The organism is Clostridium fallax (assembly GCF_900129365.1).
Classification (GTDB): Bacteria; Bacillota; Clostridia; order Clostridiales; family Clostridiaceae; genus Clostridium_AH; species Clostridium_AH fallax.
The window spans coordinates 1-42,578 of record NZ_FQVM01000020.1 but is presented as its reverse complement, the minus strand read 5'-3'; the positions used below and the strand labels follow the sequence as shown (position 1 = coordinate 42,578).

Sequence of the window (42,578 nt, the reverse complement as noted above, 5' to 3'; positions counted from 1 at the left end):
ATCAACTCCAAGCCTAGTATCTAATAACTTGTAAATTTCTCTTTTTAAAAGATTTACCTGTGAAAAACCTCCTAACTTATTTGCTATCTGATTTAAATTGCCATTAAGTAATTAAATATTAATTTTTTAAGTATTTAAACTAATCTATAATACTTTTAAAGTAAATCTAATTATATTTTATATAAAATATGGTTTAAATAATTAGTTTACTTATATGAATTTATACTAAAATATAACCTAATTTCTTAAGCTTCTAATATAAATTTATTTATAACATGAGCTACTCCATCTTCTTCATTGGTTTTAGTTATATAGTTTGCTTTTTCTTTAAGTTCTTCAAAAGCATTACCCATAGCTACACCAAGACCTGCAAATTCTATCATATGTGTATCATTTCCTGCATCCCCAACGGTTATAACCTCTTGAGGTTTTATATTTAAATGATCACATAAAGCCTTTACTCCAGATCCCTTATTAGCTTCAGGATTTAAAAATTCACTAAAGAATGGTGCACTTCTTACCACTGTATACTTTTTAAATATATCTTGTGGTAATTTCTTTAATGCCTTCTCTAACTCTTCTGGCTCATCTACTAACATTACCTTTACTATTTCATCATTATCATTAACTTCATCTACATTTATCTCAACTACAGGTATTCCGTTTATTCTTCCCTCTAACTCTGTATATTTAGTTTTAATAGGAGTAATAAGCTTTCCATCTTTAGAAAAAGCATGCATATTAACGTCTAATTCTCTACTTAATTTATATAATTTCTTAAAATCTTCTCCTCTTAATCCTCTAGTTGTTATAATTTTTTTACTCTTAGTTTTTTGAACTTGAGAACCATTATAACATATTACATAATCATCTTCTCCATATAGTTCAAGTTCTTCTAAATATCTTTCTAACCCTTCTAAAGGTCTTCCTGAAGCTAAAACTACTTTAACTCCTTTTTCTTTTGCCTTTTTTATAGCTTCTTTTGTTTTTTCTGATATTGTTTTATCTTCTTTTAATAAAGTTCCATCCATATCTAACGCAATTAATTTGTACATAAATTTCACCTTCTCCGTTTATTTCAATAATTTATCCTATGTTTTTATATTTTAAAATTAGTTATAAAAACTTTAAAATCCCTAAATTTAGTCTAAAAACCTACAAAGATTATTTTACTTTTTTATTTTAAAATAATCAATCCTTAAAGATTCTAAAGAGTGAATATTTAAATATTTCATTTTTAAACTTTATTATAAATATTAAAATGAAAATATTTTATAAAGTGTAATTAAATTTTTAACCTATCTTAAATAAAATTTAAAAATAGTTACTACTTTATATTCCTCTTCTGCTCTTAATATAGATTGTTCTTTAAAAGCTTCATTTATTCCTATAGATGGTCTTTGAGTTTCAAAACATATTCCTCTTCTTGTTTCATTACTTCTGCCACTAGTTAAAACTTCTTTATCACCAAAGTTCGCTGTATATATTACAACTGATGGATTATCTGTAAATACATCCATACATCTACCATTTTCCTCATTCCATAATGTAACCTTAGAGTCTTTTCCATTATTTAATATCCAAGGATGATCATATCCCTTTGCAAGATTTAATTGGTAATCATCTTTATTTATATCTTGTTCTATTATCTTAAATTCTTTAAAGTCAAAAGGTGTTTTATAAACCTTTTCCTTTATTCCTTTTAAAGCATAACTATCATCTAAAGGCAAATATTCATCACTATTTATTTTTAATTTATGATTTAAAATATTCTCTTTATCTTCTCCACTTAAATTAAAATAAGAATGATTAGTCATATTAACTAAAGTATCCTTATCTGATTTACCATAATATTCTAAAGCAAGACTGTTTGAGTTATCTAATATATAATTAACTTTAACTTCTAAATTTCCAGGGAATCCTTCTTCTCCATCCCTACTCTTTAAAGATAATGTTAATTTAATCTTATGCTTCTCTTCTTTAAAGTCACCTTTCCAAAACCTTCTTGAAAATCCCTCCATTCCACCATGAAGATTGTTCACTCCATTATTTATAGGTAAATTATATGTTTTATTATTTATTGTAAATTTCCCCTTAGATATTCTACCTGCAGTTCTTCCAACTATTGCACCTAAATAAGAATCTGGTGCTTCATAACTTTTTATATCTTTAAATTTTAAAACTATATTTTCAAAATTATTATTTTTATCTGGAACTATAATATCTGTTATAATACCTCCATAATTTAATACAGATACCTTCATACCATTATCATTAGTTAAAGTATAACTAACTACATCTTTTCCTTTTATTTTTCCTACTACCTTCTCTTCAAATCTCATATTAAATAACACCTCTTTATACACTTAGTAAAATTTATTTATATAACCCATTAATTTTTACTATATTTTTTAGTAAAATTATTTATTGATTTTATTATACAAAAATATAGCAAACTTTAATATAAAAATAAATAAATTATTCTCTTAGAATTTCTTAAATAAAAACCTTTATAAATAAAACTCTAGTATACATAAAAAAATTACCTCTTCTTATGAGAGATTTTTAATCTCTCATAAGAAGAGGTAATAAGATTAGTCTTTTATTACATTAATAAAATTATTTTATATTATCAGTTTTCCAAATTTTAAAATATTTATTGCCTTGCATTTTTTCTCCTTCAAACTGATAAGTATCTATACAAACCTTTATTTTCTCAAGCTTTCCATCTGGATACACTTGCCATCCTACTTCCTTCATATCATTTGGTTTTATATCTATATTTTTTGTTTTTCCCATATAGATATCATCATTACCAAAATTAAACTTTATGCATTGATCATCTTGATTGTAGCCTATAATGCCTACTTCTATTGATTTTAATATTTTATCAGTATTATTTTTTAATGTTATATTTACTAATTGTTCACCAATACTATTTTCTGTAACCTTTAAGGATTCTATAGTTATTTCTTTTAGGTCATTATTTGCCATTGACTCTACTTTGCCTTTATCTTTTGAGTTACTTGGCTTTGCATCAACCTTAGAATTGTTTTGCATGTTTGCCATAATTACTCCAACTATAAAAAAGCCAAGAAGTACTAAAGCCCACAAAAATTTACCTTTTGTTTTTTGTGTCATAAAAACCATCCCCTAACTATTTATTTTTTTCCTTAATTTAATAATATCAAATTAAGCTAATATTTGTAATAATTACTCATTAAAGTTAAGAAAAGGTTCTTATATTTAAGATATTAGACACAACTGTATTTATTTAGTTTGCTTTTGTAAATCCTTTAAAGATTCTTCTCTCCATTGTTTGTAATATTTATTAGCAATATTCTTACTTCCTTCAAATTCATATGTATCAACACAAGCTTTTACTTCTTTTAGTTCTCCATCAGGATAAACTGTCCATCCAAGCTTTTTAGTTTCACTTGGTTGAAGATTAAGATTTTCTGCTCTACCTATGTATATATCATCATTTCCAAAGTTAAAGTTTACTGTTTTTCCATCTTTATCATAGCCTACAATACCTAAATCTACATCTTTTAATACTTTATCTGTATTGTTTTTTAATATAATAGTTATAAAATCTTCACCTGTACTATCCTTTGAAATATCTAAAGACTCTATTACTACATCCTTTGTATTTTTTACCTCTTCTTTTTCATTTTCTGATGAAGTTTTAGCATCCTTATTAGCTGTTTCTTCAGCTTTGGCTGTAATATTAGGATCTCCTTCGAATTTGGAAATAATTACTCCTCCAATAAATAATCCAACAAGTACTAATGTCCAAAGTAATCCACTTTTTGTTTTTTGTGTCATAAGATCATCTCCTAGTCTCTATTTTTAGTTATCTACATAAATAATACCAAATTTACACAATAATAAATATGATGATATTTAAAATTCAAAAAACATTTTTATAGTTTTTAAAATAGAAATAAAATTATATATTTATTCAAATATATTTCCTGTTGTGGATTTTTAAAAGACAGGGTAAAATAGTAAGAGTATATTTTAGTCTTTGTAAAAGTTAGTAAACATTTAAATTATTATTTATTTGATCTTTTACATTTTTATTTCTAGGGAAATAAATCTTATAATATAATAACTTACATTTATTTTGATAATATTTTAAGGAGGCAATTTTTGTGAGGGATTTAAGAAAAGAAATCGAAAAAAGAAGAACCTTTGCTATAATTTCCCACCCTGATGCTGGTAAAACAACATTAACTGAAAAATTTCTTTTATATGGTGGTGCTATAAGACTTGCAGGTTCTGTTAAAGCCAGAAAAGCATCAAAACACGCTGTATCTGACTGGATGGAAATTGAAAAACAAAGAGGTATTTCTGTTACTTCCTCTGTAATGCAATTTAATTATGACGGATATTGTATAAACATACTTGATACTCCTGGTCACCAAGATTTCTCTGAAGATACATATAGAACTCTTATGGCTGCTGATAGTGCAGTAATGGTTATTGATGCTGCTAAAGGGGTAGAGGCTCAAACCAGAAAACTTTTCCAAGTATGTGCTTTAAGAGGAATTCCTATATTTACTTTTGTAAACAAAATGGATAGAGAAGCTAGAGATCCTTTTGAACTTTTAGAGGATATAGAAAGTGAACTTGGAATCAAATCTTATCCAATCAATTGGCCTATAGGTTCTGGTAAAGAATTTAAAGGAGTTTACGAAAGAAATTCTAATACAATTCAAGCTTTTGATGGTGGAAACCATGGTCAAACTGAAGTTGAATCAGTAACTGGTGATCTTTCTGATCCTATATTTAAGGATTTACTTGGTGAACCTCTTCACGATAAACTTATGGAAGATATTGAACTTTTAGATTATGCCGGTGATGAATTTGATATAGAAAAAGTGAGAAAAGGAGAACTTACTCCTGTATTCTTTGGTTCTGCATTAACTAACTTTGGTGTTGAACCATTTTTAAAGGAGTTTTTAAACTTAACTTCTTCTCCACTTTCAAGAAACTCTGATATTGGAGAAATAGATACTTTTGAGGAACCATTTTCAGCCTTTGTATTTAAAATACAGGCTAACATGAATAAAGCTCATAGAGATAGAATAGCATTTATGAGAATTTGTTCTGGTAAATTCCAAAAAGGAATGGATGTTAATCATGTTCAAGGTGGTAAAAAAGTAAAACTTGCACAGCCTCAACAATTCTTAGCTCAAGATAGAGAAATTGTTGAAGAAGCTTACGCTGGAGATATAATAGGTGTATTTGATCCTGGTATATTTTCAATTGGTGATACTTTATGTGTAAACCCTAAAAAATTCAAATTTGAAGGAATTCCATCCTTCGCTCCAGAACACTTTGCAAGAGTAAGACCAGTAGATACAATGAAAAGAAAGCAATTTATAAAAGGTATTACTGAAATTGCTCAAGAAGGAGCTATTCAAGTATTTAAAGAACTTCATATAGGAATGGAAGAAATCATCGTTGGTGTTGTTGGTGTTCTTCAGTTTGAAGTTTTAGAATATAGACTTAAAAATGAATATAACGTTGATATAAAAATGGATAGACTTTCATATAGATATGTAAGATGGATAGAAAATACTGATTTAGATGTAGACTCTTTAAATCTTACATCAGATACTAAAAAGGTTAAAGATCTTAAGGATAGAAATCTTCTTATATTCCAAAATGATTGGGGTATAAGCTGGGCGTTAGAACATAATAAAGGATTAGTTCTTTCATCTATTTCTAAAGAAAATTAATTGATTCTTATAAAAAAGTGAGAAACTTTATAATTAAAGTTTCTCACTTTTAACTTTCTTATTTTTATCAAAGTTTATATGAAAATTCTTTAGAATAATAATTGTTCCTAATTGCATTTTAAAAATTATTAAAATCTTAATTAAAGTTTTTTAAATTAATTTAATTGATTTAACTAATTCATAGCTCCACTACTACTAATAGTATATCCGTCTACCATAGTATTTAAAGCCATAGCTCCTGATTCATAAAAGTAATACCAATTACCATCTATATACTGCCATCCTTTAACCATGCTACCATTACTAATTAAGTAATACCAAGTTCCTTGTATTTGTATCCAACCAGTAACCATTTTACCTAAATCACTCATATAGTACCAATTATTATTGTCTTTTATCCAACCAGTCATCATTTCTCCTGTACCATTTAGATAATACCAATTATTATTATCTTTTATCCACCCAGATAACATAGCTCCAGAATTATTTAAGTAATACCAACTACTCTTATACTGAATCCATCCCTTAGCCATAACTCCATTGCTATTTAAATAATACCATTTGCCTCCATCTTTTATCCATCCAATTTTCATTTGCCCATCACTATTCATAAAATACCAGTTTTTATCTATGAAATTCCATCCATAAACTTCTTCTCCAGATTGATTTAGATAGTACCAATTATTATTTAAATTTATCCAACCCTTTTTCATTATTCCATCTTTATTCATATAGTAAAATTTATTATTTATTTTTTTCCAACCTATTGATACTACCCCATCTTCCCCCATATAATATTTATTATTATCTATTGTGTTCCATCCTTTAGCTAACTTTCCATTCTTATAAAAATAATATTTGTAATTATCATAATTTACCCAACCAGTTTTTAATGTTCCATCATTATTCATAAGATAAACTACATCATCTATCTTATTCCATCCCTTTGCCATCTTACCATTATCTTTTAGATAGTATATTTTATTCTTATAGTCTAGCCAACCAGTCTTCATTTTACCATCTAAGTTCATATAATACATGTTTCCGTTATCTTTAATCCAACCGGTTTTCATTTCACCATTTTTATCAAAATAATATGTATCTCCATTTTTCTTAAACCATCCAGTTTTTACTGAGCCATCTTCATTCATATAATAAGTATGATTATTTATATTGTTCCATCCCCTTAATATAACTCCATTTTTATCTCCATAATACAAATTACCATAAATCTTTATCCACCCACATTGCCTTATTCCATCATTACCTAAATAATATCTATTATTATCAACATATATAAATCCTGTCTTCTTTTGTCCATCTTCATAATAATACCAATTATTATTCTCTTTTAACCACCCATTACTTGGATTACTTACTTCAAATTCATATAATCCTTGAGAGACTTTAAAAAATCTTTGACTAATAGCTAAGTAAAACTTTCCTGGAACTAAATTCTTAAAGGTATATCTTGTTATTCCATCCTTTTCATAGTCCCTTTTATTTGGCAAAATTATATTACCCATCCTATCCTTTAAAATAATTTTAAAGTCATCCTCTATGTTATATTTTTTAAATTTTACAACTAAAGATTCTTCATTTAAATCTAATTTATAATAATCTGTTTCATTTTCATACCCATTTGGATTTAATACACCATAATAATTTTCATTAAAACTTATGTAATTTGCATCACTCATTGCGTTATTAGATTCTTTCTCAAAATTATTTGTTTCTGTAAAACCTACCTTGTATGTTAAATTTATAGGATCTTCTTTTATATTTACATTAAAAAATAATCTCATATAATATGTACCTGGTTTTAATCCTATTATCCACTTTTTATGACTGCCATCTTTATTATCACAAAATATATTATTAGATTTTATATATGTTTTTGATCCAGAATCATTTTGTAAAATTAATGATGTATAGCATTCATACCCATTACCCTTTAAAGGTACTTCAATGTCTATAGTTGCAAACCCCTCATTTTTAACAGTAAACTTTGTCCATAATCGTGGTAAGCTATTCTCTATAGATAAATTATAATCTTCATTTAAATTTATCTCTTTTGCTGTAGATTTTGTACCATATTGAGGATTTAATATCTCATGTATATTATGAAAAATTCCTTTAGATTTGTTATCATAAGCAAAAACATTAGTAGATGTAAAACATACTCCAGAACATATTAATGTAATTAAAAGTATTGATTTAATCTTATTTTTTCTCATATCAACCTCTCCTAATATTCTTTAAATACCTTTTATTAATTATACCATTTATACTAATTTATGTATAATTTGTTATAAGTTTTAATTATTATAATATAAAAAATATACTTTTATATATAAAAAATAAGCTAATAGAAAGTAAAAATACTTTCTATTAGCTTATTAATTTATTTTATAATTTATTAATTTGTTGCTACTCCATTGCTATCTATATTCCAGCCATCTATGGTAGTATTAGTTGCCATTGATCCACTTTCATATAAATAATACCAATGTCCATCATAAGCTATCCATCCTTTAGCCATAGCCCCATTGTTATATAAATAGTACCATGAACCGTTGATTTTATTCCATCCAGTTAACATAACCCCACTGCTATTTAAATAATACCAAGTATTATCTTGTTGTATCCATCCTATTTGCATAGCTCCAGATGTTCCTAGATAATACCAATAGGATCCATCACTAAACCAACCTGTAGCCATAGCTCCACTAGAATTCATATAGTACCAATTATAATTTATTTTATTCCAACCAGTTACCATTCTTCCACTATCATTTAGATAATACCATGTTCCATTATCATTAAACCAACCAGTCTTCATTGCACCAACATCATTTAAATAATACCATGAGTCTCCAACAAACACCCAGCCAGTTCTCATTTTTCCATCATCACCAAAGTAATACCATAATCCATTAAGCTTTTGCCAATTAGTTTGTACAGTACCATTCTCATCCATATAATAATGGTCTCCATCTAAATTAGTCCAGCCAGTTTTTAGTACTCCTTCATCATTTGCATAATACTTTTTGCCATAAACATCGATCCAGCCTGTTTGTCTTGCACCATCTTTATCAAGATAATATTTTTTTCTATCAATAGTTACAAAGCCTGTCTTCTTTTCACCATCTTCATAATAATACCAATTATTATTTTCTTTTATCCAACCATCTCTATTGTTTTTAATTTCAAAACTATAAAGACCTTGAGTAAATCTTGGTAGTCCACCTTTAATATCTAAATAAAACTTTCCAGGTTCTAATCCATTAAAATAGTAATCAGTTGTTTTTCCATTATATTCTTTTTTATTTGGTAATATAGAATTACCCATATAATCAATTAACATAACAATAAAATTATTATCTACATTATCCTTAGTAAAAGAAATACATACTCCCCTATCATTTAAGTCAAATTTATAATAATCGTTATTGTTCACTATACGATTATCTTCATTTATTACGCCATAATACTTTTCGTTAAGTGATACCTCATTAGCATCTTCCATTGAATTATTTGTCTCTTTTTCAAAATTATCTGTCTTTATATAATCAACTTTATAATATATAGGAACTTGTATATCTTGATTTATAGGAGTTATACAGTTTAAGTTCATATAATATGTACCAGGCTTTAATCCTACAACCCATTTTTTATAACTTTCCCCATCTTCTAATTCTACACTTTCATTATTTGTATCTAAATAAACTTCAGATCCTGACGTATCTTCTAATCTTAAATTTACCCTACACTCTTCTCCATTACCTTTAAGTGGAACTTTAAGATAAACCTTAGCTATTCCATTAGATGGTATCTCAAATCTTGTCCATATATTTCTTACTTTTTTAGTTGCTATAAATTCTTCTGTATTATCTAAAGAAATTTCCTTAGCTGAATTTTTTGTGTTATGTTTATTTTCTTCATTGTTATCTCTATTATTAATTAAACTTCCAATTCCTGAACCTATTGTATCAATTACACTATGTATTTTATCTTTATCTAAACTTAAAGCATATGCTTTTGTAGATCCTATAAAAACATTAGTTATCAAAAATGTACTTAAAAGTACTGAAACTATTCTCTTTTTTTTCACTTCAATTCCTCCCGTTTATTAATAGTATAATGACATAATTATAACACCTGTTACATATTTGTACATATATCTATAAACTATAGTTTTATTATTTAATATTATAAGAGAGCTTTTTATATATAATCAAACATTAAATTCATTGAATATTATCATTTTGTTAATATTTAATTCACATATTGTGAGTTTTCTAAATCTTTTCTAATTAAGAATACCAGAACCATTAAAATAATAATCTTTATTATCTATACGCTGCCATCCTGTTAACATAGCTCCTGAATTATTTAGGTAATACCAATTTCCTTCATATGAAAGCCATCCTTTTGCCATACTCCCATTAGAATTTAAATAATACCAGTTACCATTGTCAAATATCCATCCTATAGTCATAGCACCACTACTATTTAAATAATACCATTGTCCATCAATAAAATTCCAACCAGTTAGCATAGCCCCTGAATTATTTAAATAATACCAATTGACACCATTAGAAAACCATCCCTTTTTCATAGAACCATTATCATTTAGGTAATACCATATATTATTATCCATTAACCATCCCTTTGCCATACTTCCATTGGAGTTTAAATAGTACCAGTTACCATTATCAAATATCCATCCTATAGCCATAGCACCACTGCTATTTAGGTAATACCAATTACCATTGATAAATTTCCATCCAGTTAGCATAACACCATTATCATCTAAATAATACCATGTATTATTTAAGTTTATCCATCCTTTTTTTAAGGCTCCATTATAATCTGTATAATACCATTTTCCACCATAATTTATCCAACCGGTTTTAACTACCCCATTATTAAAATAATACCAAGCTCCAGAATTAAATAACCATCCATTATTTAAATGTATACTTCCATCGTTATAACCATTATTATTTATATCGTCTGTATATATTCTTCCAGCTACACAAGAAACACCTTCCCTTACCATTCTACTTTCTCTTATAGATGTAGCATTATTTTTAAAAGGATTTACATATACCTCTTTGGGAGATTTATTATCTTTATTTTTATTTCTGGAACCTCTTACATAATATCCAGAATTATTTTTATAAATTTTTAAAACAAACCCAAAATTATTCTTATTTTGAGGAATTATAGGATTGTCTAACTTTATAGTTTTAAATCCAAGCTCATTAAAGTAGACATCTTGTATTTTATTTTCACTTGTAAGTCTAGAATAATAATCTTCACTGTTTATATTTTCTAAATAATATAACTGAGCTCTATTTCCCAAATCATTATATACTCCTAAAGCTTTAATAGCTTCATTATCTCCAATCTTATCCATCATTATAGGTAAAATATATGAATCATCATCAACTAAATATTTATACCCTTTGCTTAAATCTTTATTATATGTACCTGCATAAACATTCTGATAATTATAAACACTTTCAAATTTATCATAAGTCATATGTATACTATTTTTTATAGTACAATCGTCATAAGACATATATATATATGGTTTATCATTTCCCCAACTGTTTTTACATATAAATGCTCCATCTCTACTAGGTTTTTCCCCTATGAAATTATCTCTAGAGTAATTATCATCCCAACCTATTATTAGTATTGCATGATTTACTGAATCATCATAATAATTATATAATGTACTATTATCTTTTAAATAATATGTGTTTATTTCTGTTGTGACGGAACCATATTTTTTTACATATCTTTTTATTGTGTCTATGCTATAATCAGGTAAAACAATTGCATCTTGAATGTGGAATCTTACTTGTGCATTTTTATTGGAATGTATATTGCTTATAACTGGAGGATTAGGGTATGGATCATCACTTTCAAAAACAGGTCCTTGCCATGATGCTAAATAAGAAATTGCAATTAGTGGATTTCCTCCAGAATTAGGTGATACTATTTTATTATTTACAGCTATATTTATTTCTGAAAAATCATAAGTTCTATTATAATTTTTTCTTCCAGCTATTTCTAAAGCCCCAGTACACTGAAAAGCCCAACAGTCTCCTATATCTCCTTGATTTTTAACAGGGGTTACATATCCATAATCTCTTGAGTCGTAGCTACTAGGTAATAGATTATCTGATCTATTAGAAAAATTATTATATGAAATGTTCTCATAAACTTTAGCATTTGTAACTTCACTTGGCACTATAAAAAGTATCAATGACAAAATTAATGTTAAGGATATAAAGTTCTTTTTCATAGCAGTCCTCCTTATTAAAAATTATACTAATTTAGCTTATATATTTTTATCGTTATATTAAGTATAAATCATTAGGACTTTACAATAAAAAGCCCTTATTTAGCATATTGTTAAACTTTCCACTAATAATATGCCAAATAAGGACAAGTATCATATATTATCTTTCAATTATATTTTTTAATGAGAAAATTTTAAATTTCTTTCAAAGACAACTTAAGCACTAATATAATTTAATATAAAATTTTACTTTTTATTTAAGTCTTTACATGATTCTCCTTCTATAAGCTTAATAGGAAGTACTACTTGCTTATGATTTGACTCTCCTTTAATTAAATCAAAAAGAAGCTTTACACTTTCTTTCGCCATATGATCCATAGGTTGTTTTATGCTTGTTATTGAGGGTTCATAAAACTTTGCCATTTCTAGTCCATCAAAACCTATTATTGAAATATCTTCTCCAACTTTCATATTGCTTCTAAATACTGCCTTAGCTGCTCCAATAGCCATTATATCAGAAATTGCAAAAATTCCTGTTATGTTCTTATTTTTCTTTAAAAGATTTAATGTTTCTAAATAAGCTTTGTTAAAATCAAAATCCCCTAAAAGTACTGATTTTTCATCAAATTCTATATTATAATCTTTTAAAGCCTTTTTAAATCCTTCTAATCTTAAATTTCCTATACACCAGTCATCTGATTTCCCTAAAATTATTGCTAAATTTCTATGTCCTTTTTCTATTAAATATTTAGTAGCTTCATACCCTGCTTTTTTATTATCTATTCCTATCACAGATATATTCTTAAGTTTTGTTCCTTCATCTGTACTAACAGAAGTTAAAACTATTGGTTTTTTTATATTTATTAACCTATCATCATTTAAATTTTGGAAATTCCCTCCAAGGCATATTACCCCTTGAAGCCTTTTTTCTTTTATAAATGCTACTACTTTATCAATGTCTTCATCAGAACTATTATCATAATGTTGAAGAATCATTGAATAACCTTGCTTTTCTATTTCACTACTTATAGTTTTTAATATTTCTGCGAAAAATGGGTTGTAAACTCCTTTTAAAAGAACTCCAACATGTTTTAAATTATTTCTTTTAAGCATTCTTGCTCCATTATTAGGAACAAAATTAACTTCCTTTATTATCTTTAAAACTTTTTCTCTTGTTTCATCTTTTACATCTGGATGATTGTTTATAACTCTTGAAACAGTACTAACACCAACCCCTGAAATTTTTGCTATGTCCTTTATATTCATAGTTTCTCCCTCACTTTTTGCCTTACACTAAAATAATTCATCAAATAAATTAGTTAATTTAATTCTTCAACCAAACAAATTCTTCCATAGAAATTATTAACAAAATAATTCATAAAAGTTTAAAACTCATATATTTACTACCATAAACTCTAAATTTAATCTTTTACATTAAACTTTATACATTAATAATATACCCTACTATTAACTATTAATCTATTCTTTATATAATAATTTTTATTGCTTATCTACTTTTTCTTTTAGTTAATTATTATTACTTAACTTTAAAGTTAAATTACTAAGTATTATTCGATATAAATTTATCTTCTAAAAATATAAATATCTTTAGAAACCTAGTACTTCTACAAGGTAGTTTAATTATTATTTATTTTTTCTTTCTTGTGACCAACTTTCTTTAGAATCCTTTACTAATTGCTCCCATGTCATATCTCCGGCTATGTATTTTTGAATATTTATGCCAATCTTATCAGTTCCCCAACCAGTTGGATATCCCATAAATACCCATGGCATAGTTTTACCATCACTAGCATATTGTAATATAGCTTTAGATAAGGCATCCTTTGGCTTTAAATCTTCACCTTCATATCCTTTTAATGCTGGTATAAATTTAAATTCATTTATAATCATCTTTTTCCCTTCATCAGATGTATATAACCAATTTAAGAAAGCTTTAGCTTCTTTCTTAGTTTTATCATCTTTGCTAGAATTAACAGCCCAATACATTGGAACTCCTACTGGAATACATCCTTCCTTTATTCCTTCTAATGGCATTGGCAAAATTCCAACATTTTGTGCTAAATTTGGATCTATATCATTTATAGCATTAGTTACCCAGTTGCCTTGTTGAATTACAGCAACCTTTTTTAGTGAAAATTCTTTTTCTACTTGAGTTGAATAATCCACAGTATTTATAGACTTATTTGTTCCATCAGGTTTATAGGCATATTTTATTTGTAAATCTAATAATTTCTTTAATTGAGGATTATATTTAAATTCTATATTTTCTGCATTAAATGCAGCAGTACTATCTTTAAATTCATTAGCAAAATCAACATTTGTTAGGTGTAATCCTGTTATCCATGTTTCTTTTCCTGGTAGTGCCAAAACAGCATCTATACCTAAATCACTCTTCATTGAGTCTAGTTTTTTAAAAGCTTTTTCTAAATCACTATAGGTTTTTATTGAATCCCCATCTATTCCTGCCTTTTTAAAAATTTCTTTATTATATATAAATCCATAACCTTCTTCATCAAAAGGCATTCCATAAATTTTACCATCTATAGTTACTGGATTAAGAGTTCCATCAAAAGCTTGTGATACCCAAGGTTCTCCAGATAAATCATCTAGCTTATCTTTCCAATCTGCAACATCTTGTGGTCCTCCAACATTAAATATAGCTGGTTCTTTACCTGATGCAAATTTAGATTTTAAAGCTGCACCATAATCATCTCCGCCACCAACAGTCTCTACATTAATTTCAACATTTTTATTTTTCTTCATATACTCTTGTGCTGCTAATTCTAAAGCATCTTTTGCTTCTGCTTTAAACTGAAAAATATCTATAGTTGTTTGTCCCTCTGTCTCAGCTCCAGTATTTTCTCCAGTACACCCTGTAAATGTTCCTCCTATTAAAGCTATCATCACTGTTGCTAAAAGCTTAATGCTTTTTCTTTTCATATATAACCCCTCCATAACTTAATTTTTAGTCTTTATAAATAAAATATATAAAAACTTTAGAACCGATTCCAATCTTTATAACTAAACTTTACAATGAAGAGAAAACATTTTCAATAAAGTAGGAATTTATTCATTATTTATTAATTAAGCTGTATTTATTTGTATTTTTTTGTTTTATTTGTTACGTTTTATTAAATTTTTAGTCTTGAAATTAAAAAAAAGACTATGAAATTAAAAAAATTTGCGAATTTCATAATCTTTATAAATTATTGTATTTATCTAAATTAAATTTAAACTTTACAATATAAGTATATATAGTTAAAACTTATTTATTTAATATGAATTTATTAATAACCTTTGCTACACCATCATTAATATTAGTATCAGTAACATAATCTGCTTGTTCTTTTATTTCATCATTTGCATTACCCATTGCTACACCTAATCCGGCATATTTTATCATAGAAAGATCATTTTCATTATCCCCTATGCATATTATTTCTTCTCTTTTTACACCTAACATTTTAGCTAAATTCTTTACTCCATTGCCTTTAGAAGTATTTTTATTCATTACTTCTATATTATTTTGCCAAGAACTTACTATTTCAAATTCATCTAACTCTTCTAACTCTTTTCTAGCTTTTTGTAAATCTCCAGTTTTATTAACATCAACACATATTGCCTTTAATATTTTACCTGTATATTCCTTAAGTGCTGTTTCGAAGCTATCCACTACATCAATTTTTACCCTCATGTCTTCTGGCAATTCTTTATTCATAATTTTATAAGCATGATTTTCTGGTAAGTCTATTTCTGTTATTACAGTATCACAAGTATTAAAATAAGTTAAAAAATTATATTTTTTTATCACATCATATATTTTATATAAGTTTTCCCTTGGTATAGGAGATTCATATATAATTTCTTCTTTATCTTTCTCCTTTATATATCCACCGTTAGATGAAATAATTGGTGCTTTTACTCCTATTAAATCTGAATACATTTTAGCAGATGTAAAAAGTCTTCCTGTTGTAATAGCAATATGAACACCTAACTCTGTTGCTTTTTTTAAAGCTTCTTTATTTTCTTTACTTACCGTATGATTTTCTCCAAGTAATGTTCCATCCATATCTATACAAACTAATTTATATTTCATTGCTTTCATCCTTTCAACTTTTATAATTAAAATTTTTTAATATTTAAGCTAAAAACTATTATATCAAAAAAATATATAATAAATTTCTCATACTATATTTATTAAAATATATTTTATATATCTATATATTAAGGATTCCTTTTTTTATATTTTTTATTAAATGATTAAAAATATAATTTCCCTTACAATAATTACTTAACATCTTTTATTATCTTTTTTCAAATAATATATTTATAAAGTTGTTAATTTATAAGATAGGAGATGGTAAGTATGTCTAAAAAAAGAAATATTTATTTACCAAAATTACGTTCTTATTATAGTCCTTCTAAAGAAGATCTTAGATGTTATTCTGCTAATGGTAAAGGTTATGTAACCATTCCAGATCCAACTAAAGATCCTGTAGTTAGTAACAATATTGCAACTTGGGAGTTTGATTATACAGATAGTTTATTTGATGATAATTTAGATTTATTTTAAATTATTAGTTTTTAATTTTTATATTATATAAGATTTTTCTATAAGAAAAATAGGGAATCTAAAAAAGATTCCCATTTTTAAATTAAAATCATAATTATGATTTTACTCCTTATTACTTGCACTTTCACCAGCAACTCTACCAAAGACTGTTATATCTGTTATAGCATTTCCACCTAATCTATTAGTTCCATGTATAACTCCTGTAACTTCTCCTGCTGCATATAATCCAGGTATCACCTTATTATTAACATCTAACACTCTAGATTTTTCATCTATAACAATTCCTCCCATAGTATGGTGAATTGAAGGTACTGCCTTTTCTATATAATAAGGTCCCTTTTCTAAAGAAACAAGTTTTCCTCTATGATTAAAATCTTCATCTTTACCATTTTTAGCAAAGGTATTTACTTTTTCGACTGTCTTTTTCAATTGACTTTCATCTATATTAAAGAATTTTGCTGCATCTTCTAAGGTATCTGCTTTATGTAATAATCCTTGTTTTTCTAACATTGCATATTCATCTTTATGTGTATTTATTGTTTTACTTATATTTTCAATATCATCATTCCATAAAACATATCCGCATTTATTAGTTTGATTTAATATGGCTTTAGAAATAACGTCCCTTCTTTGTAACTCTTCTACAAATCTGTTTCCTTCTTGATTTACTAATATAGCCCCATCAAATCTTGAATCTGCAACAAGTGATATAACACCTGTTTTAGGATTACATATAGGATATGTTTGTATATATTCCATATTCATAAGCTTTGCTCCAGCTTTTTCTGCCATAACTATACCATCACCAGTTGTTCCTGGAGTATCTGTTGTCATATACTTCTCATCATATTCTGGATTATATTTCTTTCTCATTTCAACATTTGAACCAAATCCTCCAGTTGCTATTATGACACCATTTTTAGCTTTAAATGTTAGGTCTTGACCTGCTGTGTTTTTAGCCTTAACACCAGTTACTCTACCATCTTCTACTATTAAATCTGTAACTTCTGTTTCTAATTTTACTGGTATTTGCATTTCATCTGCTTTTAGTTTATATTTAGTCATCATCTCTTCACCAGTATGACCTTTTGGTATAAGTGCTCTTTTTACACTATGTCCACCAAATTGAAAAAGTTGATCTTCTATAAACTCCACATTTACAAAATCCTTTAACCATTCCGCAGCATTTTCTGCATTATTAGCAAGTTCCTTTATCATATTTGGAACTCCTTTATTATCTCCACCTTTAACTGTATCTTCATAGTATTTTTCTATGCTATCATTTATTCCAAGCTTCTTTTGAACCCAGTTATTAGGTGCATTCATTTCTGCTCCAGAAATTAAGGTATTACCTCCTATAGATGGCATTTTTTCTAATATAACTACACTTGATCCAGCATTTTTTGCTTCTAATGCGGCACCAAATCCTGCACCACCTGAACCTATAACAACTACATCATATTCTTGTTCTGTTTTTTCCTCTTTCATATGCTCTACTGAATACTTTTTATTGCCTTCTATTTTTACTCCAGCTTTTTTAAGTGCATCTTGAACTGCATTTATGTATCCCTTAGATGTTTCAGTTGAACCTGAAATAGCGTCTACATTTGAACTATTATTACAAACCATTGTATTTTTTAGTTTGGTAAATACTGGCTCTGATAATACTTCATTTTCATTAGTTTCAATAACTTTTATATCTTTTATATTGTTATTATCCACTTGAACTTGAACTTTTATTGCCCCATGCTTTCCATCAGCTTGTCCTTCATAAGCGCCATTGGCAGACTTATTTCCACATCCTACAAATACTGATGCCATTAATGAAATAGTTAGCGAAGCTACTAATAATTTTATTTTTTTCACTAAGACCCCTCCCTATTAAAAGCTTTTCATTTCATTAACAATCTTAACTCTATATTCCTTAAATTTCAATATAATTCAATATATTATAATTAAGAGTGATTATTAATTTAATAATATAAATTTGTAATATATAATAATTTTCGCAAACTAAGCCTTAAAATATATTGTTTTTTTAAAAATGTTTAACAATTAGTTAAAATTATATTAATTTTTTTGTGACTTCATTAACAATTATTGTTGCTGTTTTGTAATAAATTGAATTTTATATTTACAAAGAATTAACTATTTAGAGTAATTATTTTTTAATATAAAATAAAACTAGCTTTTGTTGTTATATTAAAATTTATTAATAACAAAGCTAGTTTTACTAATTTTTTTAATTGTTATATATTAGAGTTTTCTTTAATTTTTTATAAAGTTTCATCGTTTCATCTTCATTATCTAAATTAATATATATATGATTTCCTTCTTTTAATATTATTTCAATACAAGGTAATTCACTATTCTCTATATAAAGTTTTGCATCACCTATAAATTCCAATTTAAAATAACCATATTTTTTATTACCAATAGCTGCTCCATTAGTTCTTATATTAACCTTAGGTAAGTTATCTAAATACTCTATGTTTTTTATATTTTTATAATTTATATTACTAGAATATATTCCCTTTACCTCCAAATTATTTTCTGTTAAATTAACTTGAGACCTCATCATCTTAGGAATTATAAATGTAGCACCTAAAGATCCTATTATTATAATTGCAGTAATTATAGTAAATATCTTTCCTCCTATAGTACCTAAATTTACAGTCATGCCCATACCATCTCTTTTTTCCACCATAAAGTCTGGATCATTAGGATTATAATAAATCATACCCATTAAATAATTATCATCATCATCTCTATTAATTGCTACTCTCTTACTATTAATTTCTTCCTCTTTAAAATTTTCTTTTATCTTGTTAAACTTTATTAACTGTACACAGTTTACTATTAGTATTATTAATGTAAATCCTAGAATTATAATAAATATTGGTATAATAAATCTTGATGATATAATATCTAAAATAGCAAAATTTATAAATGTAAATAAAAACATAATAAAAACTTCTGTGACTAAAAGCATCTTCATTAAATAACGCCTAATTATTAATTTTTGTTTTTTTAAATGTTCTACATCTCCACCATTAAAATTAACCTTTGTTTTTATTATTGCTTTTATAGAAAGGTGCATTGTTATAAATAACATTACCTGAATTATTAAAATTATTATTCCATTAGTATTATTTTTAGTAAAGGTAGCTATAACATTAATCCATAATATTGCTATAGGAACTATAATCCACTTTTTATTTAATGATTTAGCTATATCACTTCTTATTTTTAAATCTACATATTTTATATTATCCTTAGTTAAAAGCTCTTTCCAATTGTTTTCCTTTTTAATAGCTTTTACTCTCCTATATACTATGTAATAACATATATTTGCCAAAATTAATTGACTAAATAATGTACCTATCAAAACCGTTGCTGAATATTCTTCTGATACTAAGTTCATAGCTATTATCCAAAATACAGAAGATATAGACCAAACTATTAACCACATTCTATTGTATCTTTTTTTCTCATACTGAAGTTCTTCTTTTTTCTCATATCCTAAAGGAATTCTTATTCCAAAAAATACTCCATTATTTAAATTCATCTGCATAATTAAACCAATTATTAAACTAAGTATAATAAAAAATATATTTAATCCCATAAATAATAACATACAGTTCCCCCTTATCTATATTATCTCATAAAATACCTCATTAACTATAAATTACTTTTAGAATATCCCTTTAATATACTTTATGAAATTTAAATTTTGAAATCATCTTTTTATTTATTAAAAAATCTTTCTTTATCTTTATTAAATCACAATATTAAATATAAAAAAACTTGAAGCTCTATTTTAATTTAAAAGCTCCAAGCTAAAACCTATAAGAATATATTTTACATTCATTTTCTTACCTAGCCTTATTTATTTTTATTTACTTTTTTAAATATTATATATTCTATTAATGCAGCTCCTCCTAAAATACCTATCAAGATAACTCCAGCACTAAAGCTCATAATATCCTCCTATTTATATTAATAAAAAAATTTTATTATGTAAATTGCATATTTTTTTTAATAGAATATATTTAATAATATTTTTAAATTTTAATAGTAAAGAATCCTAACTACATTCATTTTAAATGTATATATATTATTATATGTATGACCTGTAGTTTCTGCTAATTAATTATAAAAAATAAGCTTATATAACTTAATAAAGTTACATAAGCTTATTTTTATTGTAAATTTGATTTTTTATAAATTATAAAATTCTTCAAATGATTTTACACAATAATAGTGATCTTTAACTCCACCTAATTCTCTTATTGAATGCATAGCAAGTATTGGAGTTCCCATATCTACAGAACGTATATCCAAATGTGTTGATGATATTGGTCCTATTGTTGAACCACCTCTTAAGTCTGACCTATTAGTAAACTTTTGAACTGGTACACCTGCTTTTTTGCATATAAGTTCATATACTGCTGATGAATCTGCATCTGATGTATAGCTTTGTGATGCTGCAATTTTAATAACAGGCCCCTTATTGATTACAGGTCTTAAAATTGGATCATGCTTTTCGCCTACATTAGGATGTACTGCATGAGCTAAATCTGCTGATATTATAAAAGATTTAGCTATTGCTCTAAAGAAATCTTCTCTATTTTTTCCAAGACAAACTATAATTCTTTCTAATACATTTAATAAAAGATTAGAATCTGCTCCTTGTTTTGTAGAACTTCCTACCTCTTCATTATCAAAGCATACCATAACATTAGTACCTTTTGTTATAGGTGCATTTATTAATGCTTCTGTCCCTGCATGAACCATTGATAAATCATCTAGTCTACCTGATGATATAAACTCATTATTAGGTCCCATTATAGTTCCTTTTTCATACTCATACAAAAATAAATCAAAATCTACTATATCATCCTTTTGGATATTTAATTCTTTTGCTACTAAATCTGTTAAATATCCTTCTTTTTCTAAATTTTCATTAATCATTGCTAATAATGGTAGTGTGTCTTTTTGACGGTTTATTTTAAATCCATCATTAACTTCTCTGTTCATATGGATAGCTAAATTAGGAATTACTAATATAGGTTTATTTATGTTTACTAGCATAGTTTTAGGGTATAATATATTTTCTCCTTTAACTATTACTCTTCCTGCTATACCTAAAGGTCTATCAAACCAAGTATTTAATATGGGTCCACCATATACTTCTGTATTTAGCTTTAAATATGCACCTTCTGCAACCATTTCTGGTGATGGTTTAACTCTAAATCCAGGAGAATCTGTATGAGCTCCTATTAATTTAAATCCTTCTTCTTCTAATTCACCACTACCTATTGTAAATGCTATTAATGCTGAATTATTTTTCTTTACAAAGTATTTACCTGCCTTTTCAATTTTCCATTGTTTATCATCTTCTAACTCAATAAAACCATTTTTCTTAAGTTTGCTACTAACATTTTTTACTGCATGGAAAGCTGTTGGACTTTCATATATAAAGTCTATAAGTTGTTGTGCTATTTTTTGTTCCATACTGTTCACCCCATTTTTATTTTATTCTCATTTAATTATACTACTTTAAAATGTTTTTTACATTTTTTCTATATATTGTTTTTTAACAAAACCTTCTTTTTCTCCATCATCTGTACTAAATTTTACTCTATACCAGCCCTTTACCTCTTCTTTTATTTTAACTCTTTCACCTAAAAGAAGATAAGAAATAACATTATAGTTGTTTCCAGCACCAGCTCTTACTCTAAGATTAGTTGAAATATTTGAAACCTTACCTCTTACAGTGCTTTTATCAGATAGACTAGTAGTACTTTTATTAGTACTTATATAATCCTTTAAAGCATATCCTTTTATTCCACTGTCCAAAACCACCTTATACCAATTTCCTTCTTGGCTTTCAACTTTTACTTTTTCTCCATTTAAAACATATGAAATAACAGAAGATCTTTCACTAGGATTTTTTCTGATTTTAAGATTAGTAGATATATTAACTACTCTTCCTTCCTTATTAATATTTTTAATATCTTGAGAACTTACACTTTTAATAGATTTTCCTCCTGATATAGCAGACTTAAAATAAGGCCAAAGATAAGGCTTGTCTACCATCATCATTTTAGGACAAATCTTTCCAGATGCATCATGATGTCTTATAACATTTTCTGCTGGAATACCATACTTATTCATTAAATGTTTTGTTAAAGATATTCCATTTTCCACTGTTTTTTCAAAGTTGTTATCTGGATTTACACATAATTCTATTGCTATTGTATTAGAGTTATTAAAAATAGAATTTTTTCCATCTCCAACATGCCACCCTCTCCAACTCTCTTCTAAGCACTGTATTATATTGCTATCATCTACCGTATAATGAGCGGAAGCTTTTGCATTTAAATGATTAGCAAAATAGTTTCTATTAGCTAATGCATTAGCTCCAAAGTCTCTATTGTCTGTATCATGTATAACTATATATTTAGGTGTTATATATGCTCCCTTTGAATAATTATTTTCAACTAACATTTTCTTAACTCTTATTCCATTTATTAAAGGACCATATTCATAACTTTTAACTTTTGTTTTATTAGTGCTTTTTTGAGCTGCAAAAACATATTCATTATTTATTAATGAAAATCCAGCAGTTAATGTAGATGTTAAAATTAATGCAGATATAGTCTTTTTATTCATATATTTCTCCTTCTTCATTATATAAGTAATTATATTATAGCATTTAATCTATTTTATTTAAAATATCTCTTATTTTTAAAAGATAAATTAATAAATTTAATTATAAATTAATTAACAATTGATTGTTTTCTTATATTTATGTATATAATTAAATAGTAATATATGATAGTATAAGAGTGAAAACTTTACATAATTAACCTTTATAGAAATGGAGGTATGACTTTTATGATTAGTAAATTTTTGGTAAATAAATTTATTAAAAATAATTCTGATGTGGAAGATGAAAACGTTCGTGTATCTTATGGATACTTAGGTGGTATTGTTGGAATTATAATAAATTCTTTACTTTTTATAATAAAGGTAGTTGCAGGTCTTCTTAGTGGAAGTATAGCAGTTTTAGCTGATGCTTTTAACAATCTATCCGATGCAGCATCATCTATAATAACTATTATAGGCTTTAAATTATCTAAAGCTCCTGCTGATAAAGAACATCCCTTTGGTCATGGGAGAATAGAGTATATATCCGCTTTAATAGTTTCATTCATGGTGATAATTGTAGGTTTTGAGTTTATAAAAACATCTATATCTACAATTCTTAATCCAAAGCCACTAAAGTTTGAACTTATCCCCTTTATTTTAGTTTTAGTATCTATAGGCTTTAAACTATGGCTTAGTAAATTTAATAAATTTATGGGTAATAGAATTAATTCTACTGCTCTTAAAGCGGCAGCTTTAGATGCAATGGGAGATGTTTTTACTTCTTCTGTTGTTGTCTTATCATTATTAACACCTATGTTTACATCCTTGCCTATCGATGGATATGTTGGAGTTTTAGTTGCTTTAGCAATATTATATTCCGGCTTTACCTTAGTAAAGGATACTATTGGTCCACTTATAGGAGAAGCACCATCTCCAGAACTTGTAAAAGCTATAACTGAAGGGGTTTTATCTTATGATAACATTACAGGAGTTCATGACTTAATTATTCATAATTATGGACCTGGAAAGTGTATGGCATCAATACACGCAGAAATTCCAGCATCTATAAATGTAATGAAAATACATGAAATTATAGATACTGCTGAAAGAGAATTATCAAAAAAACTTAATATTTATTTAGTTATACACATGGATCCTATATCTGTAGAAACTGAAGAAATAAAAGAAACTAGAAAAGAAATCGAAAAAATAATCAAATATAATCCTTTAATAAAATCATTCCATGATTTTAGAATAATAGGAGAAGGAGACCATAAAAATCTTATATTTGATGTAGTAGTTAATCCAAATACATTAAACAAAATTATGAGTGAAGATGAATTAAAAGCTCAAATAATTTCAGAAATGAAATCAATTCATCCTGACTATAACTGTATAATAACTATAGATAATGATTTCCATGAAGTTTAGAAATAACTATTATAATCAATTAAAATAAAAATTATGATTAAAGTTTTTGATATAAAGTAAATCCACAGTAAATCTTTAAATTTAAATATTTACTGTGGATTATATTTTTATTGTAGTAATGTTTAAATAAATTTTATTAAATGTTATTTGTAAAACTCTTGTGTTGCATAATATGTATTTCCTATTTTATAAACTCCAACACCAATTGATTGATATTCTGATGATAATATATTTGCTCTATGCCCTTGAGAATTCATCCAATTATTCATAAATTGATTAGCAACGGTAGCATTATCTTTTTCACCTGTAATATATGCTATATTCTCTGCCCAAGCAGAAAATGAAACACCATCTTTAATCATTTGATCTTTTATATATTTGCCATCTGGATCTTTATGATCAAAATATTTTCTATCAGACATATCTTTAGATTTTATTCTAGCGTATTTTTCCATTGTTTTATTATAAGTTAATGGAGCTACGCTTGCTTTTTTTCTCTCTTCATTTACCTTTTGAAATATAAGCTGTTCAACTTCTCCTATATACCCATCTCCATTGTTTTTATTTTCTATATTTTCACTTTTAGGAACAATTTCCCCTGGGTTAACTCCAGCCTTTGATTGAATATTTTCTTTAACAGTTGAAGCCTTTTCTTTTATTTTTTCCGGAATATCTTGAATATTAGTTTTCTCTTTTATTTTATTTGGATCTATATTATTAGCTATATTATTGTTTTTAGGATTATTTATATTAGGCTCAGTTACTTCTAATTTATTATTTACACTAGGTGGATTATCAATATTCTCTTTTACCTTTTCTTGTTCTAAGTTCTTTTCACTATCTTGAGGACTCAAAATATTCTGTTCTTCATCTTTTTTTATATCATTTGTAATTTTGTTATTTGTAATATTATTAGATTTCCTATAGTAAAATACTCCAGCAAAAATTACTACTAATAAAGCTATAGAAATAATGCCTACTATTGCCTTGTTTCTATTCATGTTTACTTCCTCCTATTTTATTAAATTTAAAAAATTATGCTATTCAGTATAGAAATTCTATACCGAATAGCATATTTAAATTATCTTATATTTATTATGTTACATTTAATATAAAAATATTATTAATTTTATATCTATATTTTAATTATTAAAATAATTTCCTGTAATTATTTTATTTGCTACATCTAAACTTTGTTTTACATGATTTTCTTCTTCTTTTGATTTAGTCTCTCCTTTAACTTCACCATTGTTTAATATAGATGAGTTTCTATTTGTATTTAATAAATTTCTACCCATTATTTTGCCTTCTAATTTATTATCATCAACTCCTAAAAGATATGATACAGTTGGGTAAAAATCTATTTGACCACCTGCTGCATTTATTGTTTCTCCATTTATACTAGGATTATAAATTATAAATGGTATCTTTTTATCAAATTCTTGCCACCAGTCACCTTCTAATTTAATATCTTTCAACTTATCATTATAGAATTTATGAACTCCTGTATGGTCTCCATATATCATAATTAATGTATTATCTAAAAGTCCCTCTTCTTTTAGTTGATTTACAAATGTAGCTATTTGCTCATCTACATATCTAACACTTTGAAAATATGCACCTAAAATTGTATCATCAAACTCCTTAGGTAATTTTAAATACTTATATTTTTCTGGCATTTCAAATGGTCCATGACTTGTTAATGTTGCAAAAAAATTATAAAAAGGTTGTTTTACATTTTTTAATTTAGTAGCAATTTGCGTCATAAATGATCTATCTGAAAGACCTAAGCCAATCACTTCATCTTCATTAAATTTAGATATATCCCAACTTTCTTGGAATCCAAACATTCCTTTATGAGCTTCTGCCCAGTTCCAACTACCTGGCTCTTCTGCATGAGCAGATACTGTTGTATATCCCATTGAAGCTAAAACTTTAGGGAAAGAAGGTAAATTTACCCAAGGGAATTCATATACAGTAGCACCTTTTCTTATAGGTAATATTGATGTATTTACCATAACATCGCAATCAGAACTAGTTCCTGAATTATTCTGCTCATAAATATTATCAAAGTATAAGCTATTTCCTAGCATTTTGTTTAGATTAGGAGTTATTTCCTGTCCATAAACTTTTTGACCTATAACAAAATTCTCTAAAGATTCTATTTGTACTGCAATAACATTTTTTCCTTTAAACATACCTTTAAATTTATTATCTGGTAAGTTCTCTTTATTAGCTTCTAACCAATTAGAAATTTCTTTTTTATCCTTTTCTGATAATTTAACTTCTGGTTTACTTATTCCATATTTATATATATCATAATAGTGAAATCCTAAAGGACTTAAATTTGACATAGTTTGAAACGGTGCCCAAGCTGTTTGAAATAACATCTTTTTTCCTTTAGTTCCATCTATTACGTCTATATAATAATGTGACCAAGCTATTATTCCTATTGAACCTACAAAGGTAACAATAAATGAAATCCATCTTCTTTTTGCATCAACAAAAACATTTTTTATTAAATCTTTTTTAATTATATGTTTTAAATCTATTAACACAAAAACTGCTATTATGTCTATGAAAAATACTATATCTACAGCTGATGGTAATATTAGATTTTTTCCTAATGGATTAAATAACTCTCTATGCAAAAGTTGTCTTACTGATAGAAATGTACCATTAGCTCTAAAGTACCAAATATCTAATAAAAGCACTACAGATACTAATATGTCTATTACAAAACAATATTCTCTTCTTCTTTTTTTAAATAAAAATCCAAAAGATAAAAGTACTACTATAAAAGCTATATGTGCAAGCATTGGTGGACTTTGAAAATATGCCCTACCAAAATCCATAGATGTTGAATTAGGCGTTCTAAGCATTGATAAAAAACATATTGATTTTATCATTAATACAGCAAAAGTTATTATTATAATTCCATAAGAATTAATAATATTTTTAAATAAATCTTTTAATTTACTTGTACTCATTAGTATACTCCTTATCACCTTTCCTATTTTTGTAAAGTATTTTATTGTTATTATTAATAAAAATTTTTATAAACCAATTATATATTAATAAATTTGTATTTTCCACTAAATGTTGTATATATGTTATTAACCTATCCTTTAATTAGATTACTTAATAACATATATTTAGATTATTTATTTCCAAAATTAATCTATGATTTTTAAAAATATTATACTTATTTTTAAAGTAATAAATTAACACCTTAAAAATTCAATTACATAATATTTTAAAATTAATGTTTATTATCAATAATTATAAAAGTGCTTTCTAAAATATTTTAAAAAGCACTTAGTCACTAAATTTAATCTTATATTTATAATATTTTAAGTTTTTTTCAATTTATCTATATTATAACCTCTTATAAAAATTTAATTTTCTCTTATATCTTTTTCATTTAATATTATATTTATAATACTTTTGATAAAAATTCTTTAGCTCTACTACTTTTAGTATTTGAAAAAAACTCCTCCGGAGTCCCATTTTCTAGTATTCGTCCATTATCCATAAATATTATTCTATCTGCAACTTCTTTTGCAAATCCCATTTCATGAGTTACAACAATCATGGTCATTCCTTCTTTAGCTAAATCTTTCATAACATTTAAAACTTCTCCAACCATTTCTGGATCTAAAGCTGATGTAGGCTCATCAAATAACATAACATCTGGTTCCATAGCTAAAGCTCTTGCTATTGCTATTCTCTGTTTTTGTCCTCCAGATAAAGATCCTGGATATGAATTTGCTTTTTCTTCTAGTCCAACTTTTTTTAGTAAATTTAAAGCTAATTTTTTAGCTTCTTCTTTTCCTTTACTTTTTACTTTCATTGGAGCAATAATCAAGTTTTCTAACACTGTTTTATGTGGAAAAAGATTAAACCCTTGAAATACCATACCCATCTTTTCTCTTATCTTATTTATATTGATTTTTTTATCTAAAAGATCTTTGCCTTCGAAAATTATTTCTCCTCCATTAGGCTTTTCAAGAAGATTAAGACATCTTAAAAATGTACTTTTACCTGAACCACTTGGCCCTATAACAACTAAAACTTCCCCTTTTTTTATATGATCATCTATGCCTTTTAATATAAGATTTTTTCCAAAGCTCTTTTTAAGTTCTTTAATATATATCACTAGTCTTCAATCTCCTTTCCATAAGTCCTAATACCTTTGATAATGTAAATGTCATTATAAAATACATTATTGCTGCAACTATAAGTGGTTCAAAAGGTTGTCCAGTTAATCCTTTTACAGTATCTGATTTATACATTAATTCCCCAATTCCTATAATAGATACTATTGATGACTCCTTTATTATAGTTATAAATTCATTACCTAAGGCTGGTAATATATTTTTAAAAGCTTGAGGTATTATTATATATCTCATAGTTAAAAAACTACTCATTCCTAAGCTTCTCGCTGCTTCAGTTTGTCCTTTATCAACAGCATTTATACCTGCCCTAATTATTTCTGCTATATATGCCCCGCTATTTAATGATAGTGTTATAACTCCAGCTAAAAGATCAGGAATTTCTATTCCTAAAGAAGGCATTCCATAATAAACTATGTATAATTGTACAAGTACCGGTGTTCCTCTTACAAACTCTATATAAACTGACGCTATTCCATTTAAAACTTTATTTTTGGAAATCTTCATAAGACTTAAAATAAGCCCTAATATTGTTCCTAATAATACAGTTAAAATAGCTATAATAAGTGTATATTTTGCTCCTTCTATAAAAAAATTTAAATATTTATTTAAAAATCCAAAATCCATATCATTTCTTTATGTAACTCATAAAAAATATCCATCATATAAGGTAAAACTAAGCTACACTTTCCTCCCCTTTGTATTACTCTACTTGCTTATTAGACTCAACAACAAATTTATCTATCTTTCCTGTTTCTTTTAAATTATCTAATACTTTATTTGCTTCATCTACTAACTCTTTAGATCCCTTTTTAAATGCAATTGCTGATCCTTGCTCTCCATCTTTAACTTCTAATTTAAGATCTGTTAATGATAAATCCTTATTATTATTAACATAAAACTTAGCTACTGGAACCTCACATATTATTGCATCTATTTTTTTATTTTTAAGTTCTAATACTAAATCAGTTAATTTTCCTAATGACTTTACTTCTGCACCTTTAATTTGCTCATTTGCTAATTCTTCTTGAACTGTCCCTTTTTGAACACCAATTTTATGTCCACTTAAATCATCAATATTCTTTATTTTATTTTTATCATTTTCTCTAACAATAATGCCATGAACTGCAGTATAGTAAATATTTGAAAAGTCCTTATTTTTAATTCTTTCTGGTGTAGGATTCATTCCAGCTAATACCATATCTACTGAATTAGAATCCAAGGCAGCTAATAATCCCTTAAAATCCATATCTTTAATCTCAAGGTCTAATCCCATATCATTTGCAATCTCTCTTGCTATGTCTACATCAAATCCAATTATCTTATCTTCTCCATCTACAACTTTATGGAATTCATATGGTGGATAATCTGCACAAGTTCCTAAAACAAGCTTTCCTGATTCTTTAATTTTTTCCACCTGATTACTTTTATTACTTTTGTTGCTTCCACAAGATACCATACTAAAAACCATTATTCCAACCATTGATACTGTAAATATTTTTTTTAATAAATTCTTTAGCATTTGTATTCCCCCTATTATTTTATATAGATATCATTGCATAATAATACCTATAATAATATTATTATTCATCTTTTTCTTTGATTTATGCATAATTATACACTATTAAATTATATTTATGCAATATCTTTTTATAATTATTTTTAAAAAAACTTTTTTTTAATTCATTTATTTAAAAATTTTTCATATTATAATCTATAGTAATCTTAAGGAGTTATTTTAATGATTATGGAAAAACATGTTTTCCCTGGAGGAAATACATCCAATGGATTTCACTCTTTTTATGACTATATGATAGATAAGGAAACTGCAAATAAAATATTTATTTTAAAAGGTGGCCCTGGAACTGGGAAATCGTCTTTAATGAAGAAAGTCGCTAACTATTATTTATCAAAAGGATATTCTATAGAATATCATCACTGCTCATCTGATAATAATTCTTTAGATGGAATAGTAATATTAGAATTAAAATTATGTATATTAGATGGTACATCTCCTCATATTGTTGATCCTAAATATCCAGGTTCTGTAGATGAAATTATAAATCTTGGCACTTGTTGGGATGAAGAAAATATAAAATCTTCAAAGAAAGAGATTATAGAATTAAGTAAATCAATAAAAGAATATTTTAATAGAGCATATAGGTTTTTTAAAAGTGCAAAATCTATTTATGAGGATTGGGAAAACTTTAATAAAAATGCTTTAAATACAGCTAAACTAGATAACATTATATCAAAACTTAGTTTTTATTTTCCTATATTTAACGATACAAAAAATAGAGGAGATGAACGTCATCTTTTTGCTACAGCCTTTACACCTAATGGAATAATAACTTATGTGGATACTTTATATAAAGAATATACTAATATAACTGTTCTTTCTGGAGAGCCTGGTTTAGGTAAAAGTACTGTTTTAAGTTCAGTTGCACAGGCTGCTTTAAAATCAGGCTTTGATGTGGAATTTTATCATAATCCTCTTGATCCTAATAAATTAGAGCATATTTTTATTCCTAAAGCATCTATGGCAATATTAACTTCTAATGAATTGAATAAAAAATCCTTTAATTTTAGTACAATAATTATGGAGGATATCTGTAATAAAGATATATTAATACAAAATAGAGTAGAAACAATTTATGATAGACTTAAATTTGAAGAACTTATAAAAAAGGGCTTAGATTGTATAAAAGAAGCTAAGTCATTACATGATAAATTAGAAAATTATTATGTTCCTAGTATGGATTTTAAAAAAATTGATCAAATTTGTAATGACATAATAGACCGATTTAACAAATACGACTTAAAATCCTTAAATTAAATATTACTGAATTTTTGTTTATTAATTATTATACTCATATTTAATATAATATTTTAAAAATTTATTTAAATAAATATTTATTATCTTAGTAACAAATATTTAAAGGTTATGAATTTATCCAATTATAATTTGGTAAATTCATAACTTTTATTTTGAATAGAATTTAATACTATAAAAAATATTATAATAAAATTTATTTTAAAATAAATTATTACTATAACCGTTATATACAAGAAATATTTAAGTATTAATACATAAATTTGTTAACTATATATAAACAAAAATATAAAATTATAGGTTAATCAAAACTAATTTCCTCTTGAATTCCTCTTATAACAAGGCCTAATATAAAATTATAAAGATGAATATATTATAAATAATTATTTATAATATATTCATCTTTATAATAAATTCATTGATGTATAATTTAATTAAATATTAAATTATACATATTTTTTGTGATTTTTAGGTTTAAGAGGAGGAAAAATGCAGAAAAAAGTCTTTATCCAAAGAAACTTATTTGTCTTATTTATAGCATGTTTATCAATATTTTTATTTATATTCCCAAATAAAATATTAAAATCAAAGTTCTTTGTAAACAGCGGTTATGCTAAAAGACAATCTGCTAAAATATTTTTAGCTAATTTAAAATCAGAACATTTAAAGGATGTGAAAGAAAATCTTTTTAATGAAAAAAATAAAAGCAATATTACTTTTATTGTTAATAACAATCAATTAAATTTTCAGAATGGAATTTATAATTATCAAAATAGATTATATTTACCTGTAGATGAAATTTTATCTTACTTAGGATATAAGGTTATCTTAAACAAAAATAAAGCTGTTATTAGCAATGAGTATCAAAATGTTTCTATTAACTTAAATAAAAGTACTTTTAAAAAGGATAATGTAAATAAGCATTTAAGAGGAGAACATGGAATCTATAATAACCATTTATATCTCTCTTTAATAGATATAAATGAAATAGCTAATTTAAAATGTAGCTGGAATACAAAAAATAATTCCATAACTTTATTTAAGCGTAAATTAAACGATCAAATTAAAGAAATTGATTTCAAAAAAGAAGCAAAAAGTTCAGAAAAAAAATATCCTTCTTTTATAAGATTAGAAGATGTAGTTGCAGGAACCGTTTATTTAAACGATGATAATTTAGAAAAATTTAGGGCTATTGGAGATTTTCTAGAAAGAAAAGGTCAAAGATTTCATATTGCCTGGATTCCTAGATATGTAGATCCTAAAAATAAAATAGATAATGATTTAGCAAATAATATAAGTCCTATAAACACTGAATTTTTATATTCCTTAGATTATGCTATAAATCGTGGTGGAATACTTGGACTTCATGGCTATACTCATCAATACGGCAATGAAGTTAGTGTCATAGGTTCTGAATTTACAGAAGAAAATCATCTTTCTGCAAAACAAGAAAGAGAAAGAGTTCAAGAAGCTATTAAAGATGCTGTTAAATTAAATTTACCTTATAAATTCTTTGAAACTCCACATTATAGAAGTTCTCAAAGATTCCAATCAATGCTTGAGGAATATTTTAACTATGTATATGAGCCATGTATCGGTTTATGGAATAAAAATATTATAACTAGTAGAAGAAACAATTTAACAAAATTTATTCCTGCACCTTTAGGTTATGTTGAAGATAGAAATGTACAGGATATGATAAATAAAATAAGGAATAATAAAAGTGAAACTGTGACAAGCTTTTTCTATCATCCATCAAAAGAATTTGATGATATTTTAGTTAAAAGAGATGAAGCTGGTTATCCTTATTGTGACTATAAAGAAACATCTATGTTAAAAGCTTTATTAAAAGAACTAAATAAAGATGGTTATTTCTTAGAGTCTATAACTTGTGAAGAAGATGCAAATGAATCATTATATAGTTATAATGAAAATAATTAAAAAATCATAGCGAATAAATTTATTTAATATTAAAATCACAAAAAAAACTATGAAACTAAGATTTAAATCTTAGTTTCATAGTTTTTTATTGTTATTCTTTAATAACTGCTAATCTATGAAGTGCTCTAGTAGCCATTATATAATTTACTAAATCTTCTTCATAGTGATTTTTTTCTTCTTCACTATTTATATCTGCTATTATAACTCCATCAAATTCTAATCCTTTTGCATAATATGATGGAATTATTACTAAACCACCATTATAAATAATATTTTCATTAGAGAATTTTATTATATTATTTTTCTCTCTTAATTCTTTATATATCTTTTCTATATCTTCAATATTTCTTGTAATAACTGCTATACTTTCTAATCCATCTTCTTTAAAATCATGAATTTTTTCATTTATAGATTTTATAAAATCATCTCTTTCTCGTACTTTTACAACTTCTACATCTTTTCCTTTTCTTACAAGGGGAACTATTTTATCATCTTTTAAATATTTATTTGCAAAATCCATTATTTCATAAGTAGATCTATAACTTTTATTTAATTCATAAATATCTGTTTTATTAAAAAGTATATTATTTAAAGAAATCATTGCAGGGTTAGAATCTCCAGATATAAACCTTTGATTTTTATCTCCTACAATAGTAAAACTATTAGCTCCTGTAAGTTCTTTTATTATTTTAAATTGAAGTAATGTATAATCTTGACCTTCATCTATAACCACATGTTTTATTTGATCTTTAGATTTCTTATCTTCTAACTTTATCATCATATAAAGAATAGGTGCTAAATCATCTATAGTTAATTCTTCATTATCATTAAATTTACTATTATATAATCTTATTATATTTTCCCTTTTTATCCACCTTTCTAAATCTTCTCTTGAATTAATTACTTCTCTTACAATTTCTCTTATTTTCAATCTTTTTCTAAATTCAATATCATTAGATTCTATCAATAATTGATCTTTAGTCAAAGATTTTTTATATTCTTCTATTTCCTTTTTTAACTCTCTTACTTTTTCGTCCCTTTTATCCTTTATTTTTGATATTAAAACTCTCTTTATTTTTTCACTTCTTTTAAACAAAGGCATATAACCATAGTATTTATTAAATAGCTCTTCTATTTCTTTTAATGATATTATCTCTTCACTAAAATATTTAATCGGCTCAAACTTAAAATAATCTTCATTCATCTCATCTATATATTTATCAAGTTCTTTTATATAATCTTCACTTCTTTTTCTTTTTACCTTCTTTATAAAATTCTGATCCCCTGAAAGAATTTTTTCCATATACTCGCCAAAATCCATAACATTAATATCTTCATCTATTTCTTCTAAAGCAAAGTTTAAAAATGTTTGTTGCTTTACACCTACTTCTCCAAGACTTGGTAATACCTGAGATATATATTCTATAAATATAGTATTTGGGCCAAGTATTAAAACCCTATTTTCTAATTGCTTTCTATAATTATATAAAAGATAGGCCACCCTATGAAGAGCAACTGTTGTTTTTCCACTTCCTGCAACTCCATTAACTATTACAGTGGTATTTTTGTCTTTTCTTATAATTTCATCTTGTTCCTTCTGAAGAGTAGTTATTATATCTTTAAGTTTTTCATTAGAATTTTCACTTAAAACCATTTGAAGTATATCATCTTTAATATCTAAAGCTGAATCAAACATACCTTTTAACTGACCTTTTTTTATTATGTATTGCCTTCTTCCTAAAATATCAACATCTATTTCCCCTGCTGGAGCTTTATAGGAAGCTTTGCCTATGTTTCCATTATAAAATAAGGATGCCACAGGAGCTCTCCAATCCACTATTAAAGGATCAAAGGTTCCTTCTGGTGTTACCCCAAATCTACCTATATATAAATTATCTACTGTTTCTTCATCATCCTCTGTAAAAGTTATTCTTCCAAAGTAAGGTGAATCTTTTAATACTGTAAGTTCTTTTAGTCTTCTATCTATAGTTTTAAAAGCTTCTTCTTTTACATACTTTTCATGGTCAAAATATTCTATTAAAAGATCTTCATCATCCTTATATTCATCTACAAAATTTTTTCTATATTCTAGTATATAATTTATTATATGTTTTCTTTTTGATATATAATTTAAAATTTCATCATTTAAAATATTAAGTGTATCTTCTAATTTTCTTTCTTCAACTAATAATTCTACTTCTTTTGAATTATCAAGATTCATATTATCTTCCTTCCTTTTTAAGTTTAATCAACTTATAACATAAAGTAATCAAGCAATGCTTAAAGCATTGCTTGATTATTTATTGTAATAGTTTATTACTTTTCTTCATCAGTATCTACTTTTTTGTGTTCTTCATTTAAAGTATGATCTTCTGAAGACTCTAAGTAATTTTTTATCTCATCATTAACAGAAGAATTATTTCCGTCTAAATCTACTGTTTCTTCATGAATTTGTTCTAAGACTTTTTTTTGATCCTCTAATTTTTTAATCTCTTGAGCTTTTCTTTGAAGCTCTTCTCTTTCTGCAATTCTTTCAGCTAAAATTTCTTTTTTCTTAGCTTCTATTTCTGCTTTTTTCTTTTCTTTTTCCTCTACTTCTTTTTTCATTTCTGGATATTTTTCATATATAAATTCCATAAATTCATTACCAAGTAAAGTTTCCTTTTCTAAAAGAGCTTCTGATATTTTACTTAAAAGATCTCTATTATTTTTTAATATATCTATAGATTTTCTATGACATTCTTTAATAATAGCTAAAGCTTCTTGATCAATAATCGCAGCAGTTTTAGCAGAACAGTTTTGAACTGGTCTACCATCTAGGTATCTGTTGGTTACTGACTCTAAAGCCATCATATCGAATTTATCTGTCATACCATAAATTGTAACCATACTTCTTGCTGATTGAGTTGCTCTTTCTATATCATTTGATGCTCCAGTTGAAATAGTATTAAATTCAACTTCTTCTGCAGCTCTACCTCCAAGTAAAGTAGAAATTTCTGATAACATTTCTTCCTTTGTTACTAAGTATTTATCCTCTTCTGGCTGCTGCATAGTATAACCTAAAGCGCCCATAGTTCTTGGAACTATTGTTATCTTATGAACTGGATCTGTATTCTTAAGAAGAGCTGCTACTAATGCGTGACCTACTTCATGGAAAGCAACAATTTTCTTTTCTTTTTCAGATAAAATTCTATCTTTTTTCTCTTTACCTGCTATTATAACTTCCACTGCTTCTTCTAAATCTTCTTGAATAACTGTTTTTCTATTATGCTTAACAGCTCTTAAAGCAGCTTCGTTTACTATATTAGCAAGATCGGCTCCTACAGCACCAGGAGTACTTTTTGCAATTGAAAGAAAATCTACATTATCTGCTAATCTAACATCCTTTGCATGAACTTTAAGTATAGCTTCTCTACCTTGAAGATCTGGTCTATCCACTATTACTCTTCTATCAAATCTTCCAGGTCTTAAAAGGGCTTTATCTAAAATTTCTGGTCTATTAGTTGCTGCTAATATAACAACACCTTTAGAGGAATCAAATCCATCCATTTCTGAAAGAAGTTGATTTAAAGTTTGCTCTCTTTCATCATTTCCTTGTATTGCTCCATCTCTGCTTTTACCTATAGCATCAATTTCATCAATAAATACTATACAGGGAGCTTTTTCTTCTGCTTGCCTAAATAAATCTCTTACTCTAGCAGCTCCCATACCTACAAACATTTCAACAAAATCTGAACCAGACATTGAGAAAAATGGAACTTTAGCCTCTCCTGCTACAGCTTTTGCAAGTAATGTTTTTCCTGTTCCTGGAGGTCCTACTAATAAGGCTCCTTTAGGTAATTTTGCTCCTATTTCAGTATATTTATTAGGATCATGAAGAAAATCTACAATTTCTACTAAAGATTCTTTTGCCTCTTCTTGTCCTGCCACATCTTTAAAAGTTTTCCCTGTTTCATCTTCTGCATATAATTTTGCTGTATTTTTGCCAAAGGACATTACTCCTCCGCCCATTTTCTTATCCATTCTTCCGAATAAAAGTTTACCTATTAGAAAGAAGATTAAAAGTGGTAAAATCCAAGATAATGCTATATCAAGTACACTAACACCATTTGAAATTATTCCATTATAGGTTACATTAGCTGTATTTAAATCTTTAATTAAGTCTGGATCTCCTACATTTACAGTATATAAAGTTTTACCTGCATATTTAGTATCTTTTTTAGGCTCTATTGTTATCTTATCCCTTGCTATTTGTACAGCTTTAACTTGATCGTCTTTAAGCATTTGGTTAAATTCATTATATGGAATTTCCTTAGTAGTCATAATTGTTCTAGTATAATTAACCATAAAGATCATTCCTAAAACCATACTACCATAAATTAAAATGTACTTTAGTTTTTTATTATCTTTGAACATACTACACCTCTCTTCTACCTACGTACATTATAATCATCTTTAGTTTTAAAAATTATTTTGCTAATTCGTATATTGCATTACCATATATTTTAGCACATAACATTAATTTATCTAAATCTATAAATTCATTTGGTTGATGCATTACATCTGGATCGTCATCAAATACTGGTCCGAATGCAACTATATTCTTGACTTCTTTTGCATATGTTCCTCCACCAATAGCTAGAGGCTCTATTTTTTGTCCTGTTAACTCATTAAATACATTTTGAAGTTTTGCAACCATTGGATTATCTTTATCATAATATAAAGGTTTTGTATCATCTACAACTTTTATTTCCATTCCGGTTCCCTTTATTGCCTCTTTTACAGGGTTTATTACATCATCTATAGTAACTGTAACTGGATATCTTAAGTTATTTACTAAAGTTATATTTTCTCCATCAAAGTTTAACATACCAGCATTAAATGAAAGATCTCCTGATGGCTCATCAGATAGATTACAACCTAATCCTGTTCCCTTAGTATCAAAACCTATATTTTTATTTATGAATTTTAAATATTTTGCTAACTCTGTATCCTCTGTTGATATATCTTCTAATAATTGAGACATTGCCATTACAGCATTTTTACCTTTTTCTGGTGTACTTCCATGAGCTCCATGACCAAAACATTTAACTTTCATCTTAGCATCTTCTAAAGCACATTCAAATTTAAAGCCTATCTTCTTAGCAAGATTTTCAGCTTTTTCTTTTATATCATCTAATTTATCACCTTTTATTACAGTTTCACAATAATCTGGAACCATATTAGGTCTTATTCCACCTTTTATGTACTCAACTTCATAATTTCCTAAAGAACCATTACATTTTTTCATTAAATTAAATGTAGTAATTCCTTTTTCAGCAAATATAACCGGAAACTCTGCATCTGGAGTAAATCCTGAAACTGGTGCTTCTTCTTTTTTTACATAGTACTCCATATCATGTGATCCTGTTTCTTCATTAGTTCCAAATATAACTCTTATTCTTTTTGTTATTGGTAATTTTAAATCCATTATAGCTTTTGCACCATATAATGCTGCTACTATAGGCCCCTTATCATCAACAGCTCCTCTACCATATAACTTTCCATCATGAATTTCTGCTCCATATGGTGGGAAATTCCATCCATCTCCCTCTGGAACTACATCTAAATGACCTAAAACTGCTACATGGTCTTTTCCTTCACCAAATTCAGCATAGCCAGCATAACCATCTACTGTACCTGTTTTAAATCCTAATTCTTTTGCAATTTCAAGTGCTTTATCTAAAGCTTTTGCAGGTCCCTCTCCAAATGGTTTACCTTCTAAAGGTTCTCCCTCAACACTCTTAATTCTTATAAGTTCTTGTACTTTACTAATTAGATCCTCTCTATAGCTTAAGATTTTTTCGTCTAATTGTTTATTCATGTACTCTCACCCTTCCATTATATATATATTATAAAATTTTATTGTGTCAACTCTGTTACTATTAATGAAAATTTTTTAAAATCTTAATTAACAAATCCAAACCTATTAAATGGATATACTCTTAATCCAGCTTTTGCACTAATATCCTTTCCATCTATATATGGATTGTTCCAATAACGCGCATCCTGTGAATCTGCCCTATTATCGCCAAGCATCAGATATTCTCCTTCTGGAACTACAAAGCTTGCTTTTTTATCACTTGGAAATTTTACATAAGGTTCATCTAATAGCTTCCCATCAATATAAACTTTTCCATCATCTTTGATTTCTACTTTTTCTCCTGGAAGTCCTATAACTCTTTTAATTAATCTGTCATTTAGTTCGTGAGAATAAAATACTACTATATCTCCTCTTTTTATTGACTTAGGATTATATATTTTAGTTACAAAAATTTGGTCTCCAGGCTTAATAGTAGGCGACATCGAACCTGTTGGAACTGATACTTTAAATATTAAAAATTTGTTTATTAATAGAGTTAAAACTATTGCTGCTATGATTGGAATCATCCAGTCAAAAAAGAATGATTTAATGCCATTATTTTTTTCTTCGCCCATTATTCTACCCATAATCCTTTCACTAATTCTTCTATTTCTTTTTTTCTTTTTTTAGTAAGATTTTCATCTATATAATATAAAGAATTCTTTTTTATAATAACTGAGCCTTCTTTTATTTTTCCTATTATATATTTTATATTAATATTAATCATATTACCTTTGTTATCTTCACATACGGCTATATTGCCTTCTACTCTATCTATTATAAACTTATTAGAGTTATATTGCATTATTTCACCTCTGTTTTTTCAGAATATTGTTCATAAATCCTCTTTAAATAGTATACCATAGTGTAATATTTTTTTATATTTTATTTAAAATAATTCTTGCATTTTAAATATTTAAAATTTAAAAACAAAACTTAATAAATAATTATTTTATTAATAAAATTTTGTTTATTATTCTCCCCTATATTTAAGCATAATCTTACTAAATATTTCACCAGCTGTAGGAGGAGTATAAGTTATTGCATTTGCTCCTGACAATATGGTTTCTTTTATTGTCTCTTCTGTCGGCCCTCCTGTAGCTATTATAGGGAAATCAGGAAATTCTTCCCTTATTCTAGAAACTATAGAAGGAGTACTTTTACCACCAGAAACATTTAAAATAGTTGCTCCAGAATTAATTCTTTCAGCAAAATCATCTTTTTCTGAAGCTATTGTAACTATAACTGGTATATCTATAGATTCATATAATTTTTTTATTATTTCATTTGAAGTAGGTGCATTAACAACAACTCCTGCAGCTCCCTTAAACTCTCCATCTAAAGCTAAATTTAAAACTCTTCTTCCTTGAGTAATTCCTCCTCCAACTCCACAAAATACTGGAACATCTGCAGCCATAATAATACTTTCTGTGATTATAGGTTGAGGAGTAAAAGGATAAACTGCAATTATAGCATCTGCATTAGTATTTTTTATAATGGCTACATCTGTAGAAAATAATAATGATTTTATTCTTTTGCCATTTATTATTATTCCTGTAGCTTCTCTTATTACAAGAGGTAATCTAATCATATGGTTTCTAAGTGAGCTTGTAATTGCCGGTACTTTTTTACCATCTTTAATTATAATCTTGCTATTTTCCATAAAAACACCCCTTTATACTATTACTAAATGATATTCATAGATTACTATATATTGATTTATCCTAAATTTATATATTTTATCTCTAAATTAATATATAGAATAGAAATCTCTATAAAAATTTTAATTATTCCTTATATTAACTATATATTTTTTATATAAATTATCAAATAAAAAACTTAAAATTTTATGCAGTTTTTTCATATTCTTTACTTTTAATCCAACTAGACCAACTAGTTTTAAAGTTATCATTATTTTCACGAGAATAATTATAAAAATTCTTTAAAAAATTCCATCTCTCTTGTGAATAGTTCTTATAATTAAATTTATTATTTTCCTCTACAATTAAGTTCTGCCCTCCAAGTAATATTTGTCTCTTCATTATATCTTCAAGACTAACATTTTTAGAATTTTTCACTATATCATATATCACCATAAAAGTAGTTGTTCTTCCTAATCCACGTTTGCAATGAAAATGTAACCAAGAATTAGGCTTTAAATTTTTTATAAAATCTACGAAATAATCTACCTTATCATCTGTTGGTCTTTCATTATCAGTAACAGGTATTCTAATATAAGACATATTCGAACTCTCAACCAATTGTTTTTCATTTTGAACCTTTTCAGGAATTATTAAATGTTCATTATTATTATAAATTGTAATAGGGTTTCCAATAGAAATTGAATTTAACTTTTCATTTTCATCAAATATAACCTGTTCTTTTGTAAGCCCCTTATTAGCTTTATTCTCAGCATTCTTCCAACTTACTGCTATGCCATTAATAAAGCCATGTGATTCCTCTCTTAAATCCACAATATATATATTAAATTTATCATCTATAGATTTCTTTAAAAGATACATACCATTTTCTGAAAATTGAGCACTACCTGATTCATTTAAGGTATCTAATCCTTTTAAATTTAAATCTTTATTTTGTAAAATACCAATGCTATCACTACTCTTTCTAAAGTTATCAGGAAGTTTATCACTATTTTTAGAATCTATAACTAATCTTAAACTATTAAATTCATTTAAATAACCTTGATTGTTTAAACTCCCCTTAGAAATTTCATCAGCAATATAACTAAAACATTCAATGTTATTTAGCTTTTTTAATTTGTTTTGTAAATGACCTCCCATTATATTAGTAATTAATGCAAAAATAATAATAAATAAATTAATTTTTTTAACTTTCATCGTCTTTTACTCCTAACTATAAATTAATTTAATATTATTTTTTTCATAATTTCATATACAATTCTTAATTTTCATAATATTAATATATTATTTGTGAAATATAATAGAAAATCATTCC

At 26.3% G+C, this 42,578-nt stretch carries 30 protein-coding genes and 3 pseudogenes; 5 read left to right on the top strand and 28 right to left on the bottom strand.

Annotated features, from left to right (window positions below):
- Positions 1-245: 245 nt before the first annotated feature.
- From yidA to BUA70_RS09695, 4 genes are all read right to left on the bottom strand, one after another.
- Positions 246-1,055 (bottom strand): sugar-phosphatase, encoded by an 810-nt coding sequence (gene yidA / locus BUA70_RS09710; RefSeq protein WP_072896809.1) that lies wholly within the window; start codon positions 1,053-1,055, stop codon positions 246-248.
- Between the two features lie 243 nt (positions 1,056-1,298).
- On the bottom strand, positions 1,299-2,342 hold the full coding sequence (locus BUA70_RS09705) for an aldose epimerase family protein (RefSeq protein WP_072896807.1): 1,044 nt from the start codon (positions 2,340-2,342) through the stop codon (positions 1,299-1,301).
- Between the two features lie 277 nt (positions 2,343-2,619).
- Positions 2,620-3,141 (bottom strand): DUF5780 domain-containing protein, encoded by a 522-nt coding sequence (locus tag BUA70_RS09700; RefSeq protein WP_072896805.1) that lies wholly within the window; start codon positions 3,139-3,141, stop codon positions 2,620-2,622.
- Positions 3,142-3,270: 129 nt separating this feature from the next.
- Positions 3,271-3,828, bottom strand: a complete 558-nt coding sequence (locus BUA70_RS09695) for a DUF5780 domain-containing protein (protein ID WP_072896803.1) — start codon at positions 3,826-3,828, stop codon at positions 3,271-3,273.
- A gap of 329 nt (positions 3,829-4,157) precedes the next feature.
- Here BUA70_RS09695 and BUA70_RS09690 point away from each other — a divergent pair, with 329 nt between their 5' ends.
- Positions 4,158-5,750, top strand: coding sequence for a peptide chain release factor 3 (locus BUA70_RS09690; RefSeq protein WP_072896800.1), 1,593 nt, complete (start codon positions 4,158-4,160; stop codon positions 5,748-5,750).
- A gap of 173 nt (positions 5,751-5,923) precedes the next feature.
- Here BUA70_RS09690 and BUA70_RS09685 read toward each other — a convergent pair whose 3' ends face one another.
- From BUA70_RS09685 to BUA70_RS09660, 8 genes and pseudogenes are all read right to left on the bottom strand, one after another.
- Complete coding sequence (locus BUA70_RS09685) at positions 5,924-7,987, bottom strand: hypothetical protein (protein ID WP_072896798.1); 2,064 nt, start codon at positions 7,985-7,987, stop codon at positions 5,924-5,926.
- A gap of 182 nt (positions 7,988-8,169) precedes the next feature.
- A complete protein-coding gene (locus BUA70_RS09680) occupies positions 8,170-9,864 on the bottom strand; it encodes an N-acetylmuramoyl-L-alanine amidase family protein (protein WP_072896796.1) in 1,695 nt (564 codons plus the stop codon).
- Between the two features lie 198 nt (positions 9,865-10,062).
- Positions 10,063-10,125: pseudogene (locus BUA70_RS13430) on the bottom strand (hypothetical protein); the annotation flags it as partial.
- 3 nt (positions 10,126-10,128) lie between these two features.
- Positions 10,129-10,602, bottom strand: a pseudogene (locus tag BUA70_RS13425) (choline-binding protein A); the annotation flags it as partial.
- A 9-nt stretch (positions 10,603-10,611) separates the two neighbouring features.
- Positions 10,612-12,072 (bottom strand): annotated as a pseudogene (locus tag BUA70_RS09675) (C1 family peptidase); the annotation flags it as partial.
- Between the two features lie 243 nt (positions 12,073-12,315).
- Positions 12,316-13,335 carry a LacI family DNA-binding transcriptional regulator gene (locus BUA70_RS09670; RefSeq protein WP_072896792.1) on the bottom strand — a complete coding sequence of 340 codons (1,020 nt, stop codon included), beginning with the start codon at positions 13,333-13,335 and terminating at the stop codon, positions 12,316-12,318.
- 378 nt (positions 13,336-13,713) lie between these two features.
- On the bottom strand, positions 13,714-15,030 hold the full coding sequence (locus BUA70_RS09665; RefSeq protein WP_072896790.1) for an ABC transporter substrate-binding protein: 1,317 nt from the start codon (positions 15,028-15,030) through the stop codon (positions 13,714-13,716).
- A 325-nt stretch (positions 15,031-15,355) separates the two neighbouring features.
- Positions 15,356-16,186, bottom strand: coding sequence for a Cof-type HAD-IIB family hydrolase (locus tag BUA70_RS09660; protein ID WP_072896787.1), 831 nt, complete (start codon positions 16,184-16,186; stop codon positions 15,356-15,358).
- 270 nt (positions 16,187-16,456) lie between these two features.
- Here BUA70_RS09660 and BUA70_RS09655 point away from each other — a divergent pair, with 270 nt between their 5' ends.
- On the top strand, positions 16,457-16,663 hold the full coding sequence (locus BUA70_RS09655) for a hypothetical protein (protein WP_072896785.1): 207 nt from the start codon (positions 16,457-16,459) through the stop codon (positions 16,661-16,663).
- A 102-nt stretch (positions 16,664-16,765) separates the two neighbouring features.
- Here BUA70_RS09655 and BUA70_RS09650 read toward each other — a convergent pair whose 3' ends face one another.
- The 4 genes from BUA70_RS09650 to BUA70_RS09635 all read right to left on the bottom strand — a co-directional run bounded on the left by BUA70_RS09650 (position 16,766) and on the right by BUA70_RS09635 (position 23,341).
- Complete coding sequence (locus BUA70_RS09650) at positions 16,766-18,529, bottom strand: flavocytochrome c (RefSeq protein WP_242977332.1); 1,764 nt, start codon at positions 18,527-18,529, stop codon at positions 16,766-16,768.
- A 376-nt stretch (positions 18,530-18,905) separates the two neighbouring features.
- Positions 18,906-20,300, bottom strand: a complete 1,395-nt coding sequence (locus BUA70_RS09645; protein ID WP_072896783.1) for a DUF5808 domain-containing protein — start codon at positions 20,298-20,300, stop codon at positions 18,906-18,908.
- A gap of 584 nt (positions 20,301-20,884) precedes the next feature.
- Positions 20,885-22,180, bottom strand: a complete 1,296-nt coding sequence (locus BUA70_RS09640; protein WP_072896781.1) for a M18 family aminopeptidase — start codon at positions 22,178-22,180, stop codon at positions 20,885-20,887.
- A 57-nt stretch (positions 22,181-22,237) separates the two neighbouring features.
- The gene (locus BUA70_RS09635) at positions 22,238-23,341 is read right to left on the bottom strand and encodes an N-acetylmuramoyl-L-alanine amidase (RefSeq protein ID WP_072896779.1); all 1,104 of its coding nucleotides are present in this window, start codon (positions 23,339-23,341) and stop codon (positions 22,238-22,240) included.
- A 225-nt stretch (positions 23,342-23,566) separates the two neighbouring features.
- On the opposite strand from BUA70_RS09635, the gene BUA70_RS09630 reads away from it, so the two are divergent.
- Positions 23,567-24,751, top strand: coding sequence for a cation diffusion facilitator family transporter (locus BUA70_RS09630; RefSeq protein WP_072896777.1), 1,185 nt, complete (start codon positions 23,567-23,569; stop codon positions 24,749-24,751).
- Between the two features lie 143 nt (positions 24,752-24,894).
- Here BUA70_RS09630 and BUA70_RS09625 read toward each other — a convergent pair whose 3' ends face one another.
- The 5 genes from BUA70_RS09625 to BUA70_RS09605 form a co-directional block, all read right to left on the bottom strand.
- The gene (locus BUA70_RS09625; RefSeq protein WP_072896774.1) at positions 24,895-25,752 is read right to left on the bottom strand and encodes a CAP domain-containing protein; all 858 of its coding nucleotides are present in this window, start codon (positions 25,750-25,752) and stop codon (positions 24,895-24,897) included.
- Between the two features lie 141 nt (positions 25,753-25,893).
- On the bottom strand, positions 25,894-27,741 hold the full coding sequence (locus tag BUA70_RS09620) for an LTA synthase family protein (RefSeq protein WP_072896772.1): 1,848 nt from the start codon (positions 27,739-27,741) through the stop codon (positions 25,894-25,896).
- Positions 27,742-28,187: 446 nt separating this feature from the next.
- Positions 28,188-28,910 (bottom strand): amino acid ABC transporter ATP-binding protein, encoded by a 723-nt coding sequence (locus BUA70_RS09615; RefSeq protein ID WP_072896770.1) that lies wholly within the window; start codon positions 28,908-28,910, stop codon positions 28,188-28,190.
- Positions 28,897-29,553, bottom strand: coding sequence for an amino acid ABC transporter permease (locus BUA70_RS09610; protein ID WP_072896769.1), 657 nt, complete (start codon positions 29,551-29,553; stop codon positions 28,897-28,899). The genes BUA70_RS09615 and BUA70_RS09610 overlap by 14 nt, the downstream gene beginning before the upstream one ends.
- A gap of 76 nt (positions 29,554-29,629) precedes the next feature.
- Positions 29,630-30,448 carry a transporter substrate-binding domain-containing protein gene (locus BUA70_RS09605; RefSeq protein ID WP_072896768.1) on the bottom strand — a complete coding sequence of 273 codons (819 nt, stop codon included), beginning with the start codon at positions 30,446-30,448 and terminating at the stop codon, positions 29,630-29,632.
- Between the two features lie 219 nt (positions 30,449-30,667).
- On the opposite strand from BUA70_RS09605, the gene BUA70_RS09600 reads away from it, so the two are divergent.
- Both BUA70_RS09600 and BUA70_RS09595 read left to right on the top strand, forming a co-directional pair.
- Positions 30,668-31,762, top strand: coding sequence for a PRK06851 family protein (locus BUA70_RS09600; protein WP_072896767.1), 1,095 nt, complete (start codon positions 30,668-30,670; stop codon positions 31,760-31,762).
- A gap of 486 nt (positions 31,763-32,248) precedes the next feature.
- Positions 32,249-33,700: a DUF2334 domain-containing protein gene (locus BUA70_RS09595; protein ID WP_072896766.1), complete on the top strand. Its 1,452-nt coding sequence runs from the start codon at positions 32,249-32,251 to the stop codon at positions 33,698-33,700.
- A gap of 91 nt (positions 33,701-33,791) precedes the next feature.
- Here the strand turns inward: BUA70_RS09595 and BUA70_RS09590 are convergent, their stop codons facing one another.
- From BUA70_RS09590 to BUA70_RS09560, 7 genes are all read right to left on the bottom strand, one after another.
- A complete protein-coding gene (locus BUA70_RS09590) occupies positions 33,792-35,921 on the bottom strand; it encodes a HelD family protein (protein ID WP_072896765.1) in 2,130 nt (709 codons plus the stop codon).
- Positions 35,922-36,016: 95 nt separating this feature from the next.
- Positions 36,017-38,116, bottom strand: a complete 2,100-nt coding sequence (gene ftsH / locus BUA70_RS09585; RefSeq protein WP_072896764.1) for an ATP-dependent zinc metalloprotease FtsH — start codon at positions 38,114-38,116, stop codon at positions 36,017-36,019.
- A gap of 52 nt (positions 38,117-38,168) precedes the next feature.
- Positions 38,169-39,563: a dipeptidase PepV gene (gene pepV, locus BUA70_RS09580; protein ID WP_072896762.1), complete on the bottom strand. Its 1,395-nt coding sequence runs from the start codon at positions 39,561-39,563 to the stop codon at positions 38,169-38,171.
- Between the two features lie 83 nt (positions 39,564-39,646).
- The gene (gene lepB / locus BUA70_RS09575) at positions 39,647-40,189 is read right to left on the bottom strand and encodes a signal peptidase I (RefSeq protein WP_242977333.1); all 543 of its coding nucleotides are present in this window, start codon (positions 40,187-40,189) and stop codon (positions 39,647-39,649) included.
- Positions 40,177-40,407 (bottom strand): DUF3006 domain-containing protein, encoded by a 231-nt coding sequence (locus tag BUA70_RS09570; RefSeq protein ID WP_072896758.1) that lies wholly within the window; start codon positions 40,405-40,407, stop codon positions 40,177-40,179. The genes lepB and BUA70_RS09570 overlap by 13 nt, the downstream gene beginning before the upstream one ends.
- Positions 40,408-40,575: 168 nt before the next feature.
- Positions 40,576-41,265 (bottom strand): beta/alpha barrel domain-containing protein, encoded by a 690-nt coding sequence (locus BUA70_RS09565; RefSeq protein WP_072896755.1) that lies wholly within the window; start codon positions 41,263-41,265, stop codon positions 40,576-40,578.
- A 184-nt stretch (positions 41,266-41,449) separates the two neighbouring features.
- A complete protein-coding gene (locus BUA70_RS09560; protein WP_242977334.1) occupies positions 41,450-42,460 on the bottom strand; it encodes a fused DSP-PTPase phosphatase/NAD kinase-like protein in 1,011 nt (336 codons plus the stop codon).
- Positions 42,461-42,578: the final 118 nt, after the last annotated feature.

Excerpts from the sequence above, each read along its gene's own strand:
- BUA70_RS09640 (WP_072896781.1), bottom strand. The coding sequence starts at position 22,180 with ATGGAACAAAAAATAGCACAACAACTTATAGACTTTATATATGAAAGT.
- BUA70_RS09635 (WP_072896779.1), bottom strand. The coding sequence starts at position 23,341 with ATGAATAAAAAGACTATATCTGCATTAATTTTAACATCTACATTAACT.
- BUA70_RS09645 (WP_072896783.1), bottom strand. The coding sequence starts at position 20,300 with ATGTTATTATTTATGGGATTAAATATATTTTTTATTATACTTAGTTTA.
- BUA70_RS09625 (WP_072896774.1), bottom strand. The coding sequence starts at position 25,752 with ATGAATAGAAACAAGGCAATAGTAGGCATTATTTCTATAGCTTTATTA.
- BUA70_RS09600 (WP_072896767.1), top strand. The coding sequence starts at position 30,668 with ATGATTATGGAAAAACATGTTTTCCCTGGAGGAAATACATCCAATGGA.
- BUA70_RS09655 (WP_072896785.1), top strand. The coding sequence starts at position 16,457 with ATGTCTAAAAAAAGAAATATTTATTTACCAAAATTACGTTCTTATTAT.
- lepB (WP_242977333.1), bottom strand. The coding sequence starts at position 40,189 with ATGGGTAGAATAATGGGCGAAGAAAAAAATAATGGCATTAAATCATTC.
- BUA70_RS09565 (WP_072896755.1), bottom strand. The coding sequence starts at position 41,265 with ATGGAAAATAGCAAGATTATAATTAAAGATGGTAAAAAAGTACCGGCA.
- pepV (WP_072896762.1), bottom strand. The coding sequence starts at position 39,563 with ATGAATAAACAATTAGACGAAAAAATCTTAAGCTATAGAGAGGATCTA.
- ftsH (WP_072896764.1), bottom strand. The coding sequence starts at position 38,116 with ATGTTCAAAGATAATAAAAAACTAAAGTACATTTTAATTTATGGTAGT.
- BUA70_RS09705 (WP_072896807.1), bottom strand. The coding sequence starts at position 2,342 with ATGAGATTTGAAGAGAAGGTAGTAGGAAAAATAAAAGGAAAAGATGTA.
- BUA70_RS09695 (WP_072896803.1), bottom strand. The coding sequence starts at position 3,828 with ATGACACAAAAAACAAAAAGTGGATTACTTTGGACATTAGTACTTGTT.
- BUA70_RS09670 (WP_072896792.1), bottom strand. The coding sequence starts at position 13,335 with ATGAATATAAAGGACATAGCAAAAATTTCAGGGGTTGGTGTTAGTACT.
- BUA70_RS09630 (WP_072896777.1), top strand. The coding sequence starts at position 23,567 with ATGATTAGTAAATTTTTGGTAAATAAATTTATTAAAAATAATTCTGAT.
- BUA70_RS09665 (WP_072896790.1), bottom strand. The coding sequence starts at position 15,030 with ATGAAAAGAAAAAGCATTAAGCTTTTAGCAACAGTGATGATAGCTTTA.
- BUA70_RS09595 (WP_072896766.1), top strand. The coding sequence starts at position 32,249 with ATGCAGAAAAAAGTCTTTATCCAAAGAAACTTATTTGTCTTATTTATA.
- BUA70_RS09560 (WP_242977334.1), bottom strand. The coding sequence starts at position 42,460 with ATGAAAGTTAAAAAAATTAATTTATTTATTATTATTTTTGCATTAATT.
- BUA70_RS09605 (WP_072896768.1), bottom strand. The coding sequence starts at position 30,448 with ATGCTAAAGAATTTATTAAAAAAAATATTTACAGTATCAATGGTTGGA.
- BUA70_RS09685 (WP_072896798.1), bottom strand. The coding sequence starts at position 7,987 with ATGAGAAAAAATAAGATTAAATCAATACTTTTAATTACATTAATATGT.
- BUA70_RS09590 (WP_072896765.1), bottom strand. The coding sequence starts at position 35,921 with ATGAATCTTGATAATTCAAAAGAAGTAGAATTATTAGTTGAAGAAAGA.
- BUA70_RS09620 (WP_072896772.1), bottom strand. The coding sequence starts at position 27,741 with ATGAGTACAAGTAAATTAAAAGATTTATTTAAAAATATTATTAATTCT.
- BUA70_RS09660 (WP_072896787.1), bottom strand. The coding sequence starts at position 16,186 with ATGAAATATAAATTAGTTTGTATAGATATGGATGGAACATTACTTGGA.
- BUA70_RS09570 (WP_072896758.1), bottom strand. The coding sequence starts at position 40,407 with ATGCAATATAACTCTAATAAGTTTATAATAGATAGAGTAGAAGGCAAT.
- BUA70_RS09610 (WP_072896769.1), bottom strand. The coding sequence starts at position 29,553 with ATGGATTTTGGATTTTTAAATAAATATTTAAATTTTTTTATAGAAGGA.
- yidA (WP_072896809.1), bottom strand. The coding sequence starts at position 1,055 with ATGTACAAATTAATTGCGTTAGATATGGATGGAACTTTATTAAAAGAA.
- BUA70_RS09700 (WP_072896805.1), bottom strand. The coding sequence starts at position 3,141 with ATGACACAAAAAACAAAAGGTAAATTTTTGTGGGCTTTAGTACTTCTT.